Raw genomic sequence first — 57241 nt, forward strand, 5'->3', positions numbered from 1 at the left:
GTTCATCTCGTACGGCAGGGTCCAGCCGTTCGGCGTGTGCACCGGCATGTAGCCCTGATCGGTGCGCTCGCCGGGCGTGGTTTCGCCCTCGTTGTGGTGCTCGTGACCCGTTTCGGCCATCACCCGGGTCAGGGTGGTTGCCGGCAGCATTGCCGCGCCGGCGGCCAGCAGGAAGTTACGCCGTTTCATCAGTGATGCCCTCCGTGACCGTCGTCGCCGTGGTCACCGTGATCGCCATGGTCATGATCTCCGTGATCTCCGTGATCTCCGTGATCTCCGTGATCTCCGTGATCCCCGTGATCTCCGTGATCCCCGTGATCCCCGTGATCCCCGTGATCCCCGTGATCCCCGTGATCCCCGTGATCCCCGTGGTCCCCGTGGTCACCGTGGTCACCGTGGTCACCGTGGTCACCGTGGTCATGATGGTCGTGATCCATCTCGGACGGGTCATGCTCGAGCGCGTCGGTCTCGAGGTAGCCCTCGTCACCCGGCGCTCCATCCGGCAGCTCGCCGGCCACCGTAAAGGCCAGATCCACGCGTGCCCGCCAGTAGTCACCCAGCGCGGCCACGGCCCGCTGCCAGTCGGCCAGCTCTTCCTGCTTGGTCACCAGCAGGTCGAAGACATCGTCGAACATGAAGTTCACACGTTCCTGCATGCGCTCCAGCTCGATCTCGCGGGCCGGCAGCAGCTCGTAGCGCTTGGCGCTGAATTTGTCCCGGTGATGGGCCAGTCGCACAAAGTGCTGGTGGACATCGGCCGTAACGGCCTGCTCCAGCTGGGCCCGTCGGGCCTCGCCGTCCTCCAGTCGTGCCTCGGCGCGGGCGATGCCGGCCTGATTCTGGTTGAAGATCGGCAGGGTGAACGAAATGCCACCGCCCCACAGGCGGGTGCCGTCCGTCTCGCGCTCAAACTCGATACCGGGCTCGATGTCGCCCAACCAGCGATAGCGCCGCACCAGGGCCACACCCTCGGTGAGCCCCTCCAGGGCATGGTCCACGGCCCGCAGGTCCAGACGCTGCTCCAGGGCCTGTTCGACCAGGCCCTCGCGATCCTCCACGCCGGCCAGCGGCAGCGGCAGCTTGCCGGGGACCTCCCAGTCATCGACCTCGCCGGGCAGCCCCATCAGGTGGGCCAGACGCAGACGTGTCTCGCGTTCGCGCTGACGCGCATCCTCGAGCTTCAGCCGCGCCTCGGCGGCACGGATGCGCAGCTGCGCGCGTTTAAGGTCCGTCATGTTGCCGGCGTCGTAGAAGCGCTCGCCCAGCAGCGACCCGAGATCCGCCGCCCGGGTCTCCAGCGCCTGCACCTGAGCCCGCTGGCGCGCGGCCACTGCGTCATACCAGGCGCGCTCCGTGTCCGAGGCAAGGGCCACCATGCCTTCGGCCAGTTGCAGACGGGTGGACTCCCAGTGGGATTCGGCAATGTCCTGACGCGCACTGCGCATCAGCAGACCGGAAATACCCCAGGCCAGCCCGACCCCGACTTCGTTACCGCCACCGCCCTCGGGGCGCATCACCGACAGCGACAGGGTGGGATTCGAAAACTGGGAGGCCTCGACCACGTCGGCGGCCGTCAGATCCAGTTTGGCGTAGGCCTGCTGCATACGCGGGTTGCGCCACAGGGCCTGATGGATGGCCTCCTCGAGCGTCAGCTCGCCAGAGGGGCGGGGCATCTCCGACTCGGGCAGGTCGATCCCCTGCACCGAGATGTCCTCCGCCAGTTCGGAGCGGTCCAGCTCGGGCGCGGTGACCGCGCAACCGGCGAGGAACAGCACCGAAACGACGGGGAGCAGCAATCGGGTTGCTCGCATCGTGAAAATCTCCTTGATCGGACTTCGATTCCGCATCCCGCGCGAACGCGCGACACGGCCTTGCCGCCCACCAGTACCGGGTGGAACCCGGACGTGCGGACAGCCCCGGCGCTCGGGCCGGTACAGTCAGATCAGGAGAGGATCGGGGGTCGGTATAACGCGGTCGCAGGCGGACCGTTCTGGAAGGAGTACAGGCTCATGGCCTGCGTGACCGGAGTCAGCAGGTGCATGCCGGTGATGGACGGCATGCCCTGGCAGTGGCTGCAGGCCGAGCAACTCGCCAGGCAGGCGGCATCCACGCAATCCACGTGCTGGATCACCCCGCTGGCAGCAGAGGAATCCGAAGTCTCGTGGGTATGGTCGTCGGCATGCCGGGTGTCGGCATGATCGTCATGCGCATGGTGATCATGGTCGTCGCCGTGCGCGTGATCATGTGAGTGGGCATCCGGATGATCGTGGGCCGCGTGATCCGCAGCCTTGTCGCCCTTCGACTGGGCCCCGTGCATCGCATGCCCGGCGTGCCCGTCTTCCACACTCGCAACCGCCGCGAGCGCCGGCAGGCCGGCAATCGCCAGCACCAGCATCCAGCACAGCAGTCGGTGGAAGACCCTTTTCACGTCGGCCAAACCTCGTTTGGGGCCATCTCGGCCCAGCAATCGGCGGTCAACATACCACACCCCACACCCTTGGGCGCCATCCCTGTAGGAGGCCAGCCCTCTGGCCGATGGGGACTTAACCAGCGCCCCATCGGCGAGGGGCTCGTCTCCTGCAAATCCGGGGCTACCCACTGTAGGAGGCCAGCCCCTGGCCGATTGCGACCTGACCAGCACCCATCGGCCAGAGGGCTGGCCTCCTACGCGAGCGCGCGCTCGATCACGTCGCGCAGGTCGCGCGACAATTCGAGTGCGGCGAGGCGCTCGAGTTCCGCACGCATCTGCTCGCCGCGAACGCTGTCCACCTTCTGCCAGCGCGTCAGCGGCTGGGCCAGGCGCGCGGCGGTCTGCGGGTTCATCGGATCCAGCTTCTCGATGAAGGCGCCCATGCGGCGGTAGCCCGCGCCATCTTCCTGGTGGAAATGGCGTTCGTTGCGCGCCATGAACGGCCCCAGCACCGCACGCACCCGGTTCGGGTTGGTCCAGCGGAACCCGGGGTGCCCCAGCAGCGCCTCCAGGCGCTCGAAGCCGCCGGGGACCTGGCTGCCGGCCTGCAGGCCGAAGTACTTGTCCAGCACCAGCGGATCGTCGCGGTAGCGCTGCTCGAAGTCCGTCAGCAGCACCTCGCGTGCCTCGTGATCCAGCTCGTTCACCGCATTCAGCGCACCCATGCGCATGGTCATGCTGCGCGCCTTCTGGCACTGCGCCAGGGCCTCCGGCACCGCGGCCTGGTCGCCGGCGGCCACACGCAGCGCCAGCAGGCGGTTGCGCAACTGGCGCCGGCCCATCGCCTCGGCGGTGAAGGCGCCGTTGTCCACGGCATCCAGCTTCGGCTGGATCTGCTGCATCGCGCCGGCCAGCGGGGCGTAAAGGCGCTTCTCCAGGTCGTCGCGCTCCATGCGCAGGCGCACCGGATCGACGCGCTCGAACAGCTCGGCCAGCTCGCGCGTGGGCGGCAGTTGCAGGATAGTCGCCAGCAGCACCGGCTCGATCGCCGGGTCCTCGATCAGGGCATGCAGGGCGTGCTCGGTGGCGGCCTCCAGCGCGGAGTCGGCGGCGTCGTGCTGGATGCGCGTGCGGATCGCGCGGCGGAACAGGGTCTGCGCGGCCTCCCAGCGGGAGAAGGCGTCATCGTCGTGCGCCAGCAGGTGGGCCAGTTCGTCCACGCCCTGGTTGGCGTTCAGGATCACCGGGGCGGAGAAGCCGCGCAGCCAGGAGATCGCGACCGGCTCGGCGGACAGATTTTCGAAGCAGAAGGTGTGCTCGGCGGCATCCAGCTCGAGCACCCATTCGTCGCGCTCGGCCTCGTCGCCTTCCCGGCGCGCGCGGATGCGCTGGCCGTCGGCATCGAGAAAGGCCATGCGCACCGGGATCACCACCGGCTCCTTGTGCGCCTGCCCCGGGGTCGGCGGGGTCTCCTGCGCGAGTGTGATACGGGCCGGTCCGCCGGGGCCGTCGAACGCGGTGCTTGCGGTCACGTGCGGCGTGCCGGCCTGGGTGTACCAGCGCTTGAAGCGGGAGAGATCGCGCCCGCTGGCCTCGGCCATCACCGCGACAAAGTCGTCTGTCGTCACTGCCTGGCCGTCGAAGCGCTGGAAGTAGAGATCCAGCCCCCGGCGGAAGGTCTCGCGCCCGATCAGGGTACGCAGCATGCGGATCAGCTCCGCGCCCTTCTCGTACACCGTCAGGGTGTAGAAGTTGTTGATCTCGGCGTAGTGGTCCGGGCGCACGGGGTGCGCCAGCGGCCCGGCGTCCTCGGGGAACTGATGGGCGCGCAGCAGCGAGACATCGTCGATGCGCTTGACCCCGAACAGGGTGCAGTCGGTGGTGAACTCCTGGTCGCGGAAGACCGTGAGCCCCTCCTTCAGCGACAGCTGGAACCAGTCGCGGCAGGTCACGCGGTTACCGGACCAGTTGTGGAAGTACTCGTGGGCGATCACCGACTCGATGGCGACAAAGTCGCTGTCGGTGGCGGTGTCGGGGCTGGCGAGCACGTACTTGGCGTTGAACAGGTTCAGCCCCTTGTTCTCCATCGCCCCCATGTTGAAGTCGTCCACCGCGACGATCATGTACACGTCCAGATCGTATTCGCGGCCGAAGGCCTCCTCGTCATAGCGCATCGCCCGCTTCAGCGAGGCCAGCGCGTGATCGCAGCGATCGGCGTTGTGCGCCTCCACATAAAGCTCCAGCGCCACCTCGCGCCCGGACATGGTGGTGAAGGTGTCGCGCTGGCAGGCCAGATCCCCGGCGACCAGCGCGAACAGGTACGACGGCTTGGGAAACGGGTCCTCCCACACCGCGTAGTGGCGCCCGCCGTCCAGCTCGCCGGCCTCCACGCGGTTGCCGTTGGCCAGCAGCACCGGGTACTGCGCCCGGTCCGCCTCCAGGCGCACGCGGTAGGTGGTCAGCACATCCGGGCGGTCGGGGAAGAAGGTGATGCGGCGAAAGCCCTCCGGCTCGCACTGCGTGCACAGATTGCCGCTGGAGGCGTACAGGCCTTCCAGCGCGGTGTTCTGCTCCGGGTGACAGCGGCTGACGATCTCCAGCCGCGCACGCTCCGGCAGGCCGTGCAGCAGCAGGCCCTCGGCATCCTGCTCCAGCAGGTCCTCGCCCGGCTCCGCGCCATCCACGGTCAGTGACACCAGCTCGACGCCATCGCCGTAGAGCCGCAGCGCCCCGTTCGGCTCCACCGCCTGCGGGTTGCGCCGCACCGCCATGCGCGTGGTCACCTCGGTGGTCGCCGCGGCCAGATCAAAGTCCAGCTCCAGGTCCTCCACCACAAACGCCGGCGGCTGGTAATCGCTCAGATAAACCGCCTGGGGACTCGCATCACGCATTCCAAACTCCAGTCATCAATCGCTTTCCACACGTATCACGCCCGGCAAGCACGAACGCTAAACCCCGACAAAGGCAACGTCATTGCGAGGCGCCGAAGGCGCCGCGGCAACCTCCATCCGCCACTCCCCACGTTTCTCGGTTCCACCACCGGGGCTTCCTCACAGAGATCGCCACGTCGCTGCGCTCCTCGCGATGACACCGTTCCTTACCCCCGTCATTGCGAGGAGCCGAAGGCGACGAAGCAACCTCCATCCGCCACCCCGAGGCGCGACCGAGCCCACCCGAACAGATTGCCACGGCCCCATTGGCGCCTCGCAATGACGGCGCCGGGGATCTGGCGCTGCGCGTCCAATCCGTTAGCATACCGCGCATGGAATGGATCGATATCTGCTTCAACCTCACCCACGAATCCTTCAACAAGGAACGCGACGAGGTCCTCGAGCGCGCCCGCGAGGCCGGCGTCTCCTGGATGCTGATCACCGGCGCCGACGCCCACCAGAGCGAGAAGTGCCTGGAGATCGCCGACCAGTACCCGGACTGCTGCCGCGCCACCCTGGGCGTGCATCCGCACCTGGCCAAACAGTGGACCGACGCGATCGCCGCGCGGTTCAGTGACCTCGCCCGCGCGGACGAAAACGTGGTCGCCATGGGCGAGATGGGGCTGGACTACAACCGTGACCACTCGCCGCGCCTGCAGCAGCGCATCGCCTTCGAGGCCCAGCTGGAGCTGGCCGCCGATCTCGGGCTGCCGGTGTTCCTGCACGAACGCGATGCCCACCACGACTTCGCCCAGATCCTGCGCCGCTGGCGCGACAAGCTGCCGGCCGCCGTGGTGCACTGCTTTACCGGCGAGGCCGACGCCCTGGCCGAATACCTCGACCTCGACTGCCACATCGGCATCACCGGCTGGGTCTGCGACGAGCGCCGCGGCACCCACCTGCACCCGCTGGTGCCGCGCATCCCGCGCGGCCGCCTGATGATCGAGACCGACGCCCCCTACCTCCTGCCGCGCACCCTGCCCAAGGGCACCGGCAAGAAGCTCGGTAACGGCCGCCGCAACGAACCCGCCTTCCTCCCCCACATCGGCGAATACGTGGCCCGGTTGCGCGACGAGGCCCCGGAAGACCTCGCCGCCCACACCACCGCCACCGCCCGCGCCTTCTACAACCTGCCCGAGACGGCCAGTGCCTGAGACCCCGGACAGTGGGCCGCAACGGATCGCGCTGGTCACCGGCGCCGCGCGCGGGATCGGCCTCGGCATCGCCGAGCGCCTGATGCAGGATGGCTGGCAGGTGGTGCTGGCCGATGTCGACGGCCGCGAATGCGAACAGTCCGCCGCGAGCCTGGGGCCCGCCGCCCGGGCCATCGCGCTGGATGTCCGCGACGAGGAACAGGTCCGCGAGGCCATTCGGCGCACGGAGGAATGGTACGGCGGCCTCGATGCCCTGGTGAACAACGCCGGCATCAGCGACCCGCACTCCGGGCCACTGGAAGAACTGGAGCTGGCCGACTGGCAGCGCTGGCTGGATACCAACCTGACCGGCGTCTTCCTGCTCGGCAAGTACGCCCTGCCCCTGCTGCGCCGCCGCCGGGGCGCCATCGTGAACATCAGCTCCACCCGCGCCCTGCAGTCGGAGCCGGACACCGAGGCCTACGCCGCCAGCAAGGGCGGGCTGGACGCCTTCACCCACGCGCTGGCCATCAGCGCCGGCCCGGAGGTCCGCGTCAACGCCATCCGCCCCGGCTGGATCGACACCCGCAGCCCCGACCAGCAACAGGCCGAACCGCTGTCCGCACAGGACCACGCCCAGCACCCGGTCGGCCGCGTCGGCCAGCCCGGCGACATCGCCGCCCTCACCGCCTTTCTGCTCGGCCCCGACGCCGGCTTCGTCACCGGCCAGATATGGACCGCCGACGGCGGTATGACCCGCCGCATGATCTACGCCGACTGACCGCACGGCAGTCACCACGCCTTGTTCGCACGCCTGAATTCAACAGATCACTGCAACGCCTCAGTTCGGTTGGGGTGGTCCACAGCAGCCGTAGAACGGGTGGCTGTCACGCTTCGACAAAGGGGATACCCTCCGCCTCGAAAAAATCGGCGAGGAACGCCTTCAGCGCCTTGTCGCGACAGGCATACCAGTCCTGCTCGATCCCCCTGTCATGGATCAGGTCCTTGAACCGGCGGAACGCACCGCGACCTCGGATGGCCTCCAGCAGTTTGGCGCGGACTGCCGGATCCTCCTGCAGGCGGCAGAACTGATCCATCACCCCGTACTCGTCAAAGTCGAACTGGTCCGGAAGCCGCACATAGTCATCCGAGGCGTGTACGGCCCGCACCGTCTGCAGCACCTCCTGCTGCCAGTCCGGAAGATCCAGTGGTTCACACTCGGCCAGGGCCTCGTCTTCGTCGCTGAAGCCCACCACCTCACCGGTCGCCCGGTGGACATAGGTCTGCCAGCCATCCGTGAGCGGATCCATCTGCTCCACGACGTCCGTCAACACCACCGGAAGCGGCATCGCGCCCTCCCCTGCACAGCTGTTCACATCGTCTTCACGCGCCGGGCAACGCGGGGCAAACGGCGCTACCCCAAAGCATATTCCAATGCCCGAACATCGGCATTCAAGCGCCCCCGGCATTGACCGCGCTGCGTCCGCATCAATGCAACAGGGCGTACGCCCCGCCACGTCGAGGTCGATAGCGCCCGACAGCGGGAAGGCATCCCCTCTGAAGCAGCCTTCGCCCCGGATGAGCGTTACCGCGCCAAGCGCGGCGGATTTCAGCCGTTGGCGGTCTGACAGGCGAGCAGGCGCTGTTGCACCACGTCGGCGACCACCCGCAGGGCGGCGTCGCGGGTGTCATGGACCTGCACGGTTGCGAGTACCGCGGGGTCCACGGGGTCCCCGATGTCGACCTCGGGCGTGTGCGCGGGGCACCCGTCGAGCCAGGCGGGGTGGTACTCGCAGCCCGGTTCGGCGGGGAACAGCGCAGCATAGGCGATCCGCGCCTCCACCAGGTCCTGGAAGAAGTGGCTGCCGAACGAGAGGTCGGGGACGATACCGGCGTCGGGGTCGGCCACCTCCACCAGCATGCGCACGCGGTCGATGTCGGCGAAGCGCACGGGGACGCCCAGCTCGGGGGTGCTGGTGCCCCAGCGGCCGGGGCCGATCAGGAGCGTGGTGCAGTCACCCGCGGTGGCGTACTGGCGGTTGAGGGCACCCACCAGGCGGGCCACGGCGTATTTCTGCGGGCGGGACAGCACCGCATAGCGGGCACCGTCCACGCGGATGACGCGATCGATGACGAGATCCATGTTGCCGCCCATGAAGCGGCCGGCACTGGCGAAGAACAACTGCCCGGGGTCGATCGGGTCCGGCAGTTCCACCGGGCGATCGCTGCCCAGCGTGGCGAGCGGGCGGCACTGCACCAGGTTCACGCCGGCGGCGCCGTCGGCGTCCAGGTGCACGGTGAACTCGACATCCACCGGATGGGCGTAGGCGGCCTCCAGGGTCTTGAGCAGGTCGCGCATCAGCGGGGCGAAATCGGTGCGCTGCAGTAGCGGGGTAAAGGTCACCCGCCACAGGCGCTCCTCGCGCCCCTGCTCGCGGGCGCGGCGGCCGGCCTCGCGGTCGATCTCGCCGAGCAGGTTCAGCGGCAGGCCCGGAGCGGCCTCGGCCAGCGCCTGGATGGGCACGGCGGCCTCGCGGTTGGCCTCGATGTCGAGCACATCGGCGGCGTGCTGGGAGTAGCGATACGCCTCGTCCCGGCTGTGAAATGGCCGTCGTTCGGGCCGGTCCAGCGCCACCACGCAGGCATGGTCGCGCGCGACCCGGTCCACCGCGCGGGTGCCCAGCCCCAGCACCAGGCGCAGCATCCCGGCCGCCGGATCCAGCGCGCCGTCCCAGACGAAGGTGTTCCAGGAGACCCCGACGCCGGCGGCGTCCGGCAGATAGTAGCGCCCGTGGTAGCGGCCGTTGACCCGCTGCAGCAGCAGCGCCATGGGTTCTTCCTGATCCATCAGCCCACGCTGCTGGCGGTAGCTCAGCGCATCGTCGCTCATCGTCGATGCATAGACCTGGCGGATGGCGTCTTCCAGCTGGGCCAGGCGCTCGCCGGGGCTGCCCTGGTTCACGCAGAACACGCTCTCGTACTTGCCGGCAAAGGCATTGCCGAACCCGTCTTCCAGCAGGCTGCTGGAACGTACCAGGATCGGGTACTGGCCATAGTGATCGAGCACGCGTTCCAGCTCGCGGCGCACCTCCGGCGGGATCTCGCCGTGCAGCATGTCGCGGCGCAGGCTGCGCGCCTCGTCGAAGTAACCCTCCGCGGTGCGCTGGCGCATCAGCCGCGGCCACCAGCCGTTGTGTACCAGATAGGCGTAGTACACGTCCGCGCCGATGAAGTGCGAGTCGTGCGGCTCCAGTGAGCGCCCCCAGCGCTGCGGGTCCTGAGCGAGCAGGATTTGCCGCGCCAGCAGCATGCCCGCGGCCTTGCCGCCGATGTAGCCGCTGCCGACCATGCGGCTGCGGATCGCCAGCAGTTCTTCCAGCCCGAGATGGCGCCGCGCCAGTTCCAGCATGCGCTCGTCACGACCGATCAGCACCCGCAGGATGTCGTCCTGCACCCGGGCGCGGTCGGCCGCCGGCGCCTCCTGCGCCAGCGCGTCGGAGGCCGCGAGGAACAGGCGGTCCCAGTAGTCCAGCAGCTGCCGGCCGTGCGACTGCCCGGGGCGCTGTTCCTCCAGCAGGGCCTGCAGCCGCGTGGCCTCGCTGCTGTCCACCACCGGCTCGAACCGCGTGCCGTGCTGGCGGTGCGGCAGGAACATGGTCGGCGAGCTGCGCTGCCACACCTTCACCGGCTGTACGTGCACCGCCTCGCCGGCGCGGCGCACGTCGATCAGCACCTGCGTTGTCTCGCGGATGCGCGACAGCGTGGTGTGCGAATGGCTGTGCGGATGCAGCGCGAACCAGGCCACCGTGTCCATCTCGTACAGATACGGGCAGATGGCGCGGAAGAAGTTGCCCACCATGTGATCGGTGGCCCAGGCATCCAGCAGCTCGGACAGGCAATCGCACAGATAGAACGCGCCGCGACCGTGCTCGGTGATCAGACGGTAGACGTGGCGGGTGAACGGCTCGAACCCGCGCAGCGCGTCGATGTCCACCACCTCGATCCCCGGGCCGGCCTCCACCAGCGGCGGATGGGCGCCGAAGCGCAGATAGATGATCGAGCGACGCTGGGTGCGGGCCGCGGCCACGAACGGCCGGACAAAGCGTCGGTAGTCCTCGATGTCGTCGACCCGCCAGACCACGTTGTCGCCGATCCGCAGCCCGTCGAGCACCCGGTCCAGGCCGTCCAGCCCGGTGGAGACGGTCTCCTGCTGAGGTTGCGGATCGGTGGCCATCAAGCGCCCGTCCAGTCTGGGCGCCCCACAGTACCCCCTGCCCCACAGGCGCTCAACGCTCGGCACACCCGGACGCCCCCGTGAATGCAACTAATGGGCATCACTTGACTTACCATGGACTGTCCTGCCCCAGCGGCAACAGGAGATTTACCATGAAGACATCTTTGATTCTGACGCTCATCGGCCCGGACCGTCCGGGGATGGTCAGCGCGGTGGCGGCCCGGGCGCGTGCGGCGGGCGGCAACTGGCTGGAGAGTCGCATGGCACAACTGGCCGGACAGTTTGCCGGCGTGGTGCTACTGGAAGTCGACACGGATGCAGCCGACGAGCTGGAGGCGGCGCTGCGCGAGCTGGAAGAAAAGGACGGGTTGAAGGTGCACGTCCAGCGGGGCAGCGAGCTGCCGGCGACCGCACGGCACTCGGTGTTGCTCGACCTGATCGGACACGACCGACCGGGGATCGTGCAGGATATTACCGCCGTGCTCTCGCGCCACGGCGTGAGCGTCGAGACACTGGAGACCGCCTGCGAACCGGGCTCAATGACCGGCGAGCCGATGTTCCGCGCGAAGGCCCGCCTGGGGGTCCCCGAAGGCCTGGACCTGGATAACCTGCAGGACGACCTGGAGGCCCTGGCCAATGAGCTGATGGTCGACCTCGAACTCCGCGACCCGCTGCAGGAACCACCCGAGGCGGCGGCCTGACCCGGACGGCAACCCACGATTAGTCTCGACGTGCCGCCCGGATGACCGCCTCGGGATCGTTTCCCACCACTTTGCGCAGTACGCGGGCCGGGCCGGCATCGGCGAAGGCCGGGAGCTGTCGATAGCGCCGCAACAGCTCCGCCTCCTGCCCCGGTGGGAGCGCGATACCCAGCGCCTCGCAGCAGTACCGCAACGCCTGCTCGGTGCAGGTATCGAAATCCGCGTGCGCCCCCTCAGCCCGCGCCGGAAGGTGTACTCCAGCTGCTTCTCGCGCCAGGCACGCGCCAGCACCGTCGCTCGCTCGCCCATCCACCCCTTGAGCGTCGCCGCAATCCCCTGCGTGTCAATCAGCGTCCCGTACACATCAAACGCCAGCGTCTGCCGCATACACCCTCCCACTCGCGTTGACCCTGCTGCATCCCGCCCGGCGGATGGCGGATCTGGACATCGCCGCTGCTCGGCGAAACACTGCACGCGTTGAATCCAATTGTCAGGAAATGCCCATGAGCATGCAGGAGACCATTACCCGGAAGCTGGAGGAGCGCTTTGCGCCCGAGCATCTGGAGGTGGTGAACGAGAGCCACATGCACAACGTGCCGCCCGGTTCGGAGTCGCATTTCAAGGTGACGGTGGTGTCCGAGGCCTTTCGTGACCAGAAGCTGATCGCGCGACACCGGCTGGTAAACCAGGCCCTCGCCGACGAGCTGGCCGGTGGCATCCACGCCCTGGCGCTGCACACGCTGGACCCGGACCAGTGGTTCGAGCGTGCCGGCAAGGTCGCCGACTCCCCGCCCTGCATGGGGGGCGACAAGGACTGAAATCTTGCCCATGAGGGACACCCCTGCGGCCGAATCGGCCGTCGACCACATCCTGCGCGCCCGGCTGGAAGCACCCGGGCTGATGGACCTGCTCGGCCAGATCGAGGCCAGCCTGAGCCCGGCGGCCAGCCACCCGCCGCTGCCGGGCGTATCCGAGCACCTGGGGCCGGACCGCCACATCGTGCTGTGGCTGATCGACGGCTTCGCCACCCGCTATCGCCGCCATACGCCGCTGCTGGGCGCAGACTACGTAACCGACCTCGAGACCGTGTTCCCCAGCACCACGGCGACCGCGATCAGCAGCATCCTGACCGGGCGCACACCCGCGCAGCACGGCCTGCTCGGCTGGCACACCCGCCTGCCGTCCGCCGAGTGCACGCTGACGGTGCTGATGGGCCAGGAGCGCGACGCCGAGGACCGTCCGGCCACGCTCGGTTACCGCGAGCTGACCGGTCGCGTACAGCCGGACCGCCTGGTCGACCGGCTCGGCTGCCACACGACCATGATCGGCCCGGACTGGATCGGCGGCACACCATACAACCGCATGATGAACGGCTCCGCCGCGTTCATCGGCTTCGAGGACCTGTCCGAGCTGCCGGCGCGGGTGGCCGCGCATGTGAACGCGACGCCCGGGCCGCATTTCACCTACGTGTACTGGTCGGAGCTGGACCACCTGGGCCACGCCTATGGCCCGGAGAGCCCGGAGGTGGAGCGCCACCTGAAGCAGCTGGACCTGGCCTACACCGCGACCTGCGCGCAGATCCAGCGCCCGGAGGGCATCTTCCTGACCACCGCCGACCACGGCATGCGCAGCATGGAACGCCGGCTGGACCTGCGCGAGCACCCGGCGGTGCACGCCTGCCTGCGCCACCGCCTGACCGGCGAGCCCCGTGCGGCCATCGCTCATGTGCGGGAGGGGCGGGATGCGGAGTTTCGCCGTGCGCTGCACGCCGCGTTCGGCACGGACGTGGCGGCAGTCCCGGCCGCCGACTGGCTGGGGCCCGGCACGCTGGGCCTGCCCCCGGGGCATCACCGTGAGCACCCCGAGCTCCGGGCACGCGCCGGCGACTACCTGCTGCTGCCCGCGGAGGACGCCTACCTGGTGGACCCGCCGGCCGACGACGAGGGACCGTTCTTCCGCGGTGCCCACGGCGGCCTGTCGCCGGAGGAACGGCATATTCCGCTGTTTCTTCGGAATATCGGCCAGTCGCGGTAAACTGTCGGGTTCTGTGCCGGCCAAACGGGCTGGCGCTGGCTGAAACAAGACTGTCCCGAGATCCCATGAACGACACCGCCGACCAGACCTACAACAACGCCGCCCAGCACCTGATCGAGCTGGCAAACCGGCTCGCCGATGACGGGCAGGCCGCAGAGACCGGCGACGTCGCCGACGGCCTGCTGGCCGGTGCCGTGCACTTCTGGCTGTACAGCCGCCAGCCCTGTGGCGATCCGTTGTGCGAAGACTGTGCGCCGTTCGCGGACGCCGAGAGCCGTCTGGCCATGCTGCACGAGTTGATCGACGAGCTGGCGCGCGACAGCGACTACTTCCACGCCACCACCGACACCACCGTCGGCCACGCCTGACCCGCTACGCCCGAGCCGATGCCGGTCACGCCCTTTCGCCCCGCGACCGATACCTGGTTCGGCGAGGCCTTCGGGCAGGCGACCGCGATCCAGTCGCGCGGCTGGCCCGCGATCCGGGCCGGCCGCCACTGCCTGCTGATCGCCCCCACCGGCAGCGGCAAGACCCTCGCCGCGTTCCTCAGCGCCATTGACCGCCTGACCGGCGAGCTTGCACCGGATGCCCGTCGCGGCTACTCGGTGCTGTACATCTCGCCGCTGAAGGCGCTGGCCACCGATATCGAACGCAACCTGCGCGCCCCGCTGACCGGGATCGCGCAGACCGCCGCGCGTCTGGACCAGACCGCGGGCCAGACCGTGGACGAGACCCCGGGCGAGCCGGTCGTGCACATCCGCACCGGCGACACCCCGCAGGCCGAGCGCCGCGCCCAGGCGCGCGAACCCGGCGACATCCTGGTGACCACGCCGGAATCGCTGTACTTGCTGCTGGGCTCGAAGGCCGCCGAGAACCTCGAGTCCATCCACACGGTGATCATCGACGAGGTACATGCGCTGGCCGGCAACAAGCGCGGCGCGCACCTTGCCCTGTCGCTGGAACGCCTGGCCGAACGCTGTGGCGAGGACCCGCAGCGCATCGGGCTGTCCGCCACCGTGCACCCGGTGGAAGTAGCGCGCGGCTTCCTCGGCGGCGACCGCGAGGTGGAGGTGATCGACGCCGCCGAGCCACCGCGCCTGGACCTCGAGATCCTTGCCCCCGAGGAGCCGCCCGCCGAGCACGCAGCACCGACCGTCGAGGGCCCGGAGGCGACAAGCCCCATGCCATCCGGCCCGATCCCGTCCGGTTCCATCCTCGGCGCGGTGTACGGCCAGGGCACCGGGCAGCTCCCTACCGGTGGCGGCGACCGCGCCGCACGCCTGGAGCCGCGCCTGCTGGCCGCGATCCTGGAGCACCGCTCCACCATCGTGTTCGTGAACAGTCGCGGGCTGTGCGAACGCCTGGTCCAGCGCATCAACGAGGCCTGGCGGGAGCAGCAGCCGGAGGATGCCGAGCCGGTGGAGGACCTGGTCGCCGCCCACCACGGCAGCGTGTCCCACGAGCGCCGTGCCGAGATCGAGGGCCGGCTGAAGACCGGGCGCCTGCGCGGCATCGTCGCCACCAGCTCGCTGGAGCTGGGCATCGACATGGGCGCGGTGGACCTGGTGATCATGGTCGAATCCCCCGGCGCGGTCGCCCGTGGGCTGCAGCGCGCCGGGCGCGCCGGGCACGGCGTGGGCCAGGTCTCGCGCTCGCTGCTGCTGCCGCGCTTTCGTGGCGACCTGCTCGAATGCGCGGTGATCGGCGAGCGTATGCAGGCCGGCGCGCTGGAACCGATCCACGCCCCGCACAACCCGCTGGACGTACTCGCCCAGCAGATCGTCGCGATGGTCTGCGAACGCCCGCGCACGGTGGACGAGCTGCACGCGCTGGTCCGCCGCGCCGCGCCCTGGCGCGAGCTGTCGCGCCCGCTGCTCGAGGCCACGCTGGACATGCTCTCCGGCCATTACCCGAGCACCGACTTCGCCGACCTGCGCCCCTGGCTCGCCTGGGACCGCGCCCGCGACGAGCTGACCCCGCGCCGGGGGGCGGCGCTGGCCGCGCGCCTGAACGCCGGGACCATCCCCGACCGCGGGCTGTACGGCGTGCATGTCGGCGAGGGCGGGCCGCGCATCGGCGAGCTGGACGAGGAGATGGTGTTCGAGCTGAAGACCGGCGAGAACGTGACCCTGGGTGCCAGCACCTGGCACGTGGAGGCGATTACCCGTGACCGCGTGCTCGTCTCCCCCGCCCCCGGCGAGGTTGGCAAGCTCCCGTTCTGGCATGGCGATGGCCCCGGCCGCCCGATCCAGCTCGGCCAGGCCATCGGCGCCGCCACCGAGCGGCTGGCCCGCATGGGCCGCGCCGAACGCACGACCTGGCTCAGGGAACACGCGCCACTGTCGGAGGCGGCGGTGGAGACCCTCTGCGACTACATCGACGAGCAGCGCGAGGCCACCGGGCAGCTGCCATCGGACCAGCGCATTGTGGTCGAGCGCTTCCGCGACGAGGTCGGCGACTGGCGCGTCTGCATCCTGACCCCGTTCGGCGCGCGCGTGCACGCCCCCTGGGCGCTGGCCCTTCAGGGCGCGCTGACCAGCCGCTCCGGCTTCGAGGTGCAGGTGATGTACACCGACGACGGCATCGTGCTGCGCCTGGCCGACAGCGAGGACCTGCCCGAACTGGACGCCTTGTTCCCCGACCCGGAGGAGCTGGAAGAGGCGGTCACCCGCGAGCTGGGCAACTCCACGCTGTTCGCCAGCGCCTTTCGCGAGAACGCGGCACGCGCCCTGCTGCTGGTACGCAATCGCCCCGGCCAGCGCACCCCGCTGTGGGCGCAACGCCTGAAGTCGCAGCAGCTGCTGGCCTCGGTGCGCGAGTACGCGAGTTTTCCGGTGGTGCTGGAGACCTACCGCCAGGTGCTGGCCGACGTGTTCGATCTGGACGCCCTGCGCCAGATCCTGCGCGGCGTGCAGGAACGCCGCATCCGCGTGCACGAGGTAGAGACGCCGCAGGCCTCGCCGTTCGCCCGCAGCCTGGTGTTCGCCTATGTCGCGGCCTACATCTACGAGCAGGACGCGCCGATGGCCGAGCGCAAGGCCCAGGCGCTCACGCTCGACCGCGGCATGCTGGTCGAACTGCTGGGCCAGGCCGAACTGCGCGAGCTGATTGACCCCGACGCCCTGGCCGAGCTGGAGGCCGAGCTAGCACACGCCACCGAGGCAACCCGGGTGCAGGACGCCGACGCCCTGCACGACCTGCTGCGCCGGCGCGGGGACCTGAGCCCGGACGAAGTGGCGGCCGCCTGCGCCGAGGCGCCGGGGCCGTGGCTGGAACAGCTCGCCCGGTCCCTGCGCGCGGTGGCGGTGCGCATCGCTGGCGAGCCGCGCTGGATCGCGGCCGAGGACGCCGCGCTGTACCGCGATGCCCTAGGTGTGGTGCCGCCGCCCGGCCTGCCCGCCGCCTTCCTGGAACCGCCGCAGCGCCCGCTGGAACAGCTGCTGCGCCGCTACGCCCGTACCCACGGCCCGTTCCGAAGCGAGGACCTGGGCGCACGCTACGGCCTCGCGCCGGGCGCACTGCTGCCGGCGCTCGAGAGCTTGGAGCGCGCCGGCGTGCTGCTGCGCGGCGAGATCCGCCCGCAGGGCACCGGCGAGGACTGGTGCGAACTGGACATCCTGCGGCGACTGAAACGCCGCACCCTGGCGCGGCTGCGCGACGAGGCGGCCGCGGTCGATGCCCGTGCGCTGGGCCGCTTCCTGCCCGCCTGGCAGGGCCTGGCCGAACCCGGCCGCGGGGCGGGCGCCCTGCGCGACACGCTGACACAACTGGAGGGCATCGCCCTGCCCTGGTCCGCCTGGACCGCCCATGTGCTGCCGATGCGGGTGCGCGACTTCTCGCTGGATGCGCTGGACCGCATCACCGCCTCCGGGGAATTCGTCTGGGTCGGAAGTGGCGCGCTGGGCCAGCGCGACGGGCGCATCCGCTTCCTGCGCCGCGAACAGGCGATGGTGCTGCTGGAACCGGAGGCCGATGCCACGGATACCCCCGCCAGCGACGACCCGCTGGCGCAGGCGATCCTGGAGGCCTTGGACCGGCGCGGCGCCTGCTTCTACCTGGAGCTGGAACGCGCGGCCCGCAGCGCGCAGCCGGACGCCCGCCAGGACGCGATCGAGGCCGCAATCTGGGACCTGGTCTGGGCCGGGCAGATCACCAACGACACCTTCGCGCCACTGCGCAGCCTGGGCCAGCGCAGGACGTCCACACGCGGCCGCCGGCGACCGGGACAGGGTCTGGCCGGCGGGCGCTGGTCACGGGTCGCCGAGCTGATCGACCCCGGCGTGTCGCTGACCGAGCGCGCCCGCGAACAGGCCGAGAGCCTGCTGGCCCGCTACGGCGTGGTCAGCCGCGAGATGGCCCGCGCCGAGGGCCTGCCCGGCGGCTTCGGCCGCGTGTACCCCGTCTACCGCGCGATGGAGGATGCCGGCAAGCTGCGCCGCGGCCACTTCGTCGAGGGCCTGACCGGCGCGCAGTTCGCCCGCGCCGGCGCGGTGGATCGCCTGCGCGCCCTGGAACGCGCGGTCGACGACACCCCCGAACCCCAGTGGCTGGCCAGCGTCGACCCGGCCAGCCCCTGGGGCCTGCTCCTGCCCTGGCCGGAGCCGCCGGAAGCGGCCGAGGGCCGCCTGCGCCGCGTGGCCGGGGCGCTGGTCGCGCTGGCCGGTGGCCAGCCGCTGCTATACCTGGCCACTTCCGGCCGCCAGCTGTTCGTCTGGGAGACCATCCCCGGCATCGACACCGGCGAGGCACACGCGGCACTCGTCACCGAGGCGATCCGCCAGCTCGCGAGCAGCGGCTGGCTGCCGAAGCGACGCGGCGTAACCATCGAGAGCATCAACGGCGAACCGGCGCGCCAGTCCCCGTTCGCGGCCGCGCTGCGCGCCGGCGGTGCCATGGGCGAGGTCCGTGGCCTGCGCCTGGAACCGCCCACCGGCCGCCGTTGATGCGATTCGCCGCGCTCTGCGCATCCTACGGGGCATGGTCGCAGATCGGGGCAGTGTCGTAGGGTGCGTTGAGCCCTGCGAAACGCACCGTTCGCCCGGAATCTCGCGAGGCTCGAACGGCTGCCCCAACTCATCGGCATATCGCAGTCGCCCATCACACGAGCCCGGGCAAAAAACGCCTGTCTGGCTGGACACTCGCACCACCGGTACGGCAGAATCCCGTTCATTCGATGCACCCTCCATTTTTGGTGCAATCGCGTCCATTCACGACAGGATCGCTGCCGATTCCGCTCATCATGCCTTCTATCCTGCTGCTCAACGGCCCCAACCTGAACCTGCTGGGACAGCGGGAGCCGGAGCGGTACGGGCACTATACGCTGGCGGACATCGAGGCCGACCTGACGGCGCACGCCCAGGCCGCCGGGGAAACCCTCGCCTGCTTCCAGAGCAACCATGAAGGCGAGCTGATCGACCGCATCCATGCGGCGCGCAGCGAGGGCGTACGCCGCATCCTGATCAACCCGGGCGGCCTGACGCACACCAGCGTAAGCCTGCGCGACGCCCTGCTGGGCGTCGACATCCCGTTTTACGAGATTCACATCAGCAACATCCACGCGCGCGAGGCGTTTCGCCATACTTCGCGCCTGGCCGATGTCGCCGCCGGCACCCTGAGCGGGTTCGGCGTGATCGGCTACCGGATGGCGCTGGACGCGGCAATCGCGGCCCTCAAGGAGTCATAGACACCCCATGGATATTCGCAAGGTCAAGAAACTGATCGATCTGCTCGACGAGAGCGGCATCCACGAGATCGAGATTCACGAAGGCGAGGAATCGGTGCGCATCACGCGCTCGCCGAGCGGCACGGCCGTGGCGGCCGCCCCGGCGGCGATGCCGGCCCCGGCATCCGCACCGGCCGCGTCGGCCGGCGACCCCCCCGCCGCGGAACCCGCGGCGCCGGCAGTGGACGGCCACCCGGTCACCGCGCCGATGGTCGGCACCTTCTACCGTGCCCCGAGCCCCGGCGCGAAGCCCTTTGTCGAGGTCGGCCAGACGGTAGAGGTCGGCGAGACACTGTGCATCATCGAGGCGATGAAGATGCTCAACCCCATCGAGGCGGACCAGGCCGGCACCATCCGCGACATCCTGGTCGAGAACGGCAACCCGGTGGAATACGGCCAGCCCCTGTTCATCATCGGCTGACGCCCCCCGACTCCGCTGCCTACAGGTCCGAGCATGTTTGAAAAGATTCTGATCGCCAACCGCGGCGAGATCGCCCTGCGGGTCCTGCGCACCTGCCGCGAGATGGGCATCGCGACGGTCGCGGTGCACTCCAGCGCCGACCGCGACCTGAAGCACGTGCGCCTGGCCGACGAGTCGGTCTGCATCGGGCCGGCCGCCTCCGGCGAGAGCTACCTGAATATCCCCGCGCTGATCGCCGCGGCCGAGGTCACCGATGCCGGCGCGATCCACCCCGGCTACGGTTTCCTGTCCGAGAACGCGGACTTCGCCGAGCGCGTGGAGTCCTCGGGCTTTGCCTTCATCGGCCCGCGCGCCGAGACGATTCGCCTGATGGGCGACAAGGTCTCGGCCAAGCAGGCGATGCTGGACGCCGGCGTCCCCTGTGTACCCGGCTCCGGCGGCGCGCTGACCGACGACGCCGACACCAACATGGCGCTGGCCCGCGAGATCGGCTACCCGGTGATCATCAAGGCCGCCGCGGGCGGCGGTGGCCGCGGCATGCGCGTAGTGCACACCGAGGGGGCGCTACTGCATTCGATCTCGCTGACCCGCAGCGAGGCCCAGCAGGGGTTCGGCAACGACACCCTGTACATGGAGAAGTACCTCGAGCACCCGCGCCACGTGGAATTCCAGATCCTCTCCGACAGCCAGGGCAACGCCATCTGCCTGGGCGAGCGCGACTGCTCGATGCAGCGCCGCCACCAGAAGGTGATCGAGGAAGCCCCGGCACCGGGCATCACCGACGAGCAGCGCCAGGCCATGAGCGAGCGGCTGGTCCGGGCCTGCCAGGAGATCGGCTACCGCGGCGCCGGGACCTTCGAGTTCCTGTACGAGAACGGGGAGTTCTACTTCATCGAGATGAACACCCGGCTGCAGGTCGAGCACACGGTGACCGAGCAGGTCACCGGCATCGACCTGGTGCGCGAGCAGATTCGCATCGCGGCGGGCGAGCCGCTGTCCCTGACCCAGGACCAGGTGGAGATCCGCGGGCATGCGATCGAGTGCCGCATCAACGCCGAGAATCCGGCCACGTTCATCCCCAGCCCGGGCACCATCCAGCAGTATCACGCCCCTGGCGGGCTCGGCATCCGCATGGATACCCATATCTACAACGGCTATGCGGTGCCGCCCTACTACGACTCGATGATCGGCAAGCTGATCGCCCACGGTCATAACCGTAACGTCGCGATCGCCCGCATGCGCGGCGCGCTCGGCGAGATCGTGATCGACGGGATCGAGACCAACATCGCCCTGCACAGCGAGCTGATAAACGACGCGAACTTCCAGAACGGTGGGACCGATATCCACTACCTGGAAAAGAAGCTGAAGTCGCTGACCTGATGAGCCTCGCCGAGCTGCAGTGCCAGATCGCCCCGGAACAGGCCGAGCCCCTGGAGGATGCCCTGTTCGAGCTCGGCGCCGTGAGCGTGGAGCTGCACGACGGCGCCGACGAGCCGCTGTTCGAGCCGCCGCTTGGCACCCATCCGCTGTGGTCCAGCGTGTGCCTGAAGGCCGTGTTCGCCGACGCCACCCAGGCCGAGCTGGCCGCCGCGTCGCTGGAGCGTCGCCAGCCGGCACCGGAGTCCATCTCCGTGGTCGCGATCGAGGACCAGGACTGGGTGCGTGCGGGGCTCGACGGCCTGGGCGCCATCCACTGTGGGGGGCCACTGTGGATCGTGCCCTCCTGGGAAACCCCGCCCGACGTCGAGGATGGCGTATTCGTGCATCTCGACCCGGGCCTGGCCTTTGGCACCGGCAATCACCCGACCACCGCGATGTGCCTGAAATCGCTCGCGGCGAACCCGCCACACGACCAGGAGGTGCTCGACTACGGCTGCGGCTCCGGCATCCTTGCGATTGCCGCGTTGAAGCTGGGGGCACGGCATGCGGTGGGCACCGACATCGACCGCCAGGCCGTCCAGGCCACCTACAGCAATGCGGCGGCAAACGACATCCCCGAGGACCGGATCGACGTCGGCCTGACCGACCACCCGATACCGGATGCGGGCTTTGACCTGGTGATCGCCAACATCCTGGCCAAGCCCCTGATCGACCTCGCCCCGGAACTGGCCCGTGCGGCCCGCCCGGGGGCGCGCCTGCTGCTGGCCGGCCTGCTGGAACGCCAGGCCGACGAGGTCATGGCAGCCTACGCGGACGCCTTCGACATCGGGATCGAGGACACCCGCGAGGGCTGGGCCCTGCTCAGCGGGCGCCGGCGCTAGCGTATGCGCACGCGTACGGGCCGCGAACGTGTACATGGGTCAGTGTTTCCCTAGTACGGCTGACCGAAGCCCCTCGCGATGCTCGCCCGCTGCCCCCATTGTGGCGTTGCCCACACCCTGACCCGCGGCGAGGAGCTGCGTCTGGACCAGGCACACTGCGATGCCTGCGGCGTGGACTTTGCGCTGTTCCCGGCACTCGAGATCGGCGGCGCCGGCGAACGGGCGACCGGCCCCGGCATCTCGGCGGTGCGCCACGCCGTCTCCCTGGATATCGAGCGCAGCCCCCGGCGCCAAGCACAGGAACTCGATATCGATACCCGCCCCGGGCAGGCCACGGCATATCCGGGGCGGCGCCCGGGGCGGGCGTTCGCCACCTTTTTGACCCTCCTGCTGCTCGCCCTCCTCTCCCTGCAGCTGCTGCTGGCGCCGCCGGTGCCCCCGGGGACCTGGAGCGGGCTGGACCACGCCCGGGCGAGCCTCTGCACCACCCCCCGTATCGAGGATCTCTGCCCGCCGTGGGAACCCGCACGCGAACCGGAACGCATCCGCGTCTCGTCCCCGAATCTGGAGACCACCGACGCGGGAGACCTGTCCATCCGATTCGAGCTGACAAGCCCCCTGAGACAGGCCTGGCCGGTGGTGGACATCCAGCTGTCCGATCGGCTGGGCACACGCCGCGGCAAGTGGCGCCTCCACCCGGCGGATGGCCATGCCAACCTGGACGCATCGATGAGCGCGGGTCGCCGCTATGCGATCGAGATCGAATTACCCGATACCGGGCCGCACATCACCGGGGCCGAAATCACGCTGCACTGAGCCCGCTTTGCACGGCAGCTGCTAGAATCGCGTGTTCGACCCCCGTTGGCCTGAACCCCGCATGCAGCTTGGTCCTCACCATTTCCCCGACCCGCCCGTATTTCTGGCCCCGATGGCAGGCGTCAGCGACCGCCCCCTGCGCCTGATCGCGCGGCGCCTGGGTGCGAGCGCGGCCGTCTCGGAGATGGTCACCTCGGACACGCGCCTGTGGGGCAGCGACAAGAGCCGGCACCGGCTGGACCATCGCCAGGAACCCCGCCCGCGCATCGTCCAGCTGCTGGGCAACGAGCCCGAGGCGCTGGCCGAGGCCGCGCGCGAGAACGTGCGCCGCGGGGCGGACGTGGTCGACCTGAACCTCGGCTGCCCGGCCAAGAAGGTCTGCAGCAAGGCCGCAGGCTCGGCCCTGCTGGGCGAGCCGGAGCGGGTACACGAACTGCTGACCGCACTGGTGGAGAGCGTCGAGGTGCCGGTCACGCTGAAGATGCGCCTGGGGCTGGATCGCGAGCGGATCAACGCCGAGACCGTCGCGGGCATCGCGCAGGATTGCGGTATCGCGATGCTGACGGTACACGGGCGCACCCGCGCCGACGCCTATCGCGGCACGGCCGACTACGAGGCCATCGCGCGTGTGGTACGGGCCGTTTCCATTCCGGTGCTGGCCAACGGCGACGTAGTCGATATCGACAGTGCGCACCGGGCGCTCGCAATCACCGGCGCCACCGGGCTGATGATCGGGCGCGGGGCACAGGGGCGCCCCTGGCTGCCCGGCCAGATCCGCGCCGCCCTGGCCGGCAAGCCGGTGCCGGACGACCCGGCATGGGAGGCGCGTCTTGCGCTGATCGAGGAACATTTGCGGGCCCTGCATTCGCAATACGGCGAAATGCAGGGCGTACGTATCGCGCGCAAGCACCTGGGCTGGTATCTTCAGCACTTGGGTCTCGGGGAGGACCCAACCCGGGCGGCACGGGCTTCCCTTCTCGCCGCCACTACCGCTAGTGAACAGCTTGGGCGCCTGCGCGCCATTCTCTCAGGAATCACAAGCGAGGCCGCATGAGGATGGACGTACCCTCTTTCGAACAAGAACAAAGCGGGGAGCCGGTATCATCGGGCAACCTCGCGTCGGGCTGCGTACTCGCCGAGTCGGTGCGCAATGCGCTGGACCAGTACTTCGAGACGCTGGACGGGCAGAGTAGTCACGATCTCTACGCGCTCGTGATGAACGAGGTCGAGCGCCCGCTACTGGCCTGCGTGCTGGAGCGCTGCAACGGCAACCAGAGCCGGGCGGCGGCGCTTCTGGGGCTCAACCGCGCCACGCTGCGCAAGAAGCTGCGCGCCCATGGTCTGGTCAGCGAGAACGGCAACGGCGCCCAGCGCTAACCCCCGACGGACCCGACACACGCCCGCCACCTGACGGGCGTGTGCGCAATCATCGACCGAACTACACCTTCCAGCCGAGGCGCTGCAGGGCCGTGCGGTGCAGTTCCGGCGTCGCGGCCGCCAGCACGTTGGTGGTCTGCAGGTCCAGTTCGCCGCCGGACAGATTGGTGAAGGTCCCACCCGCCTCGCGCACGATCACGGCCAGCGCCGCGATATCGAGGATGTTCACATCCGATTCGATGATCAGGTCGATGCTGCCGCGCGCCAGCAGGTGGTAGTGGTAGAAGTCGCCATAGCCGCGCGTGCGATTGACCTCGGCCATGATCCCGCCCAGCGCCTTCCAGCCTTCGGCATTCTGCGCAAGGGTCTTCAGGTTCCCGGTGGACAGCGAGGCGCGGCCCAGTTCGGTGGTCGGGGCGACGGCAATCTTTTCGCCGTTGAGGAAGGCGCCCTGGCCCTTTTCCGCCCAGGCGCGCTCGCCGAACTGCATACCGTTGGACAGCCCCAGGATCAGCTCGCCCTTGTGCATCAGCGCGATCTGGGTGGAGAAGAACGGGTAGCGACGCACGAAGCTCTTGGTGCCATCGATCGGGTCGATCAGCCAGACGTAGTCGGAGTCCATGTCCGACTGGCCGGTTTCCTCGCCATAGAAGCCGTGATCCGGGAAGCGCTCGCGGATCACCTGGCGGATCGCCTGCTCGCTTTCCACGTCGGCGCGCGTCACGGGCGTGTCGTCGGGCTTGGTCTCGACGTCGACGCCGGCGGCGTAGTAGTGACGGATGACCTTGTCCGCGGCATCGGCGGCGGCCTGGGCGGCCTCCATAAACGCGCTCTGCTGCATGCTGCTACCCCTTCGCAAAAAAGGGCTTATCTTAACACGGGGCCCGTCGGAGCCCGGCAGGCGGTTGTCCCGGCCCCGGCATGCCCCGATAATGCCGCCATCTTTTCGAGGAGTCCGACATGCCCAAGAACCTGCCCGACGTCAGCAATCTCGAACGCCTGGAACTGTTCGGCGAGGACTACAACCCGAGCGCGACCATCGAGAACGTGGACGGCCAGACCCTGTCGCTGCAGATCTACTACCAGCTGGCGCTGGACTACGGTGGCATCGGCCCGAAGGCCGCCAACTCCGGTTTGCTGATGTACGGCAGCCATGCCGACGATGCCCGCGCCAACCCGGGCAAGCACCCCAACATCGACCGCCTGTTCGAGATCCTCGACAAGGGCTACTACCTGTCGGTGAAGGCGGTACCCAAGCGCAAGAGCCGCGCCGGCTAGTTCTTCGAGGAGACGCTCTCCCGTTCCGGCGTGCATGCGCAAACCGGAACGCGTCTTCCGCGCATCACGGCAGGCGGTTGGTGTGGATCACGCGCCAGCCGCGCGTCGGATGCCGGTGCAGCCGGGTCCGGCTCGCATACTCGCATTCCAGCTGGAACAGCCGCTCGTCCGGAACCCCCATCACCCAGCCGACCAGCGCCCGGATGACCCCGGCGTGCACGATCACCAGCACGCGTTCCGCCGACTGGCCGCCGACCGCGGTCTCGAAGGCCGTCTCCACCCGCCGGCGAAAGGCCCCCAGCGGCTCCGCTCCGGCCGGCCGCGAATGCACCGGATCGGCATAGAACGCCCGGTATTCGTCGGGCCGTTCGCGCTGCAGCTCGACCCGTGTACACCCCTCCCAGTCACCAAAGCCGACCTCGCGCAGGCCCGGCTCCAGATGCAGGGACAGGTCACGCTCGTCCACCAGGCGTTCGGCAAACGCCCGGCAGCGGCGCATCGGCGAGCTGACGACCGCCTGCCAGCCGTCATCGTCGCGCACCGCGTGTTCCATCTGCGTCCATCCCTGCGCGCTGAGCGGGTCGTCACAGCCATGCCCACGATAGCGCTGCCCGCCCTCCGGTTCGCCGTGTCGCAACAGATCCACAATCATGCCGTGTCCTCGCTCAGGCAGGCCTCCAGGCAGGCCCAGTCGAAATGCGGGCCCGGGTCGGTCTTGCGCCCGGGGGCGATGTCGCAGTGGCCCGCCAGCGCATCCGGGGTGATGGCCGGAAAGCGTTCGCGCAGCCAGCCGATCAGGCGGGCCAGCTCGGCGTACTGTACCGGCGTGAACGGGTCGTCGTCGGTACCCTCGAGTTCGATTCCAATGGAAAAATCGTTGCAGCGCTCGCGGCCACGCCACTGCGAGACACCGGCATGCCAGGCCCGCCGGGAGAACGGCACAAACTGGGTTGCCGCGCCTTCTCGGTCGATCAGTACATGGGCGGACACGCGCAGGTCGGCGATCTGCGCAAAGTACGGGTGGGCATCGGGGTCGAGCCGGTTCTGGAACAGCTCGGCCACATGTGACCCGCCAAATTCGCCCGGCGGCAGGCTGATGGCATGCACAACGATCAGCTCGGGCTCCATCCCCGGAGGGCGCGCGTCCTGGTTCGGGCTCTCGAGCACGCGGGCCGGCGGCCACCAGTCGCGATCCATGGCGCAGGCTTCGGTCACGGGGCCTCCTCGGGTGCGCGCTGCAGACAGGCCGCGAGGGCCTCGCGCAGCAACGGCAGGCGCGGCGGGGCCTCGAGGCGGCCGTGGTAGGCGCCGGCGTTGAACACAAACAGGGCCGGGAGGTGGAAGACCTCGAACTCGCGCACCAGCGCGGTATCCGTCTCCGCATCCACGACGAACAGGGCGGGTGCTTCAGACTCGGCCTGCCACTGCTCCAGCACCCGCCCCATGACCTTGCAGGCCCCGCAGCCCCGGCGGGTGAACAGGATCACCGCCGGGCCCGGAACCTCCACCAGGAGGTGTTGATGGAAATCGAACTGCGTCAGACGGGACAGGCCCGTCTGACGCGGGGACGGGTCAGTCGGAGTTGTCTTCGGCCTGTCGCTCAATGGATTCACCGGCATCCTGCACGTCTTCGCCAAACCCCTCCATAGTGGCGCAACCGGCGATGCCAAGCGAGCCCAGGGCCACCAGCAGGATCAGCAGGGCGGCGGGGATACGGGAAGCGAACTGCATACGGCCTCCTCTCTTTCGTGATTCGGTCCTTGATACCGACCTTCAAAGGACGTTTCCGGGACGGTCACACTTTATGAGGCGCACGCACTGGGGTAGTTTACGCGCCGCCCTCTTTTCGTGAAGGAAGTCGCAACCCCGTGTCCGACCCAGGGAAACACTGATCAATGTACACACTCGCGTTGGTATCCCAGGTTTTCCGAGACAAGGCGCGTCGTGCAGCGGGTAGTGGTTCTACCCGCAAGCGGCGCAACGCAGGATCGGGGAACCTGGGATACCAACCCCACAACTTATTGAACGAAGGGGCTCGGCCGCTTTTGCGCGGGAACGGCGTTGCGGCTTCCTTGTGCAGAATGACTGCACGGCGGTCACCGCGCCTTGTTCCCACGCAAAAGCGACTCGAGCGCGAGGGTGTCCATTGATCAGTGTTTCCCTAAATCCGCAACAACAGGCGGCCGTGACCACCACGGACCGCCCCCTGCTGGTGCTGGCCGGGGCCGGTTCGGGCAAGACCCGCGTGATCACCGAGAAGATCGCGCACCTGATCGAGCAGCGCGGGCTGGAGGCGCGCCGGATTGTCGCGATCACCTTTACCAACAAGGCCGCGCGCGAAATGCGCGAGCGCGTCCAGGGGCGCCTGTCGAAGGAACAGGCACGCGGGCTCGGCGTCTCCACCTTCCACACCTTCGGGCTGAACTTCCTGCGTCGCGAACTGGCCGCGGCCGGACTGCGTGCGGGCTTCTCCATCCTCGACCCGGGCGACTGCCGCTCGCTGCTGCGCGAGATCACCTACCGCGACGATACTGGCTCCGAGGTCGACGCCCTGATTGGCCACATCAGTCGCTGGAAGAACGACCTGATGACGCCGGAAGAGGCGCTGCACGAGGCCAGCCAGATGAGCGACGCCCCGGAGGCGACCGCCGCGGCCAACCTCTACCCGCGCTACGAGGATGCCCTGCGGGCCTACAACGCGGTGGACTTCGACGACCTGATCAAGCGCCCGGTGGACTGCCTGCGCGCGGACGCGGAGCTGCGCAACCGCTGGCAGGACCGCATCCGCCACCTGCTGGTGGACGAATACCAGGACACCAACTCCGCGCAGTACCAGCTGGTGCGCCTGCTGGTCGGCGTCAGCGATGGCCTGACGGTGGTCGGCGACGACGACCAGTCGATCTACGCCTGGCGCGGCGCCCGCCCGGAGAACCTCGCACGTCTGCAGCAGGACTTCCCGCGTCTGGAGGTGATCAAGCTGGAGCAGAACTACCGCTCAACCAACCGCATCCTGCATACCGCGAATGCGCTGATCGCCAACAACCCACATGTATTCGAGAAACGCCTGTGGAGTGCGCTCGGCGAGGGCGAGAAGATCGAGGTGATCGGCTGCTCCGACGCCGACACCGAGGCCGCGCGCGTGGTCTCCGAGCTGATGCGCCGGCGCTTCCGCCTGAATGCGGGCTGGGGCGACTTCGCGATCCTCTACCGCAGCAATCACCAGTCCAGGCTGTTCGAGAAGCTCCTGCGCGAGCAGGGCATCCCCTACCGCCTGAGCGGCGGACAGTCGTTCTTCGAGAAGGCCGAAATCAAGGACCTGGTCGCCTACCTGCGCCTGCTCGCCAACCCGGACGACAACACCGCCTTCCTGCGCGTGGTCAACGTGCCGCGCCGAGAGATCGGCCCGGCGACGCTGGAGAAGCTGGGCCACTACGCCAACCAGCGTGGCACCTCGCTGCTGCAGGCAGCGCGCGGGGCCGGCCTTTCCGAGTACATGGATGCCCGCGCGCAGGCACGCCTGGAACGCTTCACCGACTGGGTCGACGGCTTCCAGCGTCGCGGCATGGAAGAAGCCCCGGACGCGCTGCTGCGCGCCCTGATCGAGGACATCGACTACGAATCCTGGCTGCTGGAGAACAGCTCCAACCCGCGGGCCGCGACCCGGCGCATGGAGAACGTGCGCGAGTTCATCGACTGGGTTGGACGCATGGGCGGCGGCAACACCACCGCGGAGTACGGCGACGACGAGGCGGACGACGCGCAGACCATGGACCTGGCCGATATCGTCAACCGCATCAGCCTGATGGACATCCTCGACCGCAACCGGGAGTCCCAGGACGGCGACGAGTCCGTGCAGCTCCTGACCCTGCACACCGCCAAGGGCCTGGAGTTCCCGCATGTCTGCCTGGTGGGTTTCGAGGAGGAGCTGCTGCCGCACCGGGTCAGCGTGGAGGACGATTCCATCGAGGAGGAGCGGCGGCTCGCCTATGTCGGGCTGACCCGTGCCCAGCAGACCCTGCTGATCACCTACGCCCAGAACCGGACCCGCTACGGCGAGACCATCGAATGCGAGCCCTCGCGCTTTCTGGACGAGCTGCCCGAAGAACACCTCGAATGGCCGGACGCCAGGCCGCCGGATCCCGAGACGCAGAAGCTCACCGCCCAGGCCCACCTGGCGGGCCTGAAGGCCATGCTCGGCAACTAGTCCCCATCGGCGGCCGGGGGAGTATTCGCTCACGCATTGGGGTGCCCGGCCCATTCCGGGCACCCCGGCCCGCCCCCCCTTTTCCTCTACAGCCTGAAACGATGCGTGCCGGTCACCGGGCGGCGGCGAAGGCACTGCGAGCATCAATAACGAGGGGCGACCCGCTCGTCCAAAGCCTCAGACCCACCTCATCCACAAAGTATGAAATTCATCACACTCGTTTCTTCTCTTATATCAAACCCCTCATACCAATTGGAACAACGAATGCCTTCTGTGCTGATCCACTGAGGAGAGCGCCCGGGCCAGGGGCCACCGTGGCACCCCGGGAGACGCGCCAGGGGCATCAATGCCGCAGTTTCAGGCCGACCCTGGTGATGCGGGCGCCGTCCATCTCGCGGATGACCAGACGCATCGGGCCAAGATCGACGGCATCACCGACGACCGGCTCGGCCTGGAGTTCGCGGCGCAGATAGGCCTCCAGGGTGTCGCCCTGACGCTCGGGCGGGACCGGGGCACCGTAGGCCATGCCGACCGCGCCGAGCTGGGCATCGCCATTGAGGGCGAACTCCCCGAACACGCTGCGCTCGGTCAGGCGTTCCGGCACCTGGTCCTGCGGGACGAACAAGCGGTCGAGGTCATGCAGGTCGGCCGGGGCGACCATGATGTAGAGATGGTCGCCGGCGTGCAGATCCAGCAGCTCGAGCGTATCCAGCAGTTTGCCCTCACGCAGGTGGGCCACGACCCGCGCACTGCCCGGCAGGCGGAAGTTCGACCATGCCTCGCGCACGACCGGCGTGGTCTCGGCCAGGCGATAGCCGACCAGTTCCATCTCCTGCTGTCCGGGGATATCCAGCTCGGTGCGCTGCACCCGAGCGGTAGTCGGCGGCAGCTCCAGCCCCAGCCAGCGCGCCGAAGGCGCAACGGTCCAGCCCTGCACCAGCAGCGAGATCAGCACCACGAAGAACACGACGTGGAAGAAGTAGCCGGCCAGTTCCAGACCCGCCAGCAGCGGGAACAGGGCGAGGATGATCGGCACCGCGCCGCGCAGGCCGACCCAGGCAATGAAGACCTGCTCGCGCCAGGGGAAGCGGAACGGAAACAGACACAGCCATACGGCCAGGGGCCGGGCGACCAGGATCAGGACCGCGGCGACGAGCCCCGCATCCAGGGCTACCGGCGGCAGGCCCGAGGGGGTCACCAGCATGCCCAGCATCAGGAACATCCCGATCTGTGCGAGCGAGGCGATCCCGTCGTGGAAGCGCTTGATGTTCTGCGAGGCCTCCAGCGGCCGGTTGCCGATCAACAGTCCCGCCAGGTACACGGCCAGAAAGCCCGAGCCGCCCACCAGCCCGGTCAGGCCGAAGATGGCCAGTGCCCCGGCCATCGCGAACAGCGGGTACAGCCCGCCCGCCATCGGCACCCGGTTGATCAGCGCCAGCAGGGCGAAACCGCCCGCTACACCAAACAAGGCCCCCAGTCCCATCTGCTGGACAAACTCGATGGCGACAACCACACCGAACTGCTGATCGGGCATCAGCAGCAGCTCGATCAGCACGATGGTCAGGAAGATCGCCATCGGGTCGTTGGAGCCGGACTCGATCTCGAGCGTGGCACCGACTCGGCTTTTCAGCTCGAGCCCGCGCGAGCGCAACAGCGAGAACACCGCCGCCGCGTCGGTGGACCCCACAATCGCCCCCAACAGCAGCCCCTCCAGCCAGGACAGCCCCAGCCACCAGACGGCAAAGACCCCGGTCAGGCCCGAGGTGACGAGCACCCCGAGCGTGGCCAGCCCCAGGGCTGGTTTCAGCCCGATGCGGAAATTGCGAGCAGGAGTGCGCATCCCGCCGTCGAACAGGATAATCGCGAGCGCGGCCGAGCCGACCAGATAGGCCAGGGTGATATTCTCCACCTCGAGGCCGCCCGGGCCCTCTGGCCCGAGCAGCATGCCGATCACCAGGAACACCAGCAGCAGGGGCACGCCCAGGCGCGAGGTGATCACGCTCGAAAGGATGCTGCCCAGCAGCACAATGGCCGCCAGGAAGATGATCTGGTTGGAGAGGTCCATGCGTCGATCATACCGGAAGCTCCCGACAACCCGCCCGGCCGGCACGGTGCGCGTTATGGCCTGCGGGCTGGTTGCCGCGCTGGGTCTCGCGGCGGCACCGGCCGCCGCCGAGCGCGGCGTCGACGCACTGCACTTCGAGTTCGAGAACGACCTGTTCGCCGGTGAGGACCGCTACTACACCAATGGCTTCCGCATCGGCTGGACGCGCAGCGAAGAGCGCGTACCCCCCTGGCTGCAGCGGGTCGCGGACGCACTGCCGTACTTCGTCGATCGCGAGGAACGTGGCCGCCTGAAATCGGCTATCCACCTGGGCCAGAACATGTACACCCCAGAGGACATCGAGCGCTCGCCCGCAGACCCGGACGACCGCCCCTACGCCGGCTGGCTTTATCTGAACTTCAGCCTGGCCGAGGATCATGGCGACCGTCTGGACCGCCTGCAGGTCACCGTGGGCACCGTCGGGCCCGCCTCGCTGGCCGACCGCACACAAAAGGAAGTCCACAGCTGGTCCAGCGCACCGCAACCGCAGGGGTGGGACGACCAGATCGGCAACGAGGCGACCCTGATGGTGGGTTACGAGCGCCAGCTGCGCGGGCGCTCGCATCGCGCCGAGGGCGGCTGGGGCTGGGACCTGACCCCACACTGGGGCGCGACCGTGGGCAGCCCGTTCACCTTCGCCAACGCCGGCGCGATCGTGCGCGCCGGCCGCAACCTGCCGCGCGACTACGGCCCGCCCCGGATCAACCCGGCGCTATCGGGTTCGCATACCTTCGAGACAGTCGGCTCCGCAGGCGGCTACCTGTTCGCGGGGGTGGATACCCGGCTGATGGCCTATGACCTGTTCCTGGACGGCCCGCTGTTTCGCGACGGGCCCTCGGTGAACAAGCATCCGGCGGTTGGGGAGTTGACCGCCGGGTTCGTGTTCCACGTGGGCGGGGTGCGCCTGGGCTACACCCATGTCTGGCGTTCGCGCGAATTCAGCGGCCAGGCCAAGGGCGCGGCGGAGTTCGGATCGCTGCACGCCACCTGGCAGTTCTGACTTCGGCCGCACGTCTCAGAACACCGCGGCCTCGACATCGGGGTAGGTCGTGGCGACCGAGCGGTCGATCTTATCCTCGAACCCGGGGTAGTCCTCGATGATGTCCGCCATGCGCTCGCGCACGAGCGGCACGGTCTCGTAGTCGGGCAGCCCCTGGTCCACGCCCTCCTCGATCGCGTCCCAGAGGGTGGCCAGGTAGTTCTGCAGGCGTGGCAGGGTCTCCGCCCCTTCGAGCCGGCCATGGCCGGGGACGACCACATCGGGTTCCAGCGCGATCAGCTCGTCCAGCAGTTCGATCCACCGCGCGACGTCGCCATCCCAGACCGAGGGGGCACGGTCGCTATACACCACATCCCCGGCCAGCAGGATCTTCGTCTGCGGCAGCCAGACGATCAGGTCACCCGGCGAGTGGGCACCGCCCGAGGGCACGATCACCACCTCCTTGCCGCCCAGATCGCGCGTGACGCGCTCGTCCACGGGCGTATTCGGCAGCAGTGGTGTGGTATCGCCGGTCGCGCCCTCGGTCATCTCGCGAAAGTTCTCGACCCAGGTCTCGGCCTCTGCCTCCATGCGCTCGATGGCCTCGGGGCCGGCCATGATCTCCGGATCGTCCTCGGCGAAGGCATGATTGCCCAGCCAGTGGTCCCCATGACTGTGGCTGTTCACGATCCAGCGCACCGGCTGATCGGTGACCTCGCGAATCGCCGCGCGCAGGGCCACGCCCATGGTCTCGGATGAGCCCGTATCGAAAACGAGCACGCCCTCGCCGGTCACCACGAATGCCATGTTCGCGTTCCAGCCGAGATTCTCGCGACTGGGGAAATCGCGCGCCGGGGTCATCACCGCATAGACCCCCGGGGCCACAACCTCGGGCTGCATTTCGTAGTCCTCGGGCGCCGCCGGCCCTCCGGCCGGCGACGACGTCACGAAGACCAATGCCATCGCCAACCCCGCCAGCACCACACCCACCGGTTTCCATGTACGCATCGCGGTCACTCCCGAATGATCCTGCATACCCCATGGTAGACCCGCTGGCCATCGCAATGTGCGCAGCGCCGCCCGCGTGCCCGAAACTGGTAGCATCGGGGCCTCCCCTGGGACGGAGACTGCAGGTGCGCAAGATTTCCCGGACCTTCCTGACCGGCCTGGCGGCCATCCTGCCCCTGGTCATCACCGTGGCCCTGCTCTGGTGGCTGGGCACCACCGCGGAGACGGTGCTGGGCGGGCTGCTGCGCGCGATCCTGCCCGACGCCCTGTATTTCCCGGGCCTGGGCATCCTCGCCGGGCTGGGGCTCGTGTTCGCGCTGGGCGTCCTGCTCCAGGCCTATGTGGTGCGCGGCCTGTTCGACTGGATGGAATCGCTGATGCAGCGCATCCCGGTGGTCAAGACCATCCACGGGACCGTGCGCGACGTAACGAATCTTCTTTCCGGCGACATCCACCAGCGCTTCGGGCAGGCCGTGCTGGTCACCTTTCCGGGCAGCGACTTCAAACTGGTCGGCTTTGTCACCCGCGAGGACTTCGAGGGACTGCCGGACAACCTGGGTGGCGCGGAAACCATCGCGGTATACACGCCAATGAGCTACCAGATCGGCGGCTACACACTGATGCTGCCGCGCAGCCGCGTGGAACCGCTTGATATGTCGCTGGAAGACGCGATGCGCTATGCCCTGACCGCCGGCGTCTCCGCGCGCCAGGAAAAGACCTGAACGGGTAGAATCCGCCGCATGACGGACCATGAAAGCCAACCTAGGATCCTGATCGGCGTCAGCGGCGGCATCGCCGCCTACAAGGCCTGCGAGCTGGTGCGCGAGCTGAAGCGCGCCGGTTGCGAGGTGCGCGTGGTCATGACCGCCGGCGCCCGCGCCTTCGTGACCCCGCTGACCTTCCAGGCCCTGTCCGGGGCGCCGGTGCGCACCGAGCTGCTGGATGCCGAGGCGGAATCCGGCATGGATCACATCGCCCTGGCGCGCTGGGCCGACCGCGTCGTGGTCGCCCCGGCCAGCGCCAGCCTGATGGCGCGCTACGCCCAGGGCCTGGCGGACGATCTGCTGAGTACCCTGTTGCTGGCCACCACCGCCCCGGTCGCGCTGGCACCGGCGATGAACCATCGCATGTGGACGCATCCGGCCACCCAGGCCAATGTCACAACCCTGATCGAGCGCGGCGTGACCCTGATCGGGCCGGACAGGGGCGACCAGGCCTGTGGCGAGCAGGGCGAGGGACGCATGCGCGAACCCGCCGCGATCGCACGGGAGCTGCTGCAGCCGGCACATGCCCCGCTGGCCGGGCGTCACGTACTGATTACCGCCGGCCCCACCTTCGAGCCGATCGACCCCGTGCGCTTTATCGGCAACCGCAGCTCCGGGCGCATGGGCTTTGCACTGGCCGCGGCCGCGCGCGACGCGGGCGCACACGTGACCCTGGTGCATGGGCCGACGGCCGAGGCCGTGCCCGCGGGCGTCTCGGGTATTGCCACGGAAACGGCCGCCGCCATGCACGCCGCAGTGATGGAACGCCTGCCCGAGACCGACATCCTGATCGCGGCCGCGGCGGTGGCCGACTACCGCCCGGCGGAACCGCAGGCGCAGAAGATCAAGAAGTCCGACCCGTTGATGCACCTGGCGCTGGAGCGCACCCGCGACATCCTGGCCGAGGCGGCGACCCAGGCAGCCTCCCTCCCCCGGCGCCCGTTCCTGGTCGGCTTTGCAGCCGAAACCGACCACCTGCAGGAACATGCCGAGGCCAAGCGCCGCGCCAAGGGGATCGACCTGATCGCCGCCAATCGGGTCGACGAGGGCCGCGCCTTCGGCACGCCCGACAACGAACTGCTGTGTCTCTGGGAAGGTGGCGAGCGCCGGTTCCCGCGCCAATCGAAGACCCAGCTGGCGCGGGCGCTGATCGACCTGATTGTCGAGCGCCTGGGGCAACACTGATCGCATACGAAACGGACCAAGGAACGCCGAATGCCCGTCCCCGAGATTGACCTGAAGATCCTGGACCCGCGCATGGGCGCGGACTTCCCGCTGCCCGCCCCGGCCACCGACGGCTCGGCTGGCGTCGACCTGCGCGCGATGATCGAGGCACCGCTGACGCTTGAACCGGGCACCGCCGAACTGATCCCGACCGGGCTCTCGATCCATATCGAGGACCCGGGCTACGCCGGGATGATCCTCCCCCGCTCCGGGCTTGGCCACAAGCACGGTCTGGTGCTGGGCAACCTGGTCGGCCTGATCGACGCCGACTACCAGGGGCCGCTGATGGTCTCCTGCTGGAACCGGGGTGCGCAGGCGTACACCCTGGAGGTGGGCGAGCGCCTGGCGCAACTGGTGATCGTCCCGGTCGTGCAGCCACGCTTCCGCGTGGTCGAGGACTTCGAGGAGAGTACGCGCGGGATCGGCGGCTTCGGTTCCTCCGGCCGCGGATGACCGCGACTCGTTGATCCCTCAGCCCGAAGGATACGGAACGCCCAGCCCGCCCAGACCGCAATAGCCGTTGGGCACCTTGGCCAGGTACTGCTGGTGGTAGTCCTCGGCGAAGTACCAGGCGTCCAGGGGCTGGATCTCCGTGGTGATGGCGCCGCGCCCCGCAGCGTCCAGCGCGGCCTGGTAGCGCTCGCGGCTGACCTCGGCCGCCGCCTGCTGCTCGGCCGAGTCCACGTATATCGCGGAGCGGTACTGCGTGCCGACATCATTGCCCTGGCGCATGCCCTGGGTCGGGTCGTGCCCCTCCCAGAACACCCGCAAAAGCGTATCGATCGATACCCGGGCCGGGTCGAACACGACACGCACCAGCTCCGTGTGCCCGGTCTGCCCGGAACAGACCTCCCGGTAGGTCGGGTTGCGGGTGTAGCCACCGCCATAGCCCACACTGGTCGAGTACACGCCCTCGATCTGCCAGAACAGGCGCTCCGCACCCCAGAAACAGCCCATGCCCACATGCAGCACCTGCATGCCATCCGGATAGGGCGGCGCGAGTGGCGTGCCCAGCACCATGTGCCGTGGCGGGACCGGCAGCGGCTCGTCGCGCCCGGGCAGAGCCTCCTCGGGCGCGGGCATGCGCGGCTCGGAAAACGCAAACATTACGGGACTCCGTCGCAGAAACGTGGATTCGTCAGCCGGGATCGGCCGGGGTCAGCCGGATCAGTTCGCCCGGGTTGTGGTCGGTCAGGATCCAGATCGCGCCATCATGCACGCGCACATCGCGGATGCGGCGGCCGAGATCCGGCAGCAGGTCCTGCTCGTTGACCAGTTCGCGATCCTCGAAGGTCAGCCTGCGCAGGGTCTCCCCGCGCAGCCCGCCGACCAGCAGATCGCCATCCCAGTCTGCAAAGGCCGGATCGCGCAGGATCGCCATACCCGAGGGCGCGATCGCCGGCGTCCAGTAGTGCAGTGGCGACTCCATTCCCTCCTTCTCGGTCAGGCCCTCTCCAACCGGTCCGCCGGTATATTCCCGCCCCTGGCTGATCACCGGCCAGCCGTAGTTCAGGCCGCGCTCGATGATGTTCACCTCGTCGCCACCGCGCGGGCCATGCTCGTTCTGCCAGAAGGTGCCGGTCTCGGGGTCGATCACCATGCCCTGCGGGTTGCGCACCCCCCAGGCCCACAGTTCCGGTTTGGCCTCGTCATCATCCACCAGCGGGTTGTCATCGGGTACCGAACCATCGTCATGCAGACGGACAATACTGCCGATGTGAGTGGACGTGTCCTGTGAATGATCGCGATCTCCACGGTCCCCGATGCTGATAAAGACGTAGTGGTCCGCATCGAACACGATGCGCGACCCGAAGTGGCGACCGCCGCGTACTCCCGGCTCGGCCGAGAACAGCACCTCGACATCCTGCAGGGCACCATCGGCGAACCGCCCGCGCGCCAGGCGGGTCGTCTGACCACCGTCCACCTGCGCGGAATAGGTAAAGTACAGCCAGCCGGTTTCCTCGAAATCCGGGTGCAGGGCCAGATCCAGGAGGCCACCCTGGTTCTGCGAAACCAGGTCATCCGGCAAGCCGGAGACCAGGTCACCGCGCCCCTCGAGGTTTTCCGCGTCGGCAAAATAGCGGAGCTGTCCGGGCCGCTCGCTGATCAGCACCCCGCCATCCGGCAGAAAGGCAATCGCCCAGGGATGATTCAGCTCCGTGTGCAGGACCTCGCCCCGCAGGTCGCCATCGGCCGCGTAGAACTCCTCGGCCGCGATCCCGGCCGAACCCCCACAGGCCACCAGGAGCCCGCCCAGCAATGGGGCCGCCAGCAACCGCCCCGGGTATCGCTTGTCCATGTCCCTGCCCTCGTTAGGTCCGTATCCGTTGGTGGCCCGTACCCGCCGCCGGGTTCCCTGGGGTACCAACGCGAGCGTGTACATTGATCAGTGTTTCCCTGGCTGACAGGACGGGCACCAGTAGGTGGAGCGCAGGTGTTCGCCCGCCAGCGCCCGCTCCACCGGTGTCCCGCACGTCCGGCAGGCCTGCCCGCCGCGCCCGTACACGTTCAGGTACTCGTCCGTCTCGGCCCGCTCGCGCGTGATGCGCGGACCGGGCTTGAGGTTGCGCCGCAGCAGGCGCGCCGCCTCGCGATAGAGCGCGAGGAGCTTGTCATCCGCAATCGCACCGACCGGGTCGAGCGGATGCCGTCCCTGCAGGAACAGCACCTCCGACTTGTAGATGTTCCCGATGCCGGACGCCAGCGACTGATCCAGCAGCACGTCCAGGATGGGGCGCACCGGGTCGCTGTGGGCCCGGATGCGTCGGACGACCGCGGTCAGGTCCACCGCCGGGTCCAGCAGATCCGGTCCTACGCGCGCATCCAGCCGCTCCGGGTCGCCGCGCCCCTCCGGCCGGGGCTGCCAGGCGAGTTCGCGCGGATGAAAACAGACCAGCACCCGGTCCGCCAGCCGCAGCACGGCCCAGGCCTGATGCTCCGGCTTGTGCCAGGCGGCCCCGGGCGCATACTGGTGCCAGGTCCCGTACATCCCCAGGTGCGTACGCAGCTGCCAGGCGCGGCCCGCGGCGTCATCCAGCTCGATCAGCAGATGCTTGCCGCGCGCACTCACGCCACGCGCAGCCATGGCCCCATGCTCCACCAGTGCCGCACCACGCCGGGACCGGGTCGCCACAACCTCCAGCGCGGCACCGGCCAGCACCGGATCCAGCGCCCGGGCGAGCTTGTGGATGGTATCGCCCTCGGGCATTGCCGCAGGACGATCAGCGCTTGCGGCTGGGATAGAGCTGCGGCTCGCCCTCGGGGCGGGTGCGGAACAGGCGCATGGACCACAGGTACTGGGCCGGGGCCTGCGTAATCCCGCGTTCGATGGCCTGATTCATCTGCCGGGCATCGGCATGATCGTCGCCGCCGGGGAAGCCCACGAGCGGCGGCCAAAGGCGCATCACGTACTGGTCCGCCACCGAGTCGTACCAGGCGAAGCTGGGCAGCACGGCCGCCTTCGACATACGCGCCAGGCGGCCCAGCGCGGTGAGCGTCGCCTTGGGGACCCCGAAGAAGTCGACGAACACCGCCCCCTCGGCACCGAGGTCCTCGTCCGGCAGGTAATAGAAGAAACGGCCGCGGCGGAGCTGGCGAATGGCCGGGCGCAGGCCCTGCTCGCGGGCGAAGATGTCGCCCGAGTAGCGTGTGCGGCTGCGATGGTTGATCCACTCCAGCACCGGGTTCTTCATCGGCTTGGCGAACGACACGCCGTCGTACATCTGGCTCATGCGCACGCCGCCGTAGTCCAGTGCCAAGGAGTGCGGGGCAAGGATGATCACCGGCGTGCCGGCCACCTGCAGGCGCTCGTAGTGCTCCAGCCCCTCCACGCGGATGCGCGCGGCGTGCTGGCCGGGCTTGCCGAACCAGAGCAGGCCGTAGTCCAGCACGGTCTGCGCCTGGTAGCGGTAATAGGCCTCCATGCGCTTCTCGCGCTCAGCCGGGGTCATCTCGGGGAAACACAGCTCGAGGTTGCGCTCCACCACCGCGCGGCTGCGCCCGGCGCCCTTGCGGATCAGCCGCCCGAGTCCCCGGGCCAGCGCATGCACGGCCGGGCGCGGCATCTCCTGCAGCACCCAGGCCACGCCCAGCAACAGCCAGCTGCCCCAGTAGCGCGGGGCGAAATGACGGGCGGTCAGCGGGGCCTGATAGGCGCCCGCCTCAGGACTCGAACGGCCCTCCCCGACCTGTTCGCTCATGCGCCCCCGCCCGCGTCGAGCTGCTTGCGTGCGCGCTTCGCATAGACCTCCATCTCTTTCACCGCCTGCAGGTCGCCCTTCTCGGTAGCGATGGCCATGCCGCGCTCGCAGGTGGAGAGCGCGGCCTGCGGCCGCTCCAGGTCGACGAGGGTCTTGGCCAGCAGCTTCCAGGCGGCGGAATAGCCGCCATCCAGTTCCAGCGCGCGTTCCAGGTGCGGGATCGCGGCCTCCTTCTGGCCGTCGGTTGCCAGGGCATTGCCCAGCGAAAAACGCAGCATCGCGGAGTCCTGTCCGCCATCCAGCATGTTCTGGAAGCGTTCGATCATGTCACTCATAGGGCTCCTCCTTCTGGATATCTTCAGGCTAACGCCGCCAGAAGGCGGGCGACAGAAGCACCAGCACGGTAAAGATTTCCAGCCGGCCCATCAGCATGGCCAGCACCAGCACCCACTTGCTGAAGTCGTTGATCGACTGAAAGTTGGGCCCGACTTCGCCCAGCCCCGGGCCAAGGTTGTTCAGGGTCGCGGCTACCGCAGAAAACGACGTGACCTGATCGAGTCCCGAGGCCATCAGCGCCAGCATCATCACCACGAAGACCATTACGTAGGCGGCGAGGAAGCCCCAGACCGCCTGGACCACGCGGTCGGGCGCCTCCTTGCCGTTCACCTTCACCGCGATTCGGGCATGGGGATGGATCAGGCGCTTGATCTCGCGCAGGCCCTGCTTGGCCAGCAGCAGCACGCGCACCACCTTCATCCCGCCGCCGGTGGAGCCCGTGCAACCTCCAATAAAGGACAGGAAGATCAGCAGAACCGGCAGGAACCCCGGCCAGAGATAGAAGGCATCGGTCGCATAACCCGTGGTAGTCGCGATAGAGACGACATGGAACACCCCCCGACGCAGGGCATCACCGACCTGGTCGGTGAAACCGCTCCAGAGCATGAAACCGACCACCACAATCACGGCGGAACCGAGCACCAGCAGGTAGGTGCGCAGTTCCTCATCCCGCTGGTAGGGCTTCCAGGTCGCGCGGTGCAGCACCAGGAAGTGCAGCGCAAAGTTCATCCCGCCGAGGATCATGAACGCGATCGCGACCGTCTCGATCGCCACCGAATCGAAGTGGCCGATGCTGGCGTCATAGGTCGAGAAGCCGCCGATAGCCACCGTGGTAAACGAGTGCGCAACCGCGTCGAAGGCCTCCATCCCGGCGGCCCAGTAGGCCAGCGCACAGGCCACGGTCAGACCCAGGTAGATGTACCAGAGGTTGCGCGCGGTCTCGGCAATGCGCGGGGTCAGCTTGTTGTCGCGGATCGGGCCGGGGGTTTCGGCCTTGAACAGCTGCATGCCGCCCACGCCCAGCAGCGGCAGGATCGCCACCGCCAGCACGATGATCCCCATGCCCCCCAGCCACTGCAGCTGCTGGCGATACCACAGGATCGCGCGCGGCAGGTCGTCCAGCCCGGTAAGCACCGTCGCCCCGGTGGTGGTGAGTCCTGACATCGACTCGAACACCGCATCGGTAAACGAGACCGGCAGGTTCGGGTCCAGCACCAGCGGTGCCGCCCCGGCGATCCCCAGCCCCAGCCAGAACAGCACCACCAGGATGAAACCGTCACGCACCTGCAGCTCGCAGCGCGCCTTGTACAGCGAGCCCCACAGGATCCCGCCGATCAGCAGCAACAGCGCGAACGCCTGCAGAAACACCCAGGCCGTGGATTCGCCATAGAGAAAGCCGATCAGCGCCGGCGGCAGCATGGTCAGGCTGAACAGCGTCAGCAGGACCCCAAGCAGGCGGGCGGTGGATGCGAAATGCAGCATCGGCCAGTACGACCTAGAAGAACAGCGCGGAGGGCTGGAACAGGCGCTGCACCTGCTTGACCTTGCGCCGGTCGGTCAGGAACAGGATCACGTGGTCGCCGGCCTCGATCACCGTGTCGTGGTGCGGGATGATCACGTCCTCGCCGCGCACCACCGCGCCCACGCTCGTGCCCTCGGGGAAGTCGATCTCCTCGATCTGCCGGCCGACCACCTGCGAGGTGCGGGCATCGCCGTTCACCACCGTCTCGATCGCCTCGGCCGCGCCGCGACGCAGGGTGTGCACGGTGGCCGTCCCGCCCTCGCGCACGCGTGCCAGCAGCGCGCTGATGGTCGCCTGCTGCGGCGAAATCGCGACATCGATCGTGCCGCTTTGCAGCAGGTCCACATAGCTCGGGCGGTTGATCAGCGACATTACCTTGCGCACGCCCCAGCGCTTGGCCAGCATGCCGGCAAAGATGTTCGCCTGGTCGTCGTTGGTCACCGCGCAGAAGACATCATTGTGCTCGATGCCGATCGATTCGAGGAAGCGGTCGTCCGCGCTGTCGCCATGCAGCACGAGCACATTGCTGGGCAGCAAGCGCGCGAGGTAGTCCGCACGGTCGGGATCACGCTCGATCACCTTGACCCGATAACGCTTGCTGAGCGTCTCCGCCAGGCGCTCGCCGATATTGCCACCCCCGGCGATCATGATGCGCTTGTACGGCTTTTCCATCTTGCGCAGCTCCGAGGTCACCGCGCGGATGTTCTTCTTCGCCGCGACGAAGAAGACCTCGTCGTCGGCCTCGATCACGGTATCGCCATCCGGCTGGATGGAGCGGTTCTTGCGAAAGATGGCGGCGACCCGGGTGTGGATGCCGGGCATGTCGCTTTTGAGGTTTTTCAGCTCGTGCCCGACCAGCGGCCCACCGTAGTAGGCGCGCACGCCAACCAGCGACACCAGCCCCTCGGCGAACTCCAGCACCTGCAGCGAGCCCGGATGCTCGATCAGGCGGTGGATATGGCGGGTGACGATCGCCTCCGGCGAGATCAGCATGTCCACCGGCATCGCATCCTGGGCGAACAGTGCCGGAGTCTCGTGGTAGTCCCGCGAGCGCACGCGGGCGATCTTGGTTTCGACGTTGAACAGGGTGGAGGCGACCTGACAGGCGATCATGTTCACTTCGTCGGAGTCGGTCACCGCAATGACCATCGAGGCGTCCTGAGCCCCGGCGACCTCCAGCACGCTCGGGTGCGAGGCGAAGCCATTCACCGTCTTGATGTCGAACTGATCCTCCAGCTCGGCCAGGCGCTCGGCGCGGGAGTCGACGATGGTGATGTCGATGCCGTCGGCGCTCAGGGCCTCGGCCAGTGACTGGCCCACCTGCCCGGCGCCGAGGATGATGATGTGCTTCATGCGTCTCCCGTCCCGGAGATGTCAGGGCGCCGTGCCAGGTAAACGAATGTCTCCCTGGCGCCTCAGCCGTCGGCCTTCACCCGTTTTGGATCGATGCCCAGTGCCTTGAACTTGCGATAGAGATGGGTGCGCTCCAGCCCCACCCGCTCGGCCAGCCGTGTCATGTTGCCTTCCGAACGCTCCAGTTGCTGGATCAGATACTCGCGCTCGAACTGCTCGCGCGCCTCGCGCAGCGGCAGGTCGGGGATCGCCAGCGCCCCCTCCTCGAACTCATCGCCGCGCTGCGGCTGGCCGGTCAGGGTGCGCTCGACCTCGTCGCGGGTGATCTCGTCGCCGGAGCCGAGGATCATCATCCGCTGCACGAGGTTGCGCAGCTCGCGCACATTGCCGGGCCACTGATACTGCTGCAGCCGCTCCAGCGCCGGACGCTGGAACACCCGCATCGGCAGGCCTTCCTGCTGGTGCAGATGACGCATATGGTAGTCCAGCAGCTCCGGGATGTCCTCCGCGTGCTCGCGCAGCGGTGGGATCGCCAGTGGCAGTACGTTCAGCCGGTAATACAGGTCCTCGCGAAACCGGCCCTGCTCCACGGCCTCGCCGAGATCGTGCTGAGTGGCGGCGATCACCCGTACATTGACGCTGATCGGCTGGTCGCCCCCGATCCGGGTGATGCGCTGGGTGTCCAGGGCATGCAGCAGCCGGCCCTGCGTCTGCATGTCCATCTCCGCGACCTCGTCGAGAAACAGCACGCCACCGCCCGCCTGCTCCAGCAAGCCATAGCGCACGCGGTCGCCCTGCTCGCTGCCGAACAGCTCGCCAATCGCCTCCTCGCCCGACAGCGAACCGACCGAGACCACGATGAACGGACTGTCCCGGCGCGCGCTGCGCGCATGCAGAAGGCGGGCGAAGGTCTGCTTGCCCACCCCGGGTTCGCCGGTGATCAGCACCCAGGTGTCGTGCTGCGCCATGCGCTGCACCTGGTCGCGCAGATTCACCATCACGGCACTGCCGCCCACCGGATCGGCGACCGTGCCGGCATGGCGTTTCAGACCCACATTCTCGCGCTGCAGGCGGGCAGCCTCCAGGGCGTTGTTCAGCGTGATCAGCAGCTTGTCGATCGACAGCGGCTTTTCGATGAAGTCATAGGCGCCCAGCCGCGTGGCATCGACGGCAGTCTCCACGTTGCCGTGCCCGGAGATCATCACCACCGGGCACGGCAGGCCCTCGTCGTCGCCCCATTCCTTGAGCAGGGATATCCCGTCACCGTCCGGCATCCAGACGTCGAGCAGGATCAGATCGGGTCGCCGGCTGCGGCGCTGGGCCTTGGCCTCGGTCACCGAGCCGGCCAGCGCCACCTGGTAGCCCTCGTCCTCGAGGACATCCTGCAACAGCATCCGGATATCCGGTTCGTCGTCGACGACCAGTACGTAGGGTTCGCTCATTCCCGTTCCTCGTGGGCCAGGGCCTGCGGGGTATGCTCCACCGGGATGCGGATGCGGAAGACGGCCCCGCCTTCGCCCGCCGGTGCATTATGGCACTCAATCATGCCCCCATGTTCCTCGACGATCTTCTGTGCGACCGCCAAACCGAGACCGGTTCCACGTGGCTTGTCCGTCGTGTAGGGCTCAAAGATGCGCTCCAGGAGGTCGGGCTTGATCCCAGGGCCGGTGTCGGTTACGCGCAGCTCGATGTGCGGCCCGGCCGGATCGTCGAGATAGGCTGTCGCGATATGGACCGTGAACCCGTCCTGCTCCTTGCCGGCCTCCAGCGCATTCTTGATGAGGTTGTGCAACAGCTGGCGCAGGCGTCCGGCATCGCCACGTATCCCGGGGAGCTCCGGCTCCAGATCGGTCTGCACACGGGAATGCCCGTCGGAATCGACATACAGCTCGCATACATCCTGGATCAGCTGGTTCAGGTCCACCGAACCAAGCTCCAGGCGCGGGGCCTGGGCGTAGTCGCGGAAGGCGTTGACCAGCGTCTTCATGGCCTCCACCTGCTGGATGATCGTGCCGGTCGCACGATCCAGAACATCACGGTCGGCCCCGTCCAGGACCTTGCCCAGACGGCGCGACAGACGCTCGGCAGAGAGCTGGATCGGAGTCAACGGGTTCTTGATCTCGTGCGCCAGGCGGCGTGCTACCTCGCCCCAGGCGGCGTCGCGCTGCGCCTTCAGGAACTCGGTCATGTCATCGAACACGATCGCATGCAGGCCGCGGCTGGAGCCCGAGGTCGGCAGCCAGACGGCGCGCGTCATCAGTACCTTGCGCCCGCTGCGGGTGAATACGACCACCTGCCGTGACCATTCGTCCTCCTGCCGCACCAGGGCATCGCTGATCGCCTCGAAGAACTGCCCGACCAGCGGGCACTCGACACCCAACTCGGAGATCGGACGGGTGCGGGCGCCCTGCAGCTCGCACTCCAGGATCTGGCCGGCGGCCTCGTTGGCGGTGCGCAGGCGCAGACTGCCGTCCAGCGCCAGCACGCCGGAACGGAGATGCTGGAGGACACTCTCCAGATAGGCACGCTCGGCATCCAGCAGGCGGCGGTTGCGCTCGGCCTCGTCACGGGCCTCGTTCAGCGTGCGCGTCATGGCGTTGAACGACTGCACCAGAAAACCCAGCTCGTCGGCCCGTTGCACCGCGAGCCGGGTGGAATAGTCCCCGGCCGCGACCGAGCGTGTCCCCTGCACCAGGTCGGAGATCGGGCGCACCATACGTCGCGCGACCAGCAGTCCGGCCCACAACGCCGCCATCAGGGAGATCGCCAGGGCCAGCGACAGGGTGAAGATAAAGCCCTGGATAATGGGGCCGCGCAGGTAGGCGAACTCGCGGTAGCCGGCGAAGGCATCCTCCACGCGCTGCGACAGTGCCGACATGCGCGGGTCCACCGGGTAGATCCCCTGCAGGATGCGGTTCTCCGCCCCCGGTCGGCGACTGCTGGTGGTGGCCACCACACGGATGACCAGCGAGCCATCGGGCTGCGGCTCCAGTCGAGAGTAGGGCTGCTCCGGGCGGACCCGCATCAGGATATCGGCCCCCGGCGGGCTCGGCAGGCGGCGGATCGGGCTGTCGGTGGAGGAGGCGATGATGCGGTTGTTGGAACCGACCAGGGTCAGTTCCTGGGCCTCGACCTGGCGGCGATAGTCATTCAGGGCCAGCGGGACCAGGCCCTCGGACACGCCTTCCAGCTCGCTCATCATCTCCTGCGTCTCGGTCGCCAGCTGGCGCACACGCAGATCCAGCGACGAACGCGACAGCTCCAGGGCGTCCTCCAGGGCGGAATCCACGCGCACGTCGAACCACGAATCCACGCCCTCGTTCAGGAACTCGAAGGAGAAGTAATAGACGACCGAGACCGGCAGCACCGCGACCAGCATGAAGCCCCCGACCAGCCTCAGCGTCAGGCGACTGCCGGGCACGCCCTTGCGATACTGGGCGACCATGCGCACGAACTGATGGATGATCAGGCCACCCAGCACCAGTAGGATTGCGGCGTGGAATACCAGCAGCCACAGGAACAGCTGCTCGAAGCGGGCCTGGTCCTGCGCCGCCCCGCCCATGACCACCAGCGAGGTCAGCAGCAGCAGGAACAGCAGGCCCATGCCCAGCAGGCCCCACGGGAAGCGCCTTAGGGAAACGCTGATCAATGTACACCCTCGCGTTGGCAACCCAGGTTTTCCGAGACCAGGTGCGTCGCGCAGCGGGTAGTGGTTCTACCCGCCCGTTCTTGATTGATTCGGGGCGCAACGCAGGATCGGGGAACCTGGGGTACCAACCCCAAGGGGCTCGGCCGCCCGTTGTTATCAATAACGGGCGCGGGAACGGCGTTTCGGCGCCCTTGTGCAGAATGACTGCACGGCCGTCGCCGCGCCTTGTTCGCACGCAAGAGCGACGAAGCAGCAAGCGTGTACATTGACCAGCGTTTCCCTAATCCAGGGACCATCGGTGCCACTCCCGCCGGGTGGTGAGGTCGCCGCGCAGTCCGGCATCCAGCTGCAACGGCAAGGGCAGCGCCGAATACACCAGGAGCAGGCGCGCCGCCATGTTGTAGTCTTCCGGACGCTCGCGCACCGCACCCGGCACGCCATGCATCGGCAGGCGCCCGAGTCGCCGGGCCACATGCTCCAGGGCATCGCCCAGGGTCGGTTTGAGCTCCATCCGGTCGTCGTTCACGTCGGTTACCAGGAAGTAGCGGTTCAGCGCAAAGTATTGCAGCTTGACGCGGCGTGTCTCGCTCTGCACGGACTCCCGCCCCAGCCAGCGATCTTGTTCGATACGCGCCTCGGCCTCGAACTCCAGCGTGACACCATTGGCCAGCGCCTCCTCCAGCACCTGAGGCAGCCGCATATCGAGCAGCAGGCGCACCAGCAGGGTGTCATCGTCCATCCAAAGGTGGCGGGCGTCACGGATCTCCAGCGCCTGTGCCGTGACCGGGAAAAGCGCCAGGACGAGCAACCATGCCATCAGAAATCCGATCACCGACCGCCCCGCGCGCATGGCTCAATCCTTCGTCAACAACGCGTAGTAGAAGCCATCACCGCCTTCCAGGCCCAGTGGCAGCGCCCAGCCCGCCGACCGCGCGCGGGCGCCGGCGATCGGCGGACCACCCTCGGGCGCCAGCGCCCGCGCATCCGGCGTACGCTGGAGAAAGCCCGAAACCACCGCGTCATTCTCCTCGGCCAACAGCGAGCAGGTCGCGTACAGCAGACGCCCTCCGGGGCGCAGCAACCCCCAGGCCGCCTCCAGGATACGCGCCTGCTCCGCCGCCAGGCGCGGGATGTCGTCGGCGCGGCGCAGGGTCTTGATGTCCGGGTGGCGCCGGATCACTCCGGTCGCCGAGCAGGGGACATCCAGCAGGATCGCATCGAAGGGCTGGCCGTCCCACCAGGCATCGGGGTCGCCCACGTCGGCCGCGGTCAGCTGCGCGGCAAAACCCAGCCGGTCCAGGTTCTCGCGCACCTGCACCAGGCGCTCGGCGTCGCTGTCCAGCGCGGTCAACCGGAGTTCGCCACGGGCCCGCTCCAGCAAGTGCCCGGTCTTGCCGCCCGGGGCCGCGCAGGCATCCAGCACACGCTCGCCCGGCTGCGGATCGAGCAGCACCGCTGCCCACTGCGCGGACGCGTCCTGCACCGAGAGCCGACCCTCGGCAAAACCGGGCAGCCGGGCCACGTCGGCGGGCTCCTCCAGGGTCAGGGCCGCCTCCAGTTGCGGATGCGGCTGCGCGGGGTGGCCCGCCACGACCAGTGCCTGGAGGGCGTCCTCGCGCGAGATGCGGGACAGGTTCACGCGCAGGGTCATGGGCGCGGGCCGGGTGGCCGCCTCCAGCAGCGCCTCCCAGTCGTCGGGCCAGGAGGCGCGGATCGCCTCCAGCAGCCATTCCGGAACGGCATAACGCAGCGCCGGGTCTTCCCGGACCGCGGCCTCCAGGGCATCCTGCTCGCGCTGCGCGCGCCGCAGTACCGCATTGATCAGCCCCACGGCACCGGGGCGATGGATCGCCCGCGCGAGTTCCGCGGTCTCGCGCACCGCCGCGTGGTCCCGGGTGGAGAAATGCATCAGTTCGGCCAGCCCCTGCGCCAACAGCACACCGATCACCGCGTCTTTCTTGCGCAGCGGGCGCTCCAGGAACCCGTTCACCAGCGCCGACAGCTGCGGATACCAGCGCAGCGTGGTGTAGGCCAGCGCCTGCACCCAGGCCGCGTCGCGGGCATTCAGTCCGTCGGTCGCGTGCTCGACCGCGCGCGTCAGGGAATGCCCCTGCAGAACGACCCCCTCGGCCGCCTCCAGTGCTCGCTGCCGCGGGGAGCGCGAGTCCACCCGCGAGGGCACGATCCGTCCGGAGCGCTTGCCCGCCATCGCTCAGCCGCCCAAGAGGCGCTGCCCGACCAGCGCCGTGGTGTTGGCCCAGTCCGCGGCCGCGACCGGACGCTTGCCCGGCAGCTGCACGGTTTCCAGACGCAGCCGGCCCTCCCCGGTGCCGATCTCCACCCCGTCGCGGCCCGCGGCACGGATGGTGCCCGGCTCCGGATCCGCCGGCCCGGGCAGCGGGCTCGAGGCATGCACGCGGATCACCTGCTCGCCCCAGCGCGCCTGGGCGACCGGCCAGGGGTTGAAGGCCCGCACCTGGCGATCCAGCTCCACCGCCGGGCGGGCAAAGTCGAGCCAGGCCTCGTCTTTCTCCAGCTTGTGCGCGTAGGTCGCGTGGGCATCGTCCTGCGGTTCCGGCTGCGAGCGGCCCGCGAGGATCCCGGGCAGCTGCTCCAGCAGCAGTTCGGCGCCCATCGCGGCCAGCGTGTCGTGGAGTTCGCCGGTGGTGGTCGTTTCCGTGATCGGGGTCGCGCGACAGGCGTGCACCGGCCCCGTGTCCAGGCCGGGCGCCATCTGCATCAGGCAGACCCCGGTCTCGGTGTCACCGGCCAGGATCGCGCGGTGGATCGGCGCGGCGCCGCGCCAGCGAGGCAGCAGCGAGGCATGGATGTTCAGTCCGCCCCGAGGGGGAATGTCCAGCACGGCGCGCGGCAGAATCAGCCCGTAGGCCGCCACGACCAGGATATCCGGGCGCCAGGCGGCCAGTTCGGCCTGCGCCTCGGGCGATTTCAGGGATTCCGGCTGCAGCACCGGGATGCCGGCTGCCTCGGCGGCGACCTTGACCGGACTCGGGCGCAGCTGACGTCCGCGCCCCGCCGGGCGATCCGGCTGGGTATACACGGCCACGGGCCGCGGGCCACGCTCGATCAGGGCCTCCAGCGCGGGGACCGCGAAGTCGGGCGTGCCGGCATAGACAATGCGCAGGGACTCGACGTCCGTGTCCGCCACTCCCATCAGACGGCAGGCGCCGCGGCCTTGTCTCCCGCGCCGGCCCGCGCGCCCTGCTTCTCCAGCTTCTTGCGGATGCGATTGCGCTTCAGGCTGGAGAGGTAGTCCACGAACAGCTTGCCGTCGAGGTGGTCAATCTCGTGCTGGATGCAGACGGCCAGAAGACCATTGATGTCCAGTTCGAAGGGCTGGCCATCACGGCCGAGGGCGCGCACGCGGATATGGTCGGCGCGCTGCACCCGTTCGTAGAATCCGGGCACCGACAGGCAGCCCTCGTCCATCTCCTCCTCGCCGGAGGTCTCGAGGATCTCGGGGTTGATCAGCACGTGCGGCGCGCTCTGGTCATCGGAGACATCCGCCACCAGCACCCGCTTTTGCACGTTGATCTGGGTGGCCGCCAGACCAATGCCCGGGGCGTCGTACATCGTTTCCAGCATGTCGTCGACCAGAGTGCGGATCTCGTCGTCCACCGTCTCCACCGGCTCCGCCTTCAGCCGCAGACGGGGATCCGGAAAATGCAGTATTTCGCGCTTGGCCATGAAAAACCTCAAACTTTGTACTGTACAGATGACGCAATTCTGCTAACGTTGGACCGCAATATCCGCGGAATTGCGTCATCCGCATGGGGCCGGGCTAAAGCAAGGGAAGGCTCGGGGAGCGCGCGGACCTGACAGGGGACAGTAATGTACAAGACCAGGGCGACCACGACCTTCGTTCTGCCGGGCATTTTACTCAGTGTAACGCTGTTGCTCGGCGCCTGCGCAGCCACCCAGACCGAAGAGGGGGCGACCACCTCTTCGGACACAGAAGCCACGCAAACGGCCCGCGACGAGGACAGCTCCCGCGAAAACGGCCGGGCCTCCGACGTTTCCGAAACCCCGGAGCCCGAACCCGAACTGCGGGAATCGGCGCCCGAACGCTATGTGGTCCGCGAGGGCGACACCCTGTGGGACATCGCCGCGATGTTCCTGCGCGACCCCTGGTACTGGCCGGAGATCTGGCTGGTGAACCCGGAGGTCGAGAACCCCCATCTGATCTACCCGGGCGACGTCCTCAGCATCTATTACGTGGATGGCGAGCCGCGCATCACCGTGGACGGCGGCCCGCGCGTGCGCCCGACCAAGCGCCTGTCGCCCGAGATCCGGGTGGTGGAGCGCGAAGAGGACGTGACCCCGATCTCCACCCTGCAGTCGTTCATGTTCCGCCCGCAGGTGCTGGACGACGAAACGCTGGACAACGCCCCCTACATCCTCGCCTCGCAGGACGAGCGCGTGATCTTCGGCCCGGGCGACCGTGTCTACGTGCGCAACGCCGAAGACACGCAGCAATACGACCTCTATCACATCGTGCGTCGCGACGGCGAGCTGGTAGATCCGGACACGGGCGAGAAGCTGGGCATCGCGACCCTGCCGATTGGCGAGGCGGAGATCGTCGAGCCCGGCAATGTGGCCCGCGCGAACATCCGCAAGGGCGAGCGCGAGGCCATCCGCGGCGACCGTCTGGTCCCCTTTGCCGACGAGCAGGACATGCTGTTCGAGATCGGGCGCCCGCCGGAGGACATGGAGGGGACGATCATCTCCCTGTTCGACGCGATCAGTCAGATCGGCCAGCTGCAGGCCGCGATCATCAACCGCGGCGCGCGCGACGGTATCGAGAACGGCCAGGTCATGACGGCCTACACCGCCGGCCGTCAGGTTCGCGATCCGGTCAGCGACCAGCCGAACAAGGTCGTCACGCTGCCCGAGGAATCGATCGGCACCGTGATGGTGTTCCAGACCTTCGAGAAGGTCTCCTACATCCTGGTCACGGAAGCCGAGCGCACCCTGCGCGAGGGCGACAAGGTCCGCCATCCGTCGCACTGATCCGCTCGCACGGGCATCAGGACCACCGATGGCCGACGACCGGGACCGGGCGGGACATCACCGCGACTGGCTGGAACTGATCAACACCCCGGGGCTCGGCCACCAGCGCCTGCTGCACCTGGTCAGCGCCTTTGGCGGGCCCGGCGCCGCCCTGGCCGCTCCCCCAGGCGAATGGCGGCGCCACGGCGTCGACCTGGACATCGACCCGGCGGCCCGCACGGCAGGCGCCGATGCCGACCAGGCCTGGCTGGAGCAGGACGAGCGACATCACCTGCTGTGCCGCGACGACCCGGACTACCCGCCGCTGCTGGCCGAACTCCCCGATCCGCCGCCCGTCCTGTATCTCAACGGTGATCCAGCGCTGTTGCATCGCCCGCAGATCGCGATCATCGGCGCGCGCGAGTGCACGCCGCAGGGCGAACGCCTGGCCGGCGAGTTCGCGCGCGAGCTTGCCTGTGCCGGCGTGGTCGTGACCAGCGGTCTGGCGCGCGGCATCGACGGGGCCGCGCACGAGGGAGCCCTGGCCGCCGCCGGTGGCCGCACGATCGCGGTCGTCGCGACCGGCCCGGACCGCATCTACCCCGCCCAGCATCGCCGCCTCACCCACCGCATCGCGGATCACGGCCTGGTCGTCTCGCTGTGGCCAACCGGCACACGCCCGCTGGCGCGCAACTTCCCGCAGCGCAACCGGGTGATCAGCGGCATGGCCCTGGGGACGGTCGTCGTCGAGGCCGCGCTGAAGAGCGGCTCGCTGATCACCGCCCGCCTGGCGGCGGAACAGGGCCGGCAGGTCTACGCAGTGCCCGGCTCGGTCCTGAGCCCGGTTAGCCGCGGCTGCCATCGCCTGATCCGTGACGGCGCTCAACTCGTGGAATCGGCCGACGAAGTGCTGGAGGACCTCGCGGACTGGCTCGGTGTCGCCCCCGGGGAGACGCCCGGCACATCGCCGGAACCGGCCCGGGAGCCCCTGGACCCCGAGCAGGAACGCGTGCTGAACGCGATGGGTTTTGACCCGATTCCGCTGGAAACCCTGCGGGATCGCACCAAATTGACCATCGAACGGCTTTCATCCATGCTGGTTTTGCTGGAACTCAACGGCCGTGTGGCCGCCCTCGACCACGGGCGCTACCAGCGCCTCGACGCAGGATCCCCTGAATCATGAACGAAAGCGTGCTGGATGTGCTCATGTACCTGTTCGAGCACACCATGGACGAGGAATCCGACGAGGAGCCGGATCGCGCGGAACTGGAACGCCACCTGGTGGAGGCCGGTTTCGCCCGCCCGGAGATTGACCGCGCCATGGGCTGGCTGGATCGCCTGATGAGCGAGGCCCCCCTCACCGGCCGCGGCGGCGACAGCGCGGCCCAGCGCATCTATGCCCCGGAGGAGCGCAAGCGCCTGGACACCGAGGCGCACGGCTTCCTGCTGCACCTGGAGCAAAACGGGCTGCTAACCGCCGGCACCCGCGAGCTGGTGCTGGACCGCGTGATGGAGCTGGACGCCGAGGAGATCGATCTCGACCAGCTGCGCTGGGTGGTGCTGATGGTGCTGTTCAACCAGCCCGACGACGCGATCGCCTATTCCCGCCTGGAAGAGGTGATGCGCGACGATGCCGGCCCTTCGGCCGTGGATTATCTGCACTGAATCCCCCGTCCTTCGGCAACGAAGCGGTAGCCAACCGGCATTTCCTCCTCTAGTCTTTAGCGCCCGTGAACCCGGTCGCTGCCACGCGACCGCGATCGCCCCGATACGGAACCCGCTGCCACGGAGACGGTCCCGAGCGACATGAGCAAGCACCTCGTCATCGTAGAGTCGCCCGCCAAGGGCAAGACCATCGAAAAGTACCTCGGCCCGGACTACCAGGTCATGGCTTCCTATGGCCATGTGCGCGACCTGGTGCCCAAGGAGGGCGCGGTGGACCCGGAAAACGGGTTCCGCATGAAGTACGACATCATCGAACGCAGCGAAAAGCAGATCGAGGCGATCGCGAAGGCGCTGAAGAAATCCGACGACCTGATCCTCGCGACTGACCCCGACCGCGAAGGCGAGGCGATCTCCTGGCATCTCTACGAGGTGCTGCGCGACCGCGGCCTGCTGGACGATCGCGGCGTGCATCGGGTCGTGTTCCACGAGATCACCAAGAAGGCGATCCAGCAGGCGATCGAGGAGCCGCGCGACCTGGCCCAGCCGCTGATCGACGCCCAGCAGGCGCGCCGCGCGCTGGACTATCTGGTCGGCTTCAACCTCTCCCCGCTGCTGTGGCGCAAGATCAAGCGCGGCCTGTCCGCCGGGCGCGTGCAGAGCCCGGCACTGCGTATGATCTGCGAGCGCGAGGACGAGATCGAGGCCTTCGTCCCGCGCGAATACTGGACCCTGGATGCGAAGGTCGAGCGCCAGGAGCAGCCGTTCACCGCGCGCCTGACCTACCTGGACGGCAACAAGCTGGACCAGTTCGACCTGAACAGCGCCGAACTCGCACATGACGCCCAGAAGCGCCTGACCGAGGCCGCGAACGGCGAGCTGCGCGTCGCGAAGGTCGAGAAGAAGCAGCGCCGCCGCAACCCGGCCGCGCCGTTCACCACCTCGACCCTGCAGCAGGAGGCCTCACGCAAGCTGGGCTTTACCGCGTCGCGCACCATGCGCACCGCGCAGCAGCTGTACGAGGGGATCGATCTGGGCTCCGGCGCGATCGGCCTGATCACCTACATGCGTACCGACTCGGTGGCCCTGGCCGGCGAGGCGATTGGCGAGATCCGCGGCCTGATCGAGGAGCGTTACGGCGACAACAACGTCCCCGACAGCCCGCGCCAGTACAAGACGAAATCGAAGAACGCGCAGGAGGCCCACGAGGCCATCCGCCCGACCTCCGTGCGCCGCCTGCCGAACGAGGTCCGGGCTCGCCTGACCAGTGACCAGGCACGGCTGTACGACCTGATCTGGAAGCGCACCGTCGCCTGCCAGATGATCCACGCGACCTTCGACACCGTCGCCGCCGATCTGGTCCCGGGCGACAGCCGGCACCAGTTCCGCGCCACCGGCTCCACCCTGGTCGACCCCGGTTTCATCGCGGTCTACCAGGAGGGCCGCGACGACGCGCAGGATGACGACGAGGACAAGCGCCTGCCGGAAATGGCCGAGGGCGACACGGTCAAACTCGAAGAGGTCACCGCCGACCAGCACTTCACCGAGCCGCCGCCGCGCTACACCGAGGCCAGCCTGGTGAAGACCCTGGAGGAATACGGCATCGGCCGTCCGTCCACCTACGCCAGCATCATCTCCACGCTGCAGTCGCGCGAGTACGTGGAGATGGACGGCAAGCGCTTCATCCCGACCGATACCGGCCGGATCGTGAACAGCTTCCTGACCCAGCACTTCGACCGCTACGTGGACTACGACTTCACCGCAAAGCTCGAGGACGAGCTGGACGCGATCTCGCGCGGCGAGAAGGACTGGGTCCCGGTGCTGGAGGATTTCTGGGGCGACTTCCGCGACCGGGTGAAGGAGAAGGAAGAAAACGTCACCCGCGCCGAGGCCGTGCAGTCGCGCGAGCTCGGCACCGATCCGAAGAGCGGGCGCCCGGTCAGCGTGCGCCTGGGCCGTTTCGGCCCGATCGTGCAGATCGGCACCAAGGACGACGAGGAGAAGCCGCGCTTCGCCGGCCTGCTGCCCGGGCAGAAGATGGACAAGATCACCCTCGACGAGGCGCTGGAGCTGTTCAAGCTGCCGCGTGACCTCGGCGAGACGCCCGACGGCGAACCGGTGATGGTCAACATCGGCCGCTTCGGCCCGTACGTGAAGTACGGCTCGAAGTACGCCTCCCTCGGCCCGGACGACGACGTCTGGACCATCGAGCTGCCACGCGCGCTGGAGATTGTCGCCGAGAAGAAGAAGAAGGACGCCGAACGGTTCATCAAGAGCTTCGACGAAGAGGGCATCCAGGTCCTCAACGGCCGCTACGGACCGTATGTGACCGACGGCAAGAAGAACGCCAAGATCCCCAAGGAGACCGATCCCAAGTCCCTGACGCTGGAGCAGTGCCAGGAACTGATCGCCGCCGCCCCGGAACGCAAGGGCCGCGGCCGCAAGGGGGCGGCCAAGTCGACCGGCAAGTCCTCCGGGAAGACCGCCTCCAAGTCGTCGACCGCAAAGAAGACGACCACGAAAAAGGCAGCCACCACCAAGAAGGCCGCCAGCAAGACGGGCACGAAAAAGGCCACCGCAAAGAAGACGAGCACGTCGAAGAAGGCCCCGGCCAAGAAGGCTTCGACCGCCAAGTCTGGTAGCGCGAAATCCGGCAGCGGCGACAGCCGCCTGAGTGCCCAGCCCTCCGGCGACCGTGGACCCGAATAGCCAACCGCTGCTAACCCCCGAGATCGAGCCCGTCGCGCAGTGCGTGCGCGACGGCGGCGTGATCGCCTACCCCACCGAGGCGGTCTTCGGCCTTGGCTGCCGCCCGGATGACCTTCAGGCGATCGATCGCATCCTCGAGGTCAAGGGCCGCCCGGCCGCCAAGGGGCTGATCGTGGTCACCGACCGGCTGGAGCGCCTCGCACCCTGGCTGGCGCCGCTACCGGCCGAACGCCGGGCCGAGATCGACGCCAGCTGGCCTGGGCCGACCACCTGGCTGCTACCCGTCACCGATGCCTGCCCGCCGCTGCTGCGCGGCGAACACAACAGCCTCGCGGTACGCGTCACCGCCCACCCGGAGACGCGCGCGCTGTGCGCGGCCTCCGCCAGCGCCCTGGTCTCCACCAGCGCCAACCGCGCGGGCGCGAAGCCCTGTCGCAGCTGGGACTGCGTGGCCACGCAGCTCGGGACAGGCATCGACGCGATCCTGCAGGCAGAATGTGGCGGGCGCACCGCACCCAGCGCGATCCGCGATGCCCGCACCGGGGCCTGGGTCCGGGGAGCGCCGGAACCCGACACCAATACCGACAACTGATCAACCGGGACGCAGCATGAGCCAGGACAACGTCTCCATCGACCGCGTGATCGAATACCTGCAGGGCCTGCAGGACCGCATCTGCCAGGGCCTCGAGGGCCTGGACGGCCAGGCTCGCTTCCAGGAGGATGCCTGGGAACGCCCGGCCGGGGGCGGCGGCCGCACCCGCGTACTGCGCGAGGGCGCGGTGTTCGAGCAGGCCGGGGTCAACTTCTCCCATGTGATGGGCGACAACCTCCCGGCCTCGGCCACCGCGCACCGCCCGGAGATGGCCGGGCGCTCGTTCCAGGCCACCGGCGTGTCGCTGGTGATCCACCCGCACAACCCGTATGTGCCAACCTCGCACGCGAACGTGCGCTTCTTCATCGCGGAGAAGCCCGGCGAGGAGCCGATCTGGTGGTTCGGCGGCGGCTTCGACCTGACCCCGTACTACGGTTTCGACGAGGACTGCATCCACTGGCACCGCACCGCCGAGGCCGCCTGCCGCCCGTTCGGCGAGCACCTCTACCCGGCGCACAAGCAGTGGTGCGACGAGTACTTCCACCTCAAGCACCGCGACGAGCCGCGCGGCGTCGGCGGGCTGTTCTTCGACGACTTCAGCGAGGGTGG

General features: G+C 68.5%; 51 protein-coding genes and 2 pseudogenes (1 of these 53 cut by a window edge). 26 read left to right on the forward strand and 27 right to left on the reverse strand.

Going from position 1 to position 57241, the window contains the following annotated elements; genetic code table 11:
• The 4 genes and pseudogenes from G372_RS13585 to pepN all read right to left on the reverse strand — a co-directional run.
• Positions 1 to 189: pseudogene (locus G372_RS13585) on the reverse strand (copper oxidase); the annotation flags it as partial.
• On the reverse strand, positions 189 to 1796 hold the full coding sequence (locus G372_RS0109555) for a TolC family protein (protein WP_019624085.1): 1608 nt from the start codon (positions 1794 to 1796) through the stop codon (positions 189 to 191). The gene G372_RS0109555 and the pseudogene G372_RS13585, both read right to left, overlap by 1 nt.
• 146 nt (positions 1797 to 1942) lie before the next feature.
• Positions 1943 to 2395: a hypothetical protein gene (locus G372_RS0109560; RefSeq protein WP_019624084.1), complete on the reverse strand. Its 453-nt coding sequence runs from the start codon at positions 2393 to 2395 to the stop codon at positions 1943 to 1945.
• A gap of 269 nt (positions 2396 to 2664) precedes the next feature.
• Complete coding sequence (gene pepN / locus G372_RS0109565) at positions 2665 to 5301, reverse strand: aminopeptidase N (RefSeq protein WP_018864668.1); 2637 nt, start codon at positions 5299 to 5301, stop codon at positions 2665 to 2667.
• Positions 5302 to 5672: 371 nt separating this feature from the next.
• On the opposite strand from pepN, the gene G372_RS0109570 reads away from it, so the two are divergent.
• Both G372_RS0109570 and G372_RS0109575 read left to right on the forward strand, forming a co-directional pair.
• Complete coding sequence (locus G372_RS0109570) at positions 5673 to 6494, forward strand: TatD family hydrolase (protein WP_019624083.1); 822 nt, start codon at positions 5673 to 5675, stop codon at positions 6492 to 6494.
• Positions 6487 to 7254, forward strand: coding sequence for an SDR family oxidoreductase (locus tag G372_RS0109575; protein ID WP_019624082.1), 768 nt, complete (start codon positions 6487 to 6489; stop codon positions 7252 to 7254). Before G372_RS0109570 ends, G372_RS0109575 begins: the two co-directional genes overlap by 8 nt.
• A gap of 106 nt (positions 7255 to 7360) precedes the next feature.
• On the opposite strand, the gene G372_RS0109580 is transcribed toward G372_RS0109575, so the two are convergent.
• On the reverse strand, positions 7361 to 7822 hold the full coding sequence (locus tag G372_RS0109580; protein ID WP_018864665.1) for a UPF0158 family protein: 462 nt from the start codon (positions 7820 to 7822) through the stop codon (positions 7361 to 7363).
• 260 nt (positions 7823 to 8082) lie between these two features.
• A complete protein-coding gene (locus tag G372_RS0109585; RefSeq protein WP_019624081.1) occupies positions 8083 to 10707 on the reverse strand; it encodes a PEP/pyruvate-binding domain-containing protein in 2625 nt (874 codons plus the stop codon).
• Positions 10708 to 10859: 152 nt separating this feature from the next.
• On the opposite strand from G372_RS0109585, the gene G372_RS0109590 reads away from it, so the two are divergent.
• The gene (locus G372_RS0109590) at positions 10860 to 11408 is read left to right on the forward strand and encodes a glycine cleavage system transcriptional repressor (RefSeq protein WP_018864663.1); all 549 of its coding nucleotides are present in this window, start codon (positions 10860 to 10862) and stop codon (positions 11406 to 11408) included.
• Between the two features lie 85 nt (positions 11409 to 11493).
• Here G372_RS0109590 and G372_RS14475 read toward each other — a convergent pair.
• Positions 11494 to 11795 (reverse strand): annotated as a pseudogene (locus G372_RS14475) (HAD family hydrolase); the annotation flags it as partial.
• A gap of 116 nt (positions 11796 to 11911) precedes the next feature.
• Between G372_RS14475 and G372_RS0109600 the strand changes: the two are divergent.
• The 11 genes from G372_RS0109600 to G372_RS0109650 all read left to right on the forward strand — a co-directional run bounded on the left by G372_RS0109600 (position 11912) and on the right by G372_RS0109650 (position 24039).
• A complete protein-coding gene (locus G372_RS0109600) occupies positions 11912 to 12226 on the forward strand; it encodes a BolA family protein (RefSeq protein WP_018864661.1) in 315 nt (104 codons plus the stop codon).
• Positions 12227 to 12236: 10 nt separating this feature from the next.
• On the forward strand, positions 12237 to 13442 hold the full coding sequence (locus G372_RS0109605; RefSeq protein WP_019624080.1) for an alkaline phosphatase family protein: 1206 nt from the start codon (positions 12237 to 12239) through the stop codon (positions 13440 to 13442).
• A 65-nt stretch (positions 13443 to 13507) separates the two neighbouring features.
• Complete coding sequence (locus G372_RS0109610) at positions 13508 to 13810, forward strand: hypothetical protein (protein WP_018862566.1); 303 nt, start codon at positions 13508 to 13510, stop codon at positions 13808 to 13810.
• Between the two features lie 18 nt (positions 13811 to 13828).
• The gene (locus G372_RS0109615) at positions 13829 to 18385 is read left to right on the forward strand and encodes an Lhr family helicase (RefSeq protein ID WP_018864659.1); all 4557 of its coding nucleotides are present in this window, start codon (positions 13829 to 13831) and stop codon (positions 18383 to 18385) included.
• Positions 18386 to 18681: 296 nt separating this feature from the next.
• Positions 18682 to 19125 carry a type II 3-dehydroquinate dehydratase gene (gene aroQ / locus G372_RS0109620; RefSeq protein WP_018864658.1) on the forward strand — a complete coding sequence of 148 codons (444 nt, stop codon included), beginning with the start codon at positions 18682 to 18684 and terminating at the stop codon, positions 19123 to 19125.
• A 7-nt stretch (positions 19126 to 19132) separates the two neighbouring features.
• Positions 19133 to 19585 (forward strand): acetyl-CoA carboxylase biotin carboxyl carrier protein, encoded by a 453-nt coding sequence (accB, locus tag G372_RS0109625; protein ID WP_019624079.1) that lies wholly within the window; start codon positions 19133 to 19135, stop codon positions 19583 to 19585.
• Positions 19586 to 19618: 33 nt separating this feature from the next.
• Positions 19619 to 20965, forward strand: coding sequence for an acetyl-CoA carboxylase biotin carboxylase subunit (accC, locus tag G372_RS0109630; protein ID WP_018864656.1), 1347 nt, complete (start codon positions 19619 to 19621; stop codon positions 20963 to 20965).
• Positions 20965 to 21846 (forward strand): 50S ribosomal protein L11 methyltransferase, encoded by an 882-nt coding sequence (gene prmA, locus G372_RS0109635; protein WP_019624078.1) that lies wholly within the window; start codon positions 20965 to 20967, stop codon positions 21844 to 21846. Before accC ends, prmA begins: the two co-directional genes overlap by 1 nt.
• 78 nt (positions 21847 to 21924) lie before the next feature.
• The gene (locus G372_RS0109640) at positions 21925 to 22662 is read left to right on the forward strand and encodes a hypothetical protein (protein ID WP_019624077.1); all 738 of its coding nucleotides are present in this window, start codon (positions 21925 to 21927) and stop codon (positions 22660 to 22662) included.
• A gap of 61 nt (positions 22663 to 22723) precedes the next feature.
• The gene (gene dusB, locus G372_RS0109645; RefSeq protein WP_019624076.1) at positions 22724 to 23716 is read left to right on the forward strand and encodes a tRNA dihydrouridine synthase DusB; all 993 of its coding nucleotides are present in this window, start codon (positions 22724 to 22726) and stop codon (positions 23714 to 23716) included.
• A 2-nt stretch (positions 23717 to 23718) separates the two neighbouring features.
• Positions 23719 to 24039: a helix-turn-helix domain-containing protein gene (locus G372_RS0109650; protein WP_018864652.1), complete on the forward strand. Its 321-nt coding sequence runs from the start codon at positions 23719 to 23721 to the stop codon at positions 24037 to 24039.
• 61 nt (positions 24040 to 24100) lie between these two features.
• On the opposite strand, the gene G372_RS0109655 is transcribed toward G372_RS0109650, so the two are convergent.
• Positions 24101 to 24880, reverse strand: a complete 780-nt coding sequence (locus G372_RS0109655) for an inositol monophosphatase family protein (RefSeq protein WP_018864651.1) — start codon at positions 24878 to 24880, stop codon at positions 24101 to 24103.
• A 119-nt stretch (positions 24881 to 24999) separates the two neighbouring features.
• On the opposite strand from G372_RS0109655, the gene G372_RS0109660 reads away from it, so the two are divergent.
• On the forward strand, positions 25000 to 25317 hold the full coding sequence (locus G372_RS0109660; protein ID WP_018864650.1) for a DUF2322 family protein: 318 nt from the start codon (positions 25000 to 25002) through the stop codon (positions 25315 to 25317).
• A gap of 64 nt (positions 25318 to 25381) precedes the next feature.
• Here G372_RS0109660 and G372_RS0109665 read toward each other — a convergent pair whose 3' ends face one another.
• From G372_RS0109665 to G372_RS0109680, 4 genes are read right to left on the reverse strand one after another with little or no spacing between them, the layout of a single operon-like run.
• The gene (locus G372_RS0109665) at positions 25382 to 25969 is read right to left on the reverse strand and encodes a histidine phosphatase family protein (RefSeq protein ID WP_019624075.1); all 588 of its coding nucleotides are present in this window, start codon (positions 25967 to 25969) and stop codon (positions 25382 to 25384) included.
• Positions 25966 to 26532: a 1,6-anhydro-N-acetylmuramyl-L-alanine amidase AmpD gene (gene ampD, locus G372_RS0109670; RefSeq protein ID WP_018864648.1), complete on the reverse strand. Its 567-nt coding sequence runs from the start codon at positions 26530 to 26532 to the stop codon at positions 25966 to 25968. The genes G372_RS0109665 and ampD overlap by 4 nt, the downstream gene beginning before the upstream one ends.
• The gene (locus G372_RS0109675) at positions 26529 to 26858 is read right to left on the reverse strand and encodes a thioredoxin family protein (protein WP_081621272.1); all 330 of its coding nucleotides are present in this window, start codon (positions 26856 to 26858) and stop codon (positions 26529 to 26531) included. Before G372_RS0109675 ends, ampD begins: the two co-directional genes overlap by 4 nt.
• A gap of 31 nt (positions 26859 to 26889) precedes the next feature.
• Complete coding sequence (locus G372_RS0109680) at positions 26890 to 27048, reverse strand: entericidin A/B family lipoprotein (RefSeq protein WP_019624073.1); 159 nt, start codon at positions 27046 to 27048, stop codon at positions 26890 to 26892.
• A gap of 418 nt (positions 27049 to 27466) precedes the next feature.
• Here G372_RS0109680 and G372_RS0109685 point away from each other — a divergent pair, with 418 nt between their 5' ends.
• Positions 27467 to 29521: a UvrD-helicase domain-containing protein gene (locus G372_RS0109685; protein ID WP_196800076.1), complete on the forward strand. Its 2055-nt coding sequence runs from the start codon at positions 27467 to 27469 to the stop codon at positions 29519 to 29521.
• Between the two features lie 343 nt (positions 29522 to 29864).
• Here G372_RS0109685 and G372_RS0109690 read toward each other — a convergent pair whose 3' ends face one another.
• Positions 29865 to 31586, reverse strand: a complete 1722-nt coding sequence (locus tag G372_RS0109690) for a potassium/proton antiporter (protein WP_019624071.1) — start codon at positions 31584 to 31586, stop codon at positions 29865 to 29867.
• Between G372_RS0109690 and G372_RS0109695 the strand changes: the two genes are divergently transcribed.
• Positions 31585 to 32625, forward strand: a complete 1041-nt coding sequence (locus tag G372_RS0109695; RefSeq protein ID WP_038070508.1) for a lipid A deacylase LpxR family protein — start codon at positions 31585 to 31587, stop codon at positions 32623 to 32625. The genes G372_RS0109690 and G372_RS0109695 overlap by 2 nt on opposite strands.
• A gap of 15 nt (positions 32626 to 32640) precedes the next feature.
• On the opposite strand, the gene G372_RS0109700 is transcribed toward G372_RS0109695, so the two are convergent.
• Positions 32641 to 33588 (reverse strand): MBL fold metallo-hydrolase, encoded by a 948-nt coding sequence (locus G372_RS0109700; RefSeq protein ID WP_026279047.1) that lies wholly within the window; start codon positions 33586 to 33588, stop codon positions 32641 to 32643.
• 149 nt (positions 33589 to 33737) lie between these two features.
• On the opposite strand from G372_RS0109700, the gene G372_RS0109705 reads away from it, so the two are divergent.
• From G372_RS0109705 to dut, 3 genes are read left to right on the forward strand one after another with little or no spacing between them, the layout of a single operon-like run.
• On the forward strand, positions 33738 to 34334 hold the full coding sequence (locus G372_RS0109705) for a DUF502 domain-containing protein (protein WP_018864641.1): 597 nt from the start codon (positions 33738 to 33740) through the stop codon (positions 34332 to 34334).
• A gap of 18 nt (positions 34335 to 34352) precedes the next feature.
• Entirely contained in the window at positions 34353 to 35561 is a 1209-nt protein-coding gene (gene coaBC / locus G372_RS0109710) for a bifunctional phosphopantothenoylcysteine decarboxylase/phosphopantothenate--cysteine ligase CoaBC (protein ID WP_018864640.1), read from the forward strand.
• Between the two features lie 30 nt (positions 35562 to 35591).
• Complete coding sequence (gene dut, locus G372_RS0109715) at positions 35592 to 36053, forward strand: dUTP diphosphatase (RefSeq protein ID WP_018864639.1); 462 nt, start codon at positions 35592 to 35594, stop codon at positions 36051 to 36053.
• An 18-nt stretch (positions 36054 to 36071) separates the two neighbouring features.
• Here dut and msrA read toward each other — a convergent pair whose 3' ends face one another.
• From msrA to def, 13 genes are all read right to left on the reverse strand, one after another.
• Positions 36072 to 36707 (reverse strand): peptide-methionine (S)-S-oxide reductase MsrA, encoded by a 636-nt coding sequence (gene msrA, locus G372_RS0109720; RefSeq protein ID WP_019624068.1) that lies wholly within the window; start codon positions 36705 to 36707, stop codon positions 36072 to 36074.
• Positions 36708 to 36738: 31 nt separating this feature from the next.
• Positions 36739 to 37899, reverse strand: coding sequence for a PQQ-dependent sugar dehydrogenase (locus G372_RS0109725; protein WP_018864637.1), 1161 nt, complete (start codon positions 37897 to 37899; stop codon positions 36739 to 36741).
• Positions 37900 to 37986: 87 nt separating this feature from the next.
• Positions 37987 to 38808 carry an Fpg/Nei family DNA glycosylase gene (locus G372_RS0109730; RefSeq protein ID WP_018864636.1) on the reverse strand — a complete coding sequence of 274 codons (822 nt, stop codon included), beginning with the start codon at positions 38806 to 38808 and terminating at the stop codon, positions 37987 to 37989.
• A gap of 13 nt (positions 38809 to 38821) precedes the next feature.
• Positions 38822 to 39799: an LpxL/LpxP family acyltransferase gene (locus G372_RS0109735; RefSeq protein WP_018864635.1), complete on the reverse strand. Its 978-nt coding sequence runs from the start codon at positions 39797 to 39799 to the stop codon at positions 38822 to 38824.
• Entirely contained in the window at positions 39796 to 40134 is a 339-nt protein-coding gene (locus G372_RS0109740; protein WP_018864634.1) for a tetratricopeptide repeat protein, read from the reverse strand. The genes G372_RS0109735 and G372_RS0109740 overlap by 4 nt, the downstream gene beginning before the upstream one ends.
• Positions 40135 to 40162: 28 nt before the next feature.
• A complete protein-coding gene (locus G372_RS0109745) occupies positions 40163 to 41617 on the reverse strand; it encodes a TrkH family potassium uptake protein (protein ID WP_018864633.1) in 1455 nt (484 codons plus the stop codon).
• Positions 41618 to 41630: 13 nt separating this feature from the next.
• A complete protein-coding gene (gene trkA / locus G372_RS0109750) occupies positions 41631 to 43010 on the reverse strand; it encodes a Trk system potassium transporter TrkA (protein WP_018864632.1) in 1380 nt (459 codons plus the stop codon).
• 62 nt (positions 43011 to 43072) lie between these two features.
• Complete coding sequence (locus G372_RS0109755) at positions 43073 to 44452, reverse strand: sigma-54-dependent transcriptional regulator (RefSeq protein ID WP_018864631.1); 1380 nt, start codon at positions 44450 to 44452, stop codon at positions 43073 to 43075.
• Positions 44449 to 46659 carry an ATP-binding protein gene (locus G372_RS0109760; protein ID WP_038070493.1) on the reverse strand — a complete coding sequence of 737 codons (2211 nt, stop codon included), beginning with the start codon at positions 46657 to 46659 and terminating at the stop codon, positions 44449 to 44451. The genes G372_RS0109755 and G372_RS0109760 overlap by 4 nt, the downstream gene beginning before the upstream one ends.
• A gap of 280 nt (positions 46660 to 46939) precedes the next feature.
• The gene (locus tag G372_RS0109765) at positions 46940 to 47509 is read right to left on the reverse strand and encodes a DUF4390 domain-containing protein (protein WP_018864629.1); all 570 of its coding nucleotides are present in this window, start codon (positions 47507 to 47509) and stop codon (positions 46940 to 46942) included.
• A 3-nt stretch (positions 47510 to 47512) separates the two neighbouring features.
• Positions 47513 to 48868 (reverse strand): 16S rRNA (cytosine(967)-C(5))-methyltransferase RsmB, encoded by a 1356-nt coding sequence (rsmB, locus tag G372_RS0109770; RefSeq protein WP_018864628.1) that lies wholly within the window; start codon positions 48866 to 48868, stop codon positions 47513 to 47515.
• Between the two features lie 3 nt (positions 48869 to 48871).
• On the reverse strand, positions 48872 to 49834 hold the full coding sequence (gene fmt / locus G372_RS0109775; protein ID WP_018864627.1) for a methionyl-tRNA formyltransferase: 963 nt from the start codon (positions 49832 to 49834) through the stop codon (positions 48872 to 48874).
• Positions 49834 to 50367, reverse strand: a complete 534-nt coding sequence (def, locus tag G372_RS0109780; RefSeq protein WP_018864626.1) for a peptide deformylase — start codon at positions 50365 to 50367, stop codon at positions 49834 to 49836. The genes fmt and def overlap by 1 nt, the downstream gene beginning before the upstream one ends.
• 144 nt (positions 50368 to 50511) lie before the next feature.
• On the opposite strand from def, the gene G372_RS0109785 reads away from it, so the two are divergent.
• The 6 genes from G372_RS0109785 to hemF all read left to right on the forward strand — a co-directional run.
• On the forward strand, positions 50512 to 51690 hold the full coding sequence (locus G372_RS0109785) for a LysM peptidoglycan-binding domain-containing protein (RefSeq protein ID WP_019624067.1): 1179 nt from the start codon (positions 50512 to 50514) through the stop codon (positions 51688 to 51690).
• A 28-nt stretch (positions 51691 to 51718) separates the two neighbouring features.
• Positions 51719 to 52852, forward strand: a complete 1134-nt coding sequence (dprA, locus tag G372_RS0109790; RefSeq protein ID WP_018864624.1) for a DNA-processing protein DprA — start codon at positions 51719 to 51721, stop codon at positions 52850 to 52852.
• Complete coding sequence (locus G372_RS0109795; protein WP_018864623.1) at positions 52849 to 53334, forward strand: Smg family protein; 486 nt, start codon at positions 52849 to 52851, stop codon at positions 53332 to 53334. The genes dprA and G372_RS0109795 overlap by 4 nt, the downstream gene beginning before the upstream one ends.
• 141 nt (positions 53335 to 53475) lie before the next feature.
• Positions 53476 to 56040, forward strand: a complete 2565-nt coding sequence (locus tag G372_RS0109800; protein ID WP_019624066.1) for a DNA topoisomerase I — start codon at positions 53476 to 53478, stop codon at positions 56038 to 56040.
• Positions 56027 to 56632, forward strand: coding sequence for an L-threonylcarbamoyladenylate synthase type 1 TsaC (tsaC, locus tag G372_RS0109805; RefSeq protein WP_019624065.1), 606 nt, complete (start codon positions 56027 to 56029; stop codon positions 56630 to 56632). Before G372_RS0109800 ends, tsaC begins: the two co-directional genes overlap by 14 nt.
• Before the next feature lie 16 nt (positions 56633 to 56648).
• On the forward strand, positions 56649 to 57241 hold the 5' portion of the coding sequence (gene hemF / locus G372_RS0109810) for an oxygen-dependent coproporphyrinogen oxidase (RefSeq protein WP_018864620.1). 337 nt of this gene lie beyond the right edge of the window; only the first 593 of its 930 coding nucleotides appear in the window; its start codon is at positions 56649 to 56651; the stop codon falls past the right edge of the window.

The organism is Thioalkalivibrio thiocyanoxidans ARh2, assembly GCF_000385215.1.
In the GTDB taxonomy this organism is placed as follows: Bacteria; Pseudomonadota; Gammaproteobacteria; order Ectothiorhodospirales; family Ectothiorhodospiraceae; genus Thioalkalivibrio; species Thioalkalivibrio thiocyanoxidans.

Excerpts from the sequence above, each read along its gene's own strand:
- G372_RS0109665 (WP_019624075.1), bottom strand. The coding sequence starts at position 25,969 with ATGATTGTGGATCTGTTGCGACACGGCGAACCGGAGGGCGGGCAGCGC.
- def (WP_018864626.1), bottom strand. The coding sequence starts at position 50,367 with ATGGCCAAGCGCGAAATACTGCATTTTCCGGATCCCCGTCTGCGGCTG.
- G372_RS0109730 (WP_018864636.1), bottom strand. The coding sequence starts at position 38,808 with ATGCCCGAGGGCGATACCATCCACAAGCTCGCCCGGGCGCTGGATCCG.
- G372_RS0109740 (WP_018864634.1), bottom strand. The coding sequence starts at position 40,134 with ATGAGTGACATGATCGAACGCTTCCAGAACATGCTGGATGGCGGACAG.
- msrA (WP_019624068.1), bottom strand. The coding sequence starts at position 36,707 with ATGTTTGCGTTTTCCGAGCCGCGCATGCCCGCGCCCGAGGAGGCTCTG.
- G372_RS0109580 (WP_018864665.1), bottom strand. The coding sequence starts at position 7,822 with ATGCCGCTTCCGGTGGTGTTGACGGACGTCGTGGAGCAGATGGATCCG.
- accB (WP_019624079.1), top strand. The coding sequence starts at position 19,133 with ATGGATATTCGCAAGGTCAAGAAACTGATCGATCTGCTCGACGAGAGC.
- trkA (WP_018864632.1), bottom strand. The coding sequence starts at position 43,010 with ATGAAGCACATCATCATCCTCGGCGCCGGGCAGGTGGGCCAGTCACTG.
- G372_RS0109615 (WP_018864659.1), top strand. The coding sequence starts at position 13,829 with ATGCCGGTCACGCCCTTTCGCCCCGCGACCGATACCTGGTTCGGCGAG.
- G372_RS0109800 (WP_019624066.1), top strand. The coding sequence starts at position 53,476 with ATGAGCAAGCACCTCGTCATCGTAGAGTCGCCCGCCAAGGGCAAGACC.
- prmA (WP_019624078.1), top strand. The coding sequence starts at position 20,965 with ATGAGCCTCGCCGAGCTGCAGTGCCAGATCGCCCCGGAACAGGCCGAG.
- G372_RS0109795 (WP_018864623.1), top strand. The coding sequence starts at position 52,849 with ATGAACGAAAGCGTGCTGGATGTGCTCATGTACCTGTTCGAGCACACC.
- G372_RS0109655 (WP_018864651.1), bottom strand. The coding sequence starts at position 24,880 with ATGCAGCAGAGCGCGTTTATGGAGGCCGCCCAGGCCGCCGCCGATGCC.
- G372_RS0109650 (WP_018864652.1), top strand. The coding sequence starts at position 23,719 with ATGGACGTACCCTCTTTCGAACAAGAACAAAGCGGGGAGCCGGTATCA.
- G372_RS0109785 (WP_019624067.1), top strand. The coding sequence starts at position 50,512 with ATGTACAAGACCAGGGCGACCACGACCTTCGTTCTGCCGGGCATTTTA.
- G372_RS0109745 (WP_018864633.1), bottom strand. The coding sequence starts at position 41,617 with ATGCTGCATTTCGCATCCACCGCCCGCCTGCTTGGGGTCCTGCTGACG.
- G372_RS0109590 (WP_018864663.1), top strand. The coding sequence starts at position 10,860 with ATGAAGACATCTTTGATTCTGACGCTCATCGGCCCGGACCGTCCGGGG.
- fmt (WP_018864627.1), bottom strand. The coding sequence starts at position 49,834 with ATGGGAGTGGCGGACACGGACGTCGAGTCCCTGCGCATTGTCTATGCC.
- G372_RS0109765 (WP_018864629.1), bottom strand. The coding sequence starts at position 47,509 with ATGCGCGCGGGGCGGTCGGTGATCGGATTTCTGATGGCATGGTTGCTC.
- dut (WP_018864639.1), top strand. The coding sequence starts at position 35,592 with ATGCCCGTCCCCGAGATTGACCTGAAGATCCTGGACCCGCGCATGGGC.
- G372_RS0109600 (WP_018864661.1), top strand. The coding sequence starts at position 11,912 with ATGAGCATGCAGGAGACCATTACCCGGAAGCTGGAGGAGCGCTTTGCG.
- G372_RS0109680 (WP_019624073.1), bottom strand. The coding sequence starts at position 27,048 with ATGCAGTTCGCTTCCCGTATCCCCGCCGCCCTGCTGATCCTGCTGGTG.
- G372_RS0109640 (WP_019624077.1), top strand. The coding sequence starts at position 21,925 with ATGCTCGCCCGCTGCCCCCATTGTGGCGTTGCCCACACCCTGACCCGC.
- pepN (WP_018864668.1), bottom strand. The coding sequence starts at position 5,301 with ATGCGTGATGCGAGTCCCCAGGCGGTTTATCTGAGCGATTACCAGCCG.
- aroQ (WP_018864658.1), top strand. The coding sequence starts at position 18,682 with ATGCCTTCTATCCTGCTGCTCAACGGCCCCAACCTGAACCTGCTGGGA.
- G372_RS0109695 (WP_038070508.1), top strand. The coding sequence starts at position 31,585 with ATGCGTCGATCATACCGGAAGCTCCCGACAACCCGCCCGGCCGGCACG.
- G372_RS0109605 (WP_019624080.1), top strand. The coding sequence starts at position 12,237 with ATGAGGGACACCCCTGCGGCCGAATCGGCCGTCGACCACATCCTGCGC.
- dusB (WP_019624076.1), top strand. The coding sequence starts at position 22,724 with ATGCAGCTTGGTCCTCACCATTTCCCCGACCCGCCCGTATTTCTGGCC.
- G372_RS0109610 (WP_018862566.1), top strand. The coding sequence starts at position 13,508 with ATGAACGACACCGCCGACCAGACCTACAACAACGCCGCCCAGCACCTG.
- G372_RS0109755 (WP_018864631.1), bottom strand. The coding sequence starts at position 44,452 with ATGAGCGAACCCTACGTACTGGTCGTCGACGACGAACCGGATATCCGG.
- dprA (WP_018864624.1), top strand. The coding sequence starts at position 51,719 with ATGGCCGACGACCGGGACCGGGCGGGACATCACCGCGACTGGCTGGAA.
- G372_RS0109570 (WP_019624083.1), top strand. The coding sequence starts at position 5,673 with ATGGAATGGATCGATATCTGCTTCAACCTCACCCACGAATCCTTCAAC.
- G372_RS0109690 (WP_019624071.1), bottom strand. The coding sequence starts at position 31,586 with ATGGACCTCTCCAACCAGATCATCTTCCTGGCGGCCATTGTGCTGCTG.
- G372_RS0109585 (WP_019624081.1), bottom strand. The coding sequence starts at position 10,707 with ATGGCCACCGATCCGCAACCTCAGCAGGAGACCGTCTCCACCGGGCTG.
- G372_RS0109560 (WP_019624084.1), bottom strand. The coding sequence starts at position 2,395 with ATGCTGGTGCTGGCGATTGCCGGCCTGCCGGCGCTCGCGGCGGTTGCG.
- rsmB (WP_018864628.1), bottom strand. The coding sequence starts at position 48,868 with ATGGCGGGCAAGCGCTCCGGACGGATCGTGCCCTCGCGGGTGGACTCG.
- G372_RS0109735 (WP_018864635.1), bottom strand. The coding sequence starts at position 39,799 with ATGAGCGAACAGGTCGGGGAGGGCCGTTCGAGTCCTGAGGCGGGCGCC.
- accC (WP_018864656.1), top strand. The coding sequence starts at position 19,619 with ATGTTTGAAAAGATTCTGATCGCCAACCGCGGCGAGATCGCCCTGCGG.
- coaBC (WP_018864640.1), top strand. The coding sequence starts at position 34,353 with ATGACGGACCATGAAAGCCAACCTAGGATCCTGATCGGCGTCAGCGGC.
- G372_RS0109725 (WP_018864637.1), bottom strand. The coding sequence starts at position 37,899 with ATGGACAAGCGATACCCGGGGCGGTTGCTGGCGGCCCCATTGCTGGGC.
- G372_RS0109660 (WP_018864650.1), top strand. The coding sequence starts at position 25,000 with ATGCCCAAGAACCTGCCCGACGTCAGCAATCTCGAACGCCTGGAACTG.